This window comes from Aquiflexum sp. (assembly GCF_041751335.1).
In the GTDB taxonomy this organism is placed as follows: Bacteria; Bacteroidota; Bacteroidia; order Cytophagales; family Cyclobacteriaceae; genus Aquiflexum.
Genome location: NZ_JBGSXS010000011.1, coordinates 1 through 47202 on the forward strand (window position 1 = coordinate 1; position 47202 = coordinate 47202).

42 protein-coding genes and 1 pseudogene are annotated in these 47202 nt (G+C 39.2%); 22 read left to right on the forward strand and 21 right to left on the reverse strand.

The genetic code is table 11. The features are described 5' to 3' along the window. Positions 1-1587, reverse strand: a pseudogene (locus ACEW8U_RS00325) (Plug domain-containing protein); the annotation flags it as partial. Positions 1588-1915: 328 nt separating this feature from the next. Between ACEW8U_RS00325 and ACEW8U_RS00330 the strand changes: the two are divergent. The 4 genes from ACEW8U_RS00330 to ACEW8U_RS00345 all read left to right on the forward strand — a co-directional run bounded on the left by ACEW8U_RS00330 (position 1916) and on the right by ACEW8U_RS00345 (position 5349). Further along, entirely contained in the window at positions 1916-2146 is a 231-nt protein-coding gene (locus tag ACEW8U_RS00330; RefSeq protein WP_373520035.1) for a helix-turn-helix domain-containing protein, read from the forward strand. After that, a complete protein-coding gene (locus ACEW8U_RS00335) occupies positions 2143-3342 on the forward strand; it encodes a phospholipase D family protein (RefSeq protein WP_373520036.1) in 1200 nt (399 codons plus the stop codon). Before ACEW8U_RS00330 ends, ACEW8U_RS00335 begins: the two co-directional genes overlap by 4 nt. Before the next feature lie 73 nt (positions 3343-3415). Then, positions 3416-3742 carry a helix-turn-helix domain-containing protein gene (locus ACEW8U_RS00340; protein ID WP_373520037.1) on the forward strand — a complete coding sequence of 109 codons (327 nt, stop codon included), beginning with the start codon at positions 3416-3418 and terminating at the stop codon, positions 3740-3742. After that, entirely contained in the window at positions 3739-5349 is a 1611-nt protein-coding gene (locus ACEW8U_RS00345) for an Eco57I restriction-modification methylase domain-containing protein (protein WP_373520038.1), read from the forward strand. Before ACEW8U_RS00340 ends, ACEW8U_RS00345 begins: the two co-directional genes overlap by 4 nt. A gap of 62 nt (positions 5350-5411) precedes the next feature. On the opposite strand, the gene ACEW8U_RS00350 is transcribed toward ACEW8U_RS00345, so the two are convergent. From ACEW8U_RS00350 to ACEW8U_RS00360, 3 genes are all read right to left on the reverse strand, one after another. Beyond that, complete coding sequence (locus ACEW8U_RS00350) at positions 5412-6551, reverse strand: BamA/TamA family outer membrane protein (RefSeq protein WP_373520039.1); 1140 nt, start codon at positions 6549-6551, stop codon at positions 5412-5414. Positions 6552-6586: 35 nt separating this feature from the next. Continuing rightward, entirely contained in the window at positions 6587-7129 is a 543-nt protein-coding gene (locus ACEW8U_RS00355; RefSeq protein ID WP_373520040.1) for a GNAT family N-acetyltransferase, read from the reverse strand. A 341-nt stretch (positions 7130-7470) separates the two neighbouring features. Beyond that, entirely contained in the window at positions 7471-10275 is a 2805-nt protein-coding gene (locus ACEW8U_RS00360; RefSeq protein WP_373520041.1) for a YCF48-related protein, read from the reverse strand. 180 nt (positions 10276-10455) lie between these two features. Here ACEW8U_RS00360 and ACEW8U_RS00365 point away from each other — a divergent pair, with 180 nt between their 5' ends. Together ACEW8U_RS00365 and ACEW8U_RS00370 are read left to right on the forward strand one after the other, a co-directional pair. Beyond that, positions 10456-11109, forward strand: coding sequence for a DUF3365 domain-containing protein (locus ACEW8U_RS00365; RefSeq protein WP_373520042.1), 654 nt, complete (start codon positions 10456-10458; stop codon positions 11107-11109). 21 nt (positions 11110-11130) lie between these two features. Next, positions 11131-11502: a hypothetical protein gene (locus ACEW8U_RS00370; RefSeq protein WP_373520043.1), complete on the forward strand. Its 372-nt coding sequence runs from the start codon at positions 11131-11133 to the stop codon at positions 11500-11502. A gap of 402 nt (positions 11503-11904) precedes the next feature. Here the strand turns inward: ACEW8U_RS00370 and prfA are convergent, their stop codons facing one another. Beyond that, positions 11905-12984, reverse strand: coding sequence for a peptide chain release factor 1 (gene prfA, locus ACEW8U_RS00375; RefSeq protein WP_373520044.1), 1080 nt, complete (start codon positions 12982-12984; stop codon positions 11905-11907). A 115-nt stretch (positions 12985-13099) separates the two neighbouring features. On the opposite strand from prfA, the gene ACEW8U_RS00380 reads away from it, so the two are divergent. The 6 genes from ACEW8U_RS00380 (at position 13100) to ACEW8U_RS00405 (ending at position 19491) form a co-directional block, all read left to right on the forward strand. Further along, complete coding sequence (locus ACEW8U_RS00380) at positions 13100-14293, forward strand: RsmB/NOP family class I SAM-dependent RNA methyltransferase (protein WP_373520045.1); 1194 nt, start codon at positions 13100-13102, stop codon at positions 14291-14293. Positions 14294-14519: 226 nt separating this feature from the next. Then, a complete protein-coding gene (locus ACEW8U_RS00385) occupies positions 14520-14963 on the forward strand; it encodes an ABA4-like family protein (RefSeq protein ID WP_373520046.1) in 444 nt (147 codons plus the stop codon). 140 nt (positions 14964-15103) lie between these two features. After that, positions 15104-15724: a hypothetical protein gene (locus ACEW8U_RS00390; RefSeq protein ID WP_373520047.1), complete on the forward strand. Its 621-nt coding sequence runs from the start codon at positions 15104-15106 to the stop codon at positions 15722-15724. Between the two features lie 203 nt (positions 15725-15927). Beyond that, positions 15928-17406, forward strand: coding sequence for an IMP dehydrogenase (gene guaB, locus ACEW8U_RS00395; RefSeq protein WP_373520048.1), 1479 nt, complete (start codon positions 15928-15930; stop codon positions 17404-17406). Between the two features lie 132 nt (positions 17407-17538). After that, on the forward strand, positions 17539-18573 hold the full coding sequence (locus tag ACEW8U_RS00400; RefSeq protein WP_373520049.1) for a YCF48-related protein: 1035 nt from the start codon (positions 17539-17541) through the stop codon (positions 18571-18573). A 180-nt stretch (positions 18574-18753) separates the two neighbouring features. Further along, complete coding sequence (locus ACEW8U_RS00405) at positions 18754-19491, forward strand: HisA/HisF-related TIM barrel protein (protein ID WP_373520050.1); 738 nt, start codon at positions 18754-18756, stop codon at positions 19489-19491. Between the two features lie 34 nt (positions 19492-19525). Here ACEW8U_RS00405 and ACEW8U_RS00410 read toward each other — a convergent pair whose 3' ends face one another. Together ACEW8U_RS00410 and ACEW8U_RS00415 are read right to left on the reverse strand one after the other, a co-directional pair. After that, positions 19526-20767 carry a serine hydrolase gene (locus ACEW8U_RS00410; RefSeq protein ID WP_373520051.1) on the reverse strand — a complete coding sequence of 414 codons (1242 nt, stop codon included), beginning with the start codon at positions 20765-20767 and terminating at the stop codon, positions 19526-19528. 286 nt (positions 20768-21053) lie between these two features. Then, complete coding sequence (locus ACEW8U_RS00415) at positions 21054-22115, reverse strand: aminotransferase class I/II-fold pyridoxal phosphate-dependent enzyme (protein WP_373520052.1); 1062 nt, start codon at positions 22113-22115, stop codon at positions 21054-21056. A gap of 365 nt (positions 22116-22480) precedes the next feature. Here ACEW8U_RS00415 and ACEW8U_RS00420 point away from each other — a divergent pair, with 365 nt between their 5' ends. Continuing rightward, complete coding sequence (locus tag ACEW8U_RS00420; RefSeq protein WP_373520053.1) at positions 22481-23020, forward strand: hypothetical protein; 540 nt, start codon at positions 22481-22483, stop codon at positions 23018-23020. 8 nt (positions 23021-23028) lie between these two features. Then, positions 23029-24723 carry a capsule assembly Wzi family protein gene (locus tag ACEW8U_RS00425; protein ID WP_373520074.1) on the forward strand — a complete coding sequence of 565 codons (1695 nt, stop codon included), beginning with the start codon at positions 23029-23031 and terminating at the stop codon, positions 24721-24723. Between the two features lie 204 nt (positions 24724-24927). Here ACEW8U_RS00425 and ACEW8U_RS00430 read toward each other — a convergent pair whose 3' ends face one another. The 5 genes from ACEW8U_RS00430 to ACEW8U_RS00450 all read right to left on the reverse strand — a co-directional run bounded on the left by ACEW8U_RS00430 (position 24928) and on the right by ACEW8U_RS00450 (position 30931). After that, entirely contained in the window at positions 24928-25539 is a 612-nt protein-coding gene (locus ACEW8U_RS00430) for a serine hydrolase domain-containing protein (RefSeq protein WP_373520054.1), read from the reverse strand. A gap of 385 nt (positions 25540-25924) precedes the next feature. Further along, positions 25925-28357: an outer membrane beta-barrel protein gene (locus ACEW8U_RS00435; RefSeq protein ID WP_373520055.1), complete on the reverse strand. Its 2433-nt coding sequence runs from the start codon at positions 28355-28357 to the stop codon at positions 25925-25927. A 216-nt stretch (positions 28358-28573) separates the two neighbouring features. Beyond that, on the reverse strand, positions 28574-29176 hold the full coding sequence (locus tag ACEW8U_RS00440; protein ID WP_373520075.1) for a superoxide dismutase: 603 nt from the start codon (positions 29174-29176) through the stop codon (positions 28574-28576). A 104-nt stretch (positions 29177-29280) separates the two neighbouring features. After that, positions 29281-29724 (reverse strand): nucleoside deaminase, encoded by a 444-nt coding sequence (locus ACEW8U_RS00445; protein ID WP_373520056.1) that lies wholly within the window; start codon positions 29722-29724, stop codon positions 29281-29283. 73 nt (positions 29725-29797) lie between these two features. Further along, a complete protein-coding gene (locus ACEW8U_RS00450) occupies positions 29798-30931 on the reverse strand; it encodes a hypothetical protein (protein WP_373520057.1) in 1134 nt (377 codons plus the stop codon). Positions 30932-31265: 334 nt separating this feature from the next. On the opposite strand from ACEW8U_RS00450, the gene ACEW8U_RS00455 reads away from it, so the two are divergent. Next, on the forward strand, positions 31266-32456 hold the full coding sequence (locus tag ACEW8U_RS00455) for a Na/Pi symporter (RefSeq protein ID WP_373520058.1): 1191 nt from the start codon (positions 31266-31268) through the stop codon (positions 32454-32456). Here ACEW8U_RS00455 and deoC read toward each other — a convergent pair. Together deoC and ACEW8U_RS00465 are read right to left on the reverse strand one after the other, a co-directional pair. Then, entirely contained in the window at positions 32453-33118 is a 666-nt protein-coding gene (gene deoC / locus ACEW8U_RS00460; RefSeq protein WP_373520076.1) for a deoxyribose-phosphate aldolase, read from the reverse strand. The genes ACEW8U_RS00455 and deoC overlap by 4 nt on opposite strands. Then, positions 33105-34340 (reverse strand): NAD(P)-dependent oxidoreductase, encoded by a 1236-nt coding sequence (locus ACEW8U_RS00465; RefSeq protein WP_373520059.1) that lies wholly within the window; start codon positions 34338-34340, stop codon positions 33105-33107. Before ACEW8U_RS00465 ends, deoC begins: the two co-directional genes overlap by 14 nt. A 129-nt stretch (positions 34341-34469) precedes the next feature. Between ACEW8U_RS00465 and ACEW8U_RS00470 the strand changes: the two genes are divergently transcribed. After that, positions 34470-35066 (forward strand): NnrU family protein, encoded by a 597-nt coding sequence (locus tag ACEW8U_RS00470; protein ID WP_373520060.1) that lies wholly within the window; start codon positions 34470-34472, stop codon positions 35064-35066. A gap of 28 nt (positions 35067-35094) precedes the next feature. On the opposite strand, the gene ACEW8U_RS00475 is transcribed toward ACEW8U_RS00470, so the two are convergent. The 4 genes from ACEW8U_RS00475 to ACEW8U_RS00490 are packed head-to-tail and all read right to left on the reverse strand — an operon-like array spanning position 35095 to position 38164. Then, entirely contained in the window at positions 35095-35643 is a 549-nt protein-coding gene (locus ACEW8U_RS00475) for an FKBP-type peptidyl-prolyl cis-trans isomerase (RefSeq protein WP_373520061.1), read from the reverse strand. 14 nt (positions 35644-35657) lie between these two features. Further along, positions 35658-36197, reverse strand: coding sequence for an FKBP-type peptidyl-prolyl cis-trans isomerase (locus ACEW8U_RS00480; protein WP_373520062.1), 540 nt, complete (start codon positions 36195-36197; stop codon positions 35658-35660). A 1-nt stretch (position 36198) separates the two neighbouring features. Beyond that, positions 36199-37137, reverse strand: coding sequence for an FKBP-type peptidyl-prolyl cis-trans isomerase (locus ACEW8U_RS00485; protein WP_373520063.1), 939 nt, complete (start codon positions 37135-37137; stop codon positions 36199-36201). Further along, positions 37124-38164: a bifunctional oligoribonuclease/PAP phosphatase NrnA gene (locus ACEW8U_RS00490; RefSeq protein WP_373520064.1), complete on the reverse strand. Its 1041-nt coding sequence runs from the start codon at positions 38162-38164 to the stop codon at positions 37124-37126. Before ACEW8U_RS00490 ends, ACEW8U_RS00485 begins: the two co-directional genes overlap by 14 nt. A 189-nt stretch (positions 38165-38353) precedes the next feature. Between ACEW8U_RS00490 and ACEW8U_RS00495 the strand changes: the two genes are divergently transcribed. Next, the gene (locus tag ACEW8U_RS00495) at positions 38354-38776 is read left to right on the forward strand and encodes a nucleoside-diphosphate kinase (protein ID WP_373520065.1); all 423 of its coding nucleotides are present in this window, start codon (positions 38354-38356) and stop codon (positions 38774-38776) included. A 113-nt stretch (positions 38777-38889) separates the two neighbouring features. Here the strand turns inward: ACEW8U_RS00495 and ACEW8U_RS00500 are convergent, their stop codons facing one another. Next, positions 38890-39435: a hypothetical protein gene (locus ACEW8U_RS00500; RefSeq protein ID WP_373520066.1), complete on the reverse strand. Its 546-nt coding sequence runs from the start codon at positions 39433-39435 to the stop codon at positions 38890-38892. 372 nt (positions 39436-39807) lie between these two features. Between ACEW8U_RS00500 and ACEW8U_RS00505 the strand changes: the two genes are divergently transcribed. The 4 genes from ACEW8U_RS00505 (at position 39808) to ACEW8U_RS00520 (ending at position 42966) form a co-directional block, all read left to right on the forward strand. After that, positions 39808-40350 (forward strand): hypothetical protein, encoded by a 543-nt coding sequence (locus ACEW8U_RS00505; protein WP_373520067.1) that lies wholly within the window; start codon positions 39808-39810, stop codon positions 40348-40350. A 158-nt stretch (positions 40351-40508) separates the two neighbouring features. Beyond that, positions 40509-41054, forward strand: a complete 546-nt coding sequence (locus tag ACEW8U_RS00510) for a fasciclin domain-containing protein (protein WP_373520068.1) — start codon at positions 40509-40511, stop codon at positions 41052-41054. Positions 41055-41091: 37 nt separating this feature from the next. Beyond that, on the forward strand, positions 41092-41541 hold the full coding sequence (locus ACEW8U_RS00515) for an STAS/SEC14 domain-containing protein (RefSeq protein WP_373520069.1): 450 nt from the start codon (positions 41092-41094) through the stop codon (positions 41539-41541). 249 nt (positions 41542-41790) lie between these two features. Next, on the forward strand, positions 41791-42966 hold the full coding sequence (locus ACEW8U_RS00520) for a PQQ-dependent sugar dehydrogenase (RefSeq protein WP_373520070.1): 1176 nt from the start codon (positions 41791-41793) through the stop codon (positions 42964-42966). Positions 42967-43320: 354 nt separating this feature from the next. Here ACEW8U_RS00520 and ACEW8U_RS00525 read toward each other — a convergent pair whose 3' ends face one another. Together ACEW8U_RS00525 and ACEW8U_RS00530 are read right to left on the reverse strand one after the other, a co-directional pair. Beyond that, positions 43321-45648 (reverse strand): M1 family metallopeptidase, encoded by a 2328-nt coding sequence (locus tag ACEW8U_RS00525; RefSeq protein ID WP_373520071.1) that lies wholly within the window; start codon positions 45646-45648, stop codon positions 43321-43323. Between the two features lie 244 nt (positions 45649-45892). Beyond that, positions 45893-46474 carry a HupE/UreJ family protein gene (locus ACEW8U_RS00530; protein WP_373520072.1) on the reverse strand — a complete coding sequence of 194 codons (582 nt, stop codon included), beginning with the start codon at positions 46472-46474 and terminating at the stop codon, positions 45893-45895. 89 nt (positions 46475-46563) lie between these two features. On the opposite strand from ACEW8U_RS00530, the gene ACEW8U_RS00535 reads away from it, so the two are divergent. Beyond that, complete coding sequence (locus ACEW8U_RS00535) at positions 46564-47052, forward strand: DUF6702 family protein (RefSeq protein WP_373520073.1); 489 nt, start codon at positions 46564-46566, stop codon at positions 47050-47052. The last annotated feature ends 150 nt before the right edge of the window (positions 47053-47202 follow it).

The window sequence follows — 47202 nt, forward strand, 5'->3', positions numbered from 1 at the left end:
AAATGCCTGAAGGTACATGGACACAGAATCCTGATAATCCAGGCCTATAAAAGAAAAATTTCCGACTTCATCTGTTACACCTTGGTGGACAAATGGGGTTCCAAAGCCGTGGTCAATCATCAAGGTAAGGTTGTGAGGCTCCTGAATAGGTTTGTCATTTGCCCTATAAACCTTCCCACCAATAGAAAGACCCGGCTCAAAAGCATATTCAGGTTCTTCCTTCAATCTGGCTAAATGCTCCCAAGAAAACCTCCTCCAACCTTGGGTAAGGAGCAGGTTGTCAAGGTACTTTTCTGCATTTTTGTTTTCAGGGTTGAAATAATAAAATGGCTCTTCTATTTCCCCTTTGACCTCAGAACTCAGCTGTAGGTAAGAATAGATGTTTTGATTGTTTTCCAAATGCATAACCTGATAAGCATCAGTGACCGAAATGGAAAAATTACCCTCAATAGGACTCTCAAACTCGTCCATGACTTCAATTTCCATCCTGACCCAGTCCTTGGGTTTATAGGAATTTTTTTCTGTACTAAAATTCGCTGAACCTCTGGCAAAAGGCAACATGTAGACCAATCGTTCTGCCAATAGGGTGGTTTCTTCATCCATCAATGTAAAAGTCACCAAACCAGGCATAAAATCATCTTTGTCCAAGACTACCCTATTTTGCCCCAATGAACCGTCAAATTCTCCATGGTAAACCACCTTGCCCTTGGAAAGACCCAATAAATGTAATTTTTTGCCACCACTTCCTTCCCCAAGATTATGGCTAATGATTATTTCTATGTCATCTTCTGAAAAATTGTGGTTGATTTCAAGCACATATCCCAATGACTTTACATTGGAAAATCTAAACCTTGTCCAATCCTTATCGGCAGACTTGGCTACCACCTCATAGTTTTGGTTATTTTCAGGAGTAAATTCAAACTGACCCATTCCCAGATATTCTGATTCAAACCGCATCAAGGTATCTTTCTTGGCATCTAAGACATATCCCAGGACATCTGTGCCCTTGCCATATACGTTGGTAGCCTTGAACCCGACTTTGCTTTTAATGCCGTTTACCAAATTACCCCCTTCAGGGAAAAATTGAAGATTCAGTTCCGGTTCTCTGCTACGGAATTCCCAACCATCACCCAAGTCACCAACCCAAATGTCTTTCTGAAAAAATGCATCGGTTCCGAAATTGCGCATCCATTGGGTATATGCCCTGATGGTATAAGCACCGGGTACCAAGTCTCTTGGCAAAACAAAATCTCCTTGGCCGATTCCATCTTCCATTTTAATGATAATCTGATTGATTAACCTGTCTAGTTTTCCATCGATGAGATCGACATACAGTGGCATCGTAGGCGTAGCTGCCGGCAATTCGTTGTTGGATTCAATCAGGCCATAAGCTTTGATCCAAATGGTATCGTTTAAGAAGTAATGGGGTTTGTCAGTGTGGAGATATATTTTTTCCCAGGGAAAATTGTTGCTATACTGTTGAAAATCCTTGTTGAGTTTGTTTATGGAGTCTTGGGCAAATATCTGCCCGATCAATGACATGCCAAGAAAAAATAAAATGATAAAAACCGAAGAATTTACTTTCATATAAATTAGGTTCAATGTTAAAGACACTTCAAACAATACGAAACAATAAATTCATAGTTTGGCTAAAAACCAAATTTTGCCCATAAAACTTTTCATAAAAAAAAAGTAAATAGTGGATTTTGATATGTGAATGAAATAGTGTCTCCAAAACCTGTAATAGATTTAAATATTTATAGAAAAAAGGAAATTTTTAACATTTTTAAAGATTTTTCTAAAATTTATCAGAAAATCTAATTTTGTGGTGAAGCTAGAAAACTTTTTTTGCTAACTATAGTATGTAGTCGTTAATATCTCAGACTTATACATTTGTGATAACTATAGTATTCAAATGGACAATAAGCTTTCGAAATCTTTTGGGACTGTTGTAAGAGGAAGGAGAATGGAATTAAAACTTTCTCAAGAGGAATTGGCATATCAAGCTGGTCTTCACAGAACTTATATTGGAATGATTGAAAGAGGTGAAAAAAATATTTCACTTGAAAATATCTCTAAAATTTCTTCTGCCCTAAAATTTTCAATTTCTGAATTGTTTATAAATCTAGAAAATTCTGAAAAATGAAAGTTAAATTTTTGGGACAAGGCTTCACAGAAAATTCACCAAATTCAGTTGGTAGATATCTAAATAATTATTTAATAGACAAATCCTTCAATACTTTTTTTGCGATTTCCGCATTTTCAAGTCCGTTGGGTATTAAACTCCTTGAGTCTTTTGATATAGCAAAAAAATCTTTTGATCAATTGAATATCATTGTCGGTGTGGATCAAAATGGCACATCTAAGGAGGCATTAGAGGAATTATACAATCTAAATGTTAATAGTTTTATTTTTTATCAAAGAGAGTCCCCAATATTTCACCCAAAAATTTACCTTTTTGAAGGAGAAGAAAAAGCAGTTTTGATAATTGGCTCCTCTAATCTTACTGGGAAGGGATTATTCACAAATGTTGAAAGCTCATTGTTGATTCAAATTGATAAATGGGATGAAGAGGGCTTAAAGGTCTTATCTGATCTAAAAGACTATTTTCATTCTATTTTTGATTTTACTGATCCAAATCTATTTAAAATTGATATTGATTTAATTGAGGCATTGGTAAAGGATGGCATCGTGCCAAGCGAATCCTTAAGATCAAAACAACATGGTAAAAAAATTAAAAACATAAGTTCAGTAGAAAGCCATAACAAAGAAATTCCGAAAAGAAACTCTTCAAAAATCCCTTGGGATAAATTAAAAACTAAATCGCTTTCATCAGAACTAAAACTCACATTTAAAGAGGAGTTAGAATTAATTGGAACCCTAGAAGATTCAGGGAAAATTCTTACCCAATTATTATGGGAAAGCGGCCCGTTGACTGAAAGAGATTTGAATATTCCAACAGGAAAAAACACTAATGCAACCGGTTCAATTTTGTTTAAGAAGGGTAAAATGTTAAATATTGACCAGAGACATTTTTTTAGGGAGGATCTTTTTGTCAATTTGACATGGATAAGAGATACAAAAGCCAATGCTAATCATCTTGAAAGAGCATCTGCTTTATTCCAATTAAAAATTAAAGGAAAAGAACTTGGCGTTTTTTCATTTGCGTTGAAGCATAATACTAAAACGGATACTGCTTCTTACAGGCAGAAAAACTCGATGACTTCAGTAAGTTGGGGGGATGCAAAGGAATTTGTTGGCAAAAGGGAATTATTAGGATTGTCGGCAAAGCTTTCAAAAGGTCCGGGCCCTGAAAATTTTTTTATGTTAGAAATTGATTAATTCGGTTCCCTAATTTTGATTTAAACTTTACCGTTCCTATATTTGGACAACTTCAGTCCAAATCAGGTTTTTCATGGAATATAGCTTTGGTGAAAAAATTAAACATTTAAGGGAATCTAAAAAGATGACACTTAAAGAACTTTCCTCTCTGCTGGAAATTGATACTTCGATGCTTGGAAAGATCGAAAAAGGAACAAGAAGAGCTAATTTGGGTATCATCAAAAAACTTTCTCAAATTTTCAATATTGCTGAATCAGAACTAAATGTTAGCATGGTAAGTGACCAAATTGCAAACGAAGTTGTTAAAAAATACAATCAGCAGGCCCAACAGATATTAGTAGTTGCAGAGAGAAAAGTTGCTTATCGCACAAAATCCGAAATTGATACCAACAAAGAATGAAATTAATTGAAAATGCATCCAAAGAGAAACTAAGAGGCGGTTTTTATACACCAAAACCTATTACGGACTTTATTCTAAAATGGGCAATAAATGGAAGCAATAATTGCGATATTCTTGAACCAAGCTGCGGTGATGGGAATTTTCTAAAAAGTTTGAAATCAGAGGGATTCAAATACAATTCTGTGACTGCGATTGAATATGATCCCATTGAAGCTTCTAAAGCAAAGTCCATTGATCTTGATGAAACTGAGGTCATCATTGCAGATTTTCATGTATTTTGTATGAATACAGAGAAAAGATTTGACCTCGTCGTTGGGAATCCGCCCTACATACGTTACCAATATTTCGATAGGTACCAGCAAGTAGCTGCCGAAGACATTTTCATCAAAGCTGGTCTCAAATATTCAAAATTAACCAACGCATGGGTGTCGTTTGTTGTCGGCTCCTCTCTTCTATTGAAGGAATCAGGTGGCAAAATTGGATTCGTCCTTCCAGCAGAAATTTTGCAAGTCTCCTATGGTCAGCAGTTACGAAACTTTCTTGCTCATTTCTATAATAAGATAAATATTATTTCATTTGAAAAATTAGTGTTTCCTGATATCCAACAAGAGGTAGTTTTATTATTGTGCGAGAAGGATAACACCAATAATCATAATATTGATCACATTGAACTCAAAGATGCAACTGACCTTCAAAATCTTGATTTAAATAGATTAAAGTTTCCCAAAAAGAGAATAGATTTCAAATCTAATAAATGGACTTTTTATTTTTTGGATCAAGCCGAAATTGATTTTTTGGAAAATGTAGCAAAAAAATATTCTATTCCTACTATTGGAAAATTTGCTAATGTTGAAGTGGGAATTACAACTGGGTCTAATGATTTTTTTACTGTCCCACTTTCAACAGTTGAAGAGTATGATTTAACAGATTATGCAAGACCAATGGTGGGAAGAAGTGTTCAAGTAAATAGTGTAATTTTTAATAATGATGATTGGCTAAAGAATAAATACTCCAAAGCAAAAGCCCACCTGTTGGTTTTTCCTGAATTTAAAAATCTTAATAAGTCAAATGGTGCTTTTAAATATATCAAGTATGGGGAGGATCTTGGAATTCACAAAGGGTACAAGTGTGGAATTAGAGATGATTGGTTCGTAGTACCATCACTTAAGATATCTGATGCGCTGTTTATTCGCAGAAATAATATTTATCCGAAGTTAATTGTGAATGAGGCCAATGCTTATACCACCGATACTATGCACCGTGTGTTTTTGAAATCAGGGACTAATCTCAAGGCATTCACTGCAAGTTATTACAATTCATTATCCCTAGCTTTTGCAGAAGTCTCGGGAAGAAGCCATGGAGGAGGTGTTCTAGAATTAATGCCAAATGAAACAGAAAGAATTCTACTTCCATACAATGAGGAGAATTCCAAGTCATTAAAACTGATTGATTCTTTAATTAGAGCTAAAAAGCCAATCGAAAGAATATTAGAAATAACAAACAAAACGATTTTACAGCAGAATTACGGATTGTCTGAGGTTGAAATTGACTTAGCAAATAGCATTTGGAAAAAACTCTCTAATCGAAGATTGAATCGTGGTAAATAAACTGCCTAATTCATTATGTATTCGGATGGTGAATGGAGAACTAATACTATCATTTCTTTTACCTATATCACCTCATTCAATCCAAAGTAAAATGCCCTCTGATCACCGAAAGCAAAGTCCAGTCTTATATTGAGTCCTTCCTGATTGAGTCTATATCTGAACCCAAAACCTGCCCCATATTTGAAGCGGTTCCAGTTGAAATCAGATGTTTGCGCTGCGACCTGTCCTGTATGACCAAATAACACCATACCCAAATTCCTATATAGGCGCAGTCTGTATTCTGCCTGATGCACCATGGCATGATTGTCTCTGTACCTTCCTTCAAAAAATCCCCGCATTCTATCACTTCCACCGATAAGCGACAAATGCTGAAAAGGAGGATTTCCAGTAGTTGAGCTCCACCAACTTTGTAGCACCAAAACCTGTTTTTCATTGGTTTTGAAATACTTTCGAAAGTCTAAGGTATATTGGTTAAAAACAAAATTGCTGCCAAGGAAGGAAGCATAACCCATCCATTCCAACCTATTGAGCCAGCCTTTGGTGGGTTGGAAAATATTGTCTCGGGTGTCATGGTTGAACACCAATCCCAACCCTGAAATCCTTTGGCCGTCATATCCGGGAACTTGGGTTGTTTCCAAGATTCCACCGTGAACCCTTCTAAAGATATCATCTACCCGGAACTCGTATCTTGGCCCAAAGTAAAGTCCTGGTGCAATTCTCCTTTGATAGTTGAGGTGAATATATGCAAACCTGGTGGTGTAAGGCTCCCCTTCCAATATGTCCGGTTTATTTCCAATCCCATAGTACTTGAATGGGAAATTTGACAATTCCAGCCTGGTGTTGAAATACTCTTTGTTGTCATTTGCCCAAAGATTAATCTCGGTGGTGAAAATGGCCTGATTGTTCAGCGTATATAAAAAGGTAATGGGAAGAGAGGATGGCCTCAGCGTTGATGGTTCCTTTTCTTTATATCTAAAAACCCTAATGGCTCTTAAGCCCAAGCCTAAGCTTGTTTCGGGAGAATATACAAGTGCAGGAATAAATGCCCAATTCTTTCCCGAAATCCTTTCAATAACCAAGTCACCAAAATCAAATAATTTCTCGATTCGCCCTGAATTTCCCAAAGAATCATTGGCGACTTGAGCTTTAACCTTTTGGTAAGCTAGTAATGAAAATAGAATTAGAAGAGAGGCCCGTTTCATAGGGGGCAAATGTAATAAATGTTTAATTTGAAATATCAGTCAAAAAATTTTTCCACCTCTTCTCTTATAATGACATATTGAAATAGGTCTCCTATCTGCCCTTCCTTGATGTATGCATGTTTCAAGATTGCTTCAGGTTCGTATCCTGAATTTTCCAACACTTTCATACAAGGAACATTGAAGTCATACACCTGGGCAAAGATTCTTTTTACTTCCGGAAATTTGGCAAGGGCATACTCGGTAAAAAGCTGAACAGCTTCCGTAGCTATTCCTTTTCCCCAAAAAGCCTCTGCAACCCAAAAACCTATTTCCATATTGGTTCTCAGTTCGTCTTTTCCAAGTTCACAGCCAACCGAACCGGCAAGTTTCCCATCGTATTCAATGGCAAAATTCTGTGGAGGATTGAATTTTTGGTTATGTTCAATCCAATGACGGGCATCATGGATGGTATAAGGGGAAGGAAAGCTGTCTCTGAGGTTTTTAGAGATTTTGAGATTATTGGCAATAGGATAAAGGCTGTGAAAGTGCCCCTCATGCCAAGTTACCAAACATATATTCTCTTTTCCCTGTAATTTCATGAACAAACAATTATTAAAACATTAAGATAACGCAGTTTTATGAGTTTATGTAAAAAGATAAAGGGTTTATTTTGGAAACGTTCCGATTCAGATTTTGGATTGGTTTTTTTGTTGATGAAATTGAAGAGATGCCTGAAAAGTTGGTCAGTAGGCAGTCGGAGTAAGCAGTAGGCAGTAGTCAAAACTGTTAACTGACCCACAAACAGACCACTGAAAACTGCCACTGATCAATCCTCTATGCAACTGACTCCTGACTGTAAACTGCATACTGAATACTGCATACTGAATACTGCCTACTGAAAACTGAAAACTGCCTACTGAAAACTGCCTACTGAAAACTTTTACCGTACCAATAACTTACTGACATACTCTTTCTCCCTACTCCGAATCATAATGAAATACATCCCTTTGGGAAGTCCCCTAAATTCTACTAATTCCGCTCCGCCTGAAGGCGTGATTTTTCTAACTTCACTTCCAAATATATCCGTCACAATGACTGAAATCACAGCGTTGATTCCTTTGAAAGAAACCTGAACATCTCCTTGAGATGGATTGGGATAAATGGATATTTTGCCAGCGGATATTTCGGGATTAATACTTGTGATCAGGTTGATATTGATTTCTAGGCTTCTGGCACTTCCAGAATTACAGCCGTTCATTGGAGTAACTGTCAACGTATAATTTCCTTCTTTTTCCCATTTGACCCTAACTTTATTGGTCCCCTGTCCACTGATTACTTTTCCGGCATTGTTACTGATACTCCATTGGAAATTCACATTAGCCACATTGGTAACTTCATATTCCTCCTCTGTCAATCCGACCATTTCAGGCCCATTGATTTCAGAAGGCTGTTCCGGAGGAGTCACTACCTGAATACTTTTGCTAAAGGTCGACCCTATTCCACACGGATTATTTGGTGTAATTCTCAATTGCCTTTGCCCTAGACCAGTCCATAAAACTGTAATTTGGGAAGTACCTTGTCCTGCGGTGATTTCACCTCCATCCAATTCCCAAATAAATATAGTCCCGGGAATATCTGTCACTTGATAATCCATCGATTCATTTTGGCAGACTGCACCCTCACCTTCAATGTCAATAATTGGCTGTGGTTGTGTGGAAACCAAAACCTCGAGTCCTTTGGTGCGACCGTTTCCACAATTATTTTTCCCCCTTACCAACACTGCATTTCTACCAGCAACATCCCATCGTACTTCAATCCTGTTGGTTCCTTGACCTCCAAGAATCGTTCCCCCATCTACTCTCCATTCAAACTCGACATCAGGTCCTTCGTTGTTCTGTACAGTATATATTTGTTGTGATATACAGACATTGTCTTCCCCAAAGATAACTGTGGCCTCATCCGGGACCTGACAGCTATAGTTGAACAATGTGCCTTTTTCTCCAACTGCAAAACCGCTACTCAGATCTCCGAAACTGATTCCTGTAAAATCCTGAAATGTAGCTGTAGCCATACTTGTCCATGTTTCGCCGCCATCTCTTGTAGACATCATCCAGCCTTTTTCTCCAGCGACAAAACCAACAGATTCATCAAGGAAATCCAATGCATTTAATTTCCTTGTAATTCCTGCATTGATTTTTGTCCAGGTTTTTCCTTGATCAGAAGTTTTCAGGATTGTTCCATTATTTCCGATGATGATTGCAGTCTGTTCGTCTAATTTTTTTATACCGTTGAGGTCTTCTGAGGATTGAGCGTTTACGATCTGCCAGGTTTCCCCATCTTCGGTTCGGGCGATAAATCCGTTCTTGCCAATAACAATACCTGTTGTGGCATCAAAAAACTCCAGATCAACCAAAGTGTTTGCAGTATTGCCAACAGATATCTTTGACCATATGACACCCGAATCAGAAGTTTTGGCCATAAACCCTCCAACTCCTACAATGTAACCATTGGCATTATTGAAAAAATAAAGACCGTTGATCGCTCCTTCCGTTCCCGGAGTAAGAGAAGTCCAGTTGGCACCGGAATTGGTGGTTCGTAGAAGGACCCCATTATCTCCTCCTATATATCCAAATGCATTGGTGGTAAAAGCCAAGTCATTGAAAGTAATCGAAAGCGGTCTCGAACGATCTGTTAAGGTGTTTCCACCGTTGTTGGTGGATAGAACCAATCCCTCCTCACCGATGATATAACCAAGTGTCGCAGTCCTGAACTGTGTATTTGAATAATCCTTGTCCCTACCGGAAAGTCTCACCGCCCAGCTAGTACCTGAATTGTTGGATGAGATGACGAAGCCATTTTCTCCTACTGCAAAAACGACATTGGAAGACCTCCTGAAACTGACAGAATTGTAATTCTGGGTATTGTTGATATTGATGCCATCAATGGTGGTACCGGCATTAGCTGTCCTAAGTATTGTTGCATTTTCTCCCAAAAACACCCCGAAATTAGGATTTGACCTATTGAATGAAACTGTATTTAGGTCTCTTTCAGTGCCGCTGTTCAAGAGGGTCCAATTTAAGCCGGCATTTGTGGTTTTGATGAGTGTACCCTGTTGGCCCACCGCATATCCTACCATACCAGATGTAAAATGGATATCTGCCAAGCTTTTGGTCTGTCCCGTATTTTGAACGTTCCAGTTGTTTCCTCCATTAAAAGTCCTGATAACCTGTCCTTGGGAGGTGGCGATATATCCGGTATCCTGATTAACAAAGTACAGGCTATTGAGATTTGAAGTAGTGCCCACGGATTGTCTTGCCCAACTTTGCCCGCCATTGGTAGACCGAAAAACTTCTCCGTTTTCACCCACGGCGTAGGCTCGTGTTTCATTCAGAAATTTGACACTTTTCAGGGTTCTTTGGGTGCCGGCATTGGACAATTGCCAGGTTTGCCCTCCATTGGTGGTGCGGTATACATCTCCACCTTCACCTACCATGAGTCCAAGCGTTTCATTGAAAAAACCAACACCCCACATTCTATTTTTGGAAGGCGCTTCCTGTTCTACCCAACTGAGTCCGCCATCGATGGTTTTCAGTATGACCTGATCTCCTGCTATAAAACCTGTCTCATCACTGACCCAAGTAATTCCGGTAAGCTGATTGCCCCAGCCGCCTACTCTTCTCCAAGTTTGGGAATAAACCAGGCTGTGGAATAAAATAAAAATCAAAATGGGTGCTAAGCGCTTCATGTTTTAAATTCATGCTTCTATTGCTACAAAAATAGGATTAAATCCCATAAATGAAATATTAGGAGATGCTCAGGAAACTTTTGAAACTATCTAATTAGCAGATGTACGGCACAAACAGCAATAATGTCTTTAGAAACTCGTGATTTAACTCTACTTTTGTAGTAGCGAAAGCAAAAAAAAATGAAAAATTTATTTAAATTATTTTTATCAACATTACTTTTAACCTCCTGTAACTCAAATGAAAGAGTGAGCAAGGATGTTTTTGAGGAAGTGAATAAAAGCATGGAGGTGAAAAAACTCAACGAGGCGGACATCATTCAAGCAGCTATGGTATGGGGAGAGGAAATCAGTACCGAGGCACAAAAACAATTGATAACTGCCTTGCAGAAAGCAATCGCGGACGATGGAGTACCTGAAGCTATCAAGTTCTGCAATGTAAATGCACTGCCCATCTTAAAGGAAGTTTCAGATAAATACAATGTGGAGATCAAAAGGGTGTCCAACCAATATAGAAACCCCGCAGACCAGCCATTGGAATTTGAAGAGGGAATTTTAGATACTTATGTTTACAATGGTGAAAATGACATTGCGAATGAACCAAGTATCCAGAAAATTGAAGGCGGGGAAGTTTTGTTGTTTACTAAGGCCATCATGATTCCAAATGCGCTTTGCTTAAATTGTCATGGACAAGCAGGGACAGAAATCAGCTCTGAAACCCAAAAAGTCTTAGACGAACTTTACCCAGAAGATAAGGCCAAAGGTCATAAAATCGGGGATTTGAGAGGAATGTGGAGTATCCGTCTTCCCAAAAAAGAAGTAGTAAAAAACATGTAATTGCACCAACCCAAATCTGTTATGAATTTTGAAGGATCATTGTTAAAGTCCTATGGACTTATTTTAGTATTCTTATTGGTTTCGATATCATCAGGATTTTGCTTGACCTTTCAGCCTAAAGTGATGATATTTTCTGAGACTTCTTTTTTCTTTTGCCCAAGGCAGATAGACAATCTTGACAAGGTGGCCAAGGAGAAAAATTTGAATGAAATAGATAAATCTGATACCAAAAAAAATAGAAGGAAACTTCGTAGAAATAACCAAGAAAAGGCATTTGATGATTTTTCAACCTCCTCAGACCAAGAATCAGAAAGCGATTCCCCTGTCAAATCCTACAATCAATTGAAAGGGCTTTTGGAAGAGGTGGATATGATGGTAGGTGGATGGATTTAAGATTTAACTTTTGAAAATTTGTGGATAAACATACAGGGAATTTTATTTGAACCACAAAAGAAACAAAAGGGAACAAAAGACTACATTAAAAAAAATTGATATCCATTAACTTTTGTTTTCTTTTGTCACTTTTGTGATTCCATTATTTTTACCTCTAGAAATCCCTCGTGCCTACCAATGACGTAATCGGACCGGCGCGTCACCCTGATCTTCATGGCTATCGGGAAAAGGGTCTCTCGAGGATCAGGAAATATATTATAAACATAAATAGGACCTCTGGAGATTCTTCGTACCTCAGAATGACGGCTGCCTAGGGGGTAACTTGATTTCAATCTCGCTTCTCGATTCTCGGCTCTCACTTCTCGCTTCTTCTACCTTCATCCCTTCTCTTTCATCCTTTCCCTAATCCTCCTCCATTCCCGTATTCTTCATTTTCTCGAGATTCTCGGCAAACCTAAGGGCTGATATGAAATCCTCAATATTGCCATCCATGATGTCAGGAAGATTGTACACTGTTTTGTTGATTCGGTGGTCTGTAACCCGGCTTTGGGAATAGTTGTATGTTCTGATTTTGTCAGAACGGTCACCACTTGCCACCATGGATCTTCTTTGGGCACCAACAGCTTCATTGTGCTTGTCCAGTTCAATTTCATATAACCTTGATCGAAGTACTTTTAAGGCCTTCTCAAAGTTTTTGATCTGGGACTTTTCATCTTGACAAGTCACAATCAATCCTGTCGGGATATGAGTCAAACGTACCGCCGAATAGGTGGTATTGACTGACTGACCGCCGGGACCAGAAGAGCAATAAGTATCCTTTCGGATTTCATTCATGTTGATATTCACTTCCACTTCATCCATTTCCGGAAGTACGGCTACAGTGGCTGCGGAAGTATGCACCCGGCCTTGGGTTTCGGTAGCAGGTACTCTTTGTACACGGTGTACACCTGATTCAAATTTCATCATCCCGTATACATCTGCACCGGTGATGGTACTGATAATCTCTTTGTAGCCTCCTGATGAACCAAAAGTCAAATCAAGGACAGTCAGTTTCCAACCTTGTTTTTCGCAAAACCTTTCATACATCCTGAAAAGATCTCCTGCAAAAATAGCGGCCTCATCTCCACCAGTACCGCCGCGGATTTCGAGGATACAGTCTTTGGAATCATTTGGGTCTTTGGGGATCAATTGCTGTTTGAGCTCTTCTTCAAGTTCTTCTTGCCTCGATTTCAGTTCATCCAACTCGATTTTGGCCATTTCCCTGAAATCAGGGTCTTTTTCCTTGTCCAGGATTTCTTTGGTACTGCTGATGTTCTCCAAAACATTTTTATAGTCGTCATACAGGATGACTATTTTTTCAAGGTCCCTGTATTCCTTATTCAACTTGGTGTATTTGGACATGTTCGACATGGCATCGGGCTGTATGATCAACTGGCCAACTTCGATGAATCTATCTTTCAGCGCCTGTAATTTGTCAAGCATAAATCTTTTTCTATTGAAAGGGCAAAATTAGCAAAAATATCCATAGTAGGGATTTTGGATTTCAACACTCCGCTCTTGGGAATCTTCCTATCTTTGTCCTTTCAAACAAAAAGACATGAAGCTTTTCACAAATACAGTCTATGCAGTCGTTCAGGCCATAGATGAAATTTTCAATGATAATCGATACGCAGACAAAGTGATCGAAAGAACCCTCAAATCCAATCCAAAATGGGGAGCGAGAGACAGGGGCTTCATTGCGGAATCCGTTTATGATATGGTAAGATGGTGGAGGTTGATCAATTTTTTGAGTCCTTCCAAGGACACCTATCAGCTTTTTGGAACCTATTGGTTGTTGCAGGGAAGGACACTTCCAGACTGGAGGGAATTCAAAGGCCTTGATGGTGATGGCATTCACCGAAGATATGAAAGATTGAATAACAGGGCAGTCATCCAATCTATCCCGGATTGGCTGGATGAAATGGGCGCTGAACAACTGGGAGATAAATGGGAGGAAGAAATAAATACCCTCAATCAGCAGGCGGAAGTGGTACTGAGGGTCAATACCCTCAAAATTACTAGGGAACAATTGATGAACCGATTGGCAGATGAAGAGATAGAGTCCTATGCTCCTAAGGGTTATAAAGACGCGCTAGTATTGGCAAAAAGACAGAATGTATTCAAAAATTCAGCCTTCAAAGAAGGGTTATTTGAGGTTCAGGACGCTTCTTCCCAGTTGGTTGCCACAGCATTGGATGTGGAACCTGGAATGCGGGTAATTGATGCCTGCGCAGGGGCCGGAGGTAAATCCCTTCATTTGGCCGCATTGATGGAGAACAAGGGTCGGATATTGTCAATGGATACGGAGGGCTGGAAGCTTCAAAACACTAAAATAAGAGCAAGAAGAAATGGTATCAGTATCATTGAACCTAAGGTAATAGAAGGAAGTAAAACCATCAAAAGATTGAGTGAATCTGCAGATCGTGTGCTTTTGGATGTCCCCTGTTCCGGATTGGGGGTCTTGAAAAGAAACCCGGATACCAAATGGAAACTTAGTCCTGAATCAATTGAAAAGGTACAGACCATCCAACAGGAAATCCTGCAAAACTATTCCTCCATGGTCAAAAAGGGAGGGATTATGGTCTATGCTACCTGTAGTATTTTACCTTCTGAAAACCAACATCAGGTGGAGAAATTTCTTGCATCTGAAAAAGGCAAAGAGTTTGAGCTTTTGGAGGACCAAAAAGTTTTGGCACAGGAAAGTGGGTTTGATGGGTTTTATATTGCTAAGTTGAAAAGGAAGGAGGCTTAGGGGAAAGGATTTTTGTGATTCCACTGTTACTTGTTTTTTTCAGTTTCTTGAATTTATTGACCAATGACCGATGTTGGATGACCGATGATGGGTAGGAGGAGGAGAGAAGTATACTGCGTATTCCTGAGGGTGGTTAGGAGACAGACAAATCAAATTTTTTTCATCGAATTGAAAGACTGCTTGGGAATTTTTGTAGTTTTAATCAAACTCTAAAATCAACCAACACATGTCCACACTAGAAGCTATATTCGGAATGGCCAGCATGCTGTCCTTTTTTTCATGGATTGCCTTGTTTATTTTTTATCCCCGCAAATGGATTTATCAGACCCTTTTTTCAGGGGTCTTTATCATTTTGGCCTTGACTTACTTATTTTACATTGTGATGGGTCTTGGAGGAGAATCTGAAGGTGGATTTGGTAGTTTGGCTGAGGTCAGGACTTTATTTGGATCCGATGAGGCATTGTTGGCAGGATGGATCCATTATTTGGTCTTTGACCTTTTTGTGGGGATGTGGATTACCAAAGATGCTTGGGAAAAAGACATCAATAGATGGATTGTTTTGCCATGTTTGATCCTCACGTTTATGTTGGGGCCGGTAGGTCTATTGACTTATTTCTTAATTCGGGGAGTTAAACTTAAAAAGCTTAATCAAAGTCCATTTCACCCGTGAACCTGATAAAGGAAATTTATAGGAGGAGTCCCAACTTAGGTTGGTTTGGAACAATAAATTTTTTGTTGTTTTTCCTCTTGCTTTGTATTTCACTTTTTGATGAGAGAATACTGTTCGGGGTCAATGTATGGATCAAACCAATGAAATTTGCCATATCCATTGGAGTTTTTGTTTGGACTATGGCTTGGTTGGTTTATGAGTTGCCACAGAAATCAAAGGTCAAAAAGATTGAATTGATCATCATTTTGGTGCTTTCTATCGAACAGGTAATCATCATAGGTCAGGCAGCTAGGGGCGAGATGTCCCATTTCAATATCAGTTCAATATTGAATGCCGTTCTTTTTCAAATCATGGGAATAGCCATATTGATCAATACCATCATGGTATTTTGGGCTTTTCTTTTGTTTAGGAAAGTTGATACGCTTCCAAAAGGGTATAAAATAGGGATTCAGATCGGGATGGTGGTTTTTATCATCGCAAGCTTGGAAGGTTATTTGATGGCATCCAACCTTCGGCATACTGTTGGTGCTGAGGACGGTCAAGAAGGATTGTATTTTCTGAATTGGGCCAAGACCTATGGCGACCTAAGAATATTCCATTTTCTAGGTTTGCATGCTTTGCAGGCCATTCCCTTATTTGCTTGGTATTTTTCAAGGGAAAACACCAAACCTGTGATGGTATTTGGCATTTTCTATTTCTTTTTATCATTGGGGACATTATGGAATGCCATGGCCGGAAGGGGATTGATAGTTTTTCCCTGAAAGATTCAACCTAAAAAATGGTTGTCACTCAGTTTTATACGATCTACATTCCTTTTTTATAAATGTCAGTGAATCCAAAGAAAATTCCATTTCTGATATGGAATTTGTACGAAACATAAATTTTATTTGAAATCGGTTTGATTGGCATTAGAAATTGTGTGTATCTTTGACGGGCAAATAGGGTTACCTAACCAATATTTGCTATGAATCGAAATAACGATAAATTCCTCTTTGAAGCACTCACCTACGATGATGTGCTTCTTGTCCCAGGATACTCCGAAGTCCTACCGCGCGACACCAATACTTCCACTCAACTTACAAAAAACATCAGGCTTAATATTCCTTTGGTTTCGGCTGCTATGGATACGGTCACAGAAGCAGAATTGGCCATTTCCATTGCTTTGGAAGGTGGGCTAGGCTTTATACATAAAAATATGTCCATTGAGAAGCAAGCCGCCCAAGTCAGGAAGGTGAAACGCTCTCAGGCAGGGATGATTTTGGATCCTATTACCCTAGATATCAATGCAAAAGTAAGAGATGCGGAAGCCATCATGCGTGAATTCAATATCGGTGGTATTCCTGTTGTCGATGATAAAAGAACGCTGAAGGGCATCATTACCAATAGAGACCTGCGCTTTATCAAAGATCCCCATGTGAATATAAGGGACATCATGACCAAAGAAAATCTGATCACTGCCAAAGCAGGAATTTCTTTGGAGCAAGCTGAGGAAATTCTGCAAGAATATAAAATCGAAAAGCTTCCTATTGTCGATGATGAGTACAAATTGACAGGATTGATCACCTACAAGGATATCTTGAAAAGAAGAGATAAGCCCTCTGCATGCAAAGATGAATTCGGAAGATTACGAGTGGGTGCAGCTGTTGGCGTGACCGCCGATATTGTAGAAAGGGTTGATGCCCTCAAAAATGCGGGCGTAGACGTGGTTTCAATTGATACCGCCCATGGACATTCCAAGGGTGTGATCGAAACCTGCCGGAAAATCAAAGAGGTTTTTCCTGATCTTGATGTCATAGTTGGGAATATTGCCACTCCTGAAGCCGCTTTGGCATTGGCAGCTGCTGGAGCGGATGCTGTAAAAGTTGGAGTTGGGCCGGGTAGTATCTGTACTACCAGAGTGATTGCAGGGGTAGGCGTTCCTCAACTTTCGGCAGTTTTTGAGTGTGCTGAAGCGCTAAAAGGTAAAAACGTTCCTGTAATTGCCGATGGTGGTATCCGCTATTCCGGGGATTTGGTCAAGGCGATTGCGGCTGGAGCTGGATCCATCATGATCGGGTCTCTTCTCGCTGGAACCGAAGAAGCACCGGGAGAAATGATCATTTTCGAAGGAAGAAAATTCAAGTCATACAGAGGTATGGGGTCTTTGGAAGCCATGGAATCCGGATCAAAAGACAGGTATTTCCAAGATGCCGAAGAAAATATTAAAAAACTTGTTCCTGAAGGCATTGTGGGAAGAGTTGCCTACAAAGGCTTGGTCGCAGAAGTATTATACCAGTTGGTCGGAGGTTTGCAGGCCGGAATGGGCTACTGTGGCACCAAATCAATAGAGGATCTTCAGAAAAACGGAAAATTTGTAAAAATTACCGCTGCAGGTGTCAAAGAATCCCACCCACATGATGTAAGCATTACAAGGGAGGCACCGAATTATTCGGCCAAAATGTAATATTTACAGTCCCATTCAAAATAAAAAGCGATAAGACATCTTGTCGCTTTTTTTGTTGCGTTCCTGTTTTTTCAATTGAAAAAGACGAACTTTGAAATTACCTGGGAAAGTTTTAAAATCAGGACATTTACTATGACCAAATATCTATTATCTCTTTTCCTTATCCTTGGCCTATTATCCTGTAGTGAAGAAAAAAAAATCAAGGTTCCCGATGTTCCAGCAGGATGGGAAAAAAAGAATACTTCAACCCAATCATCAATCAGGGGTTTATCGCCTTTGACTGATCAGATTGTTTGGGCAAGTGGATCCAACGGGACTTGGCTAAGGACACTGGATGGTGGAGAAACTTGGGAATCTGGCATAGTCGCAGGCATGGATACAGTAGATTTTAGAGATATTGAGGCGATAGATGCAAATACTGCAATAGTGCTTTCAGCGGGTCAGCCTGCAGTAATTTATAAAACCATTGATGGAGGCAAAACTTGGGAGAAAAAATTTCAAGGAACAACAGATGATTTTTTTGACGGAATGGCATTTATCCATACCAAGGGCTATGCCGTTGGCGATGTTGTAAATGGCAAATGGGCTTTATTGGAAACCAAAGATGAGGGTGATACTTGGAAGGTACTGGAATTGTCACCTGATGGTCCAATAGGTGGCGGCTCTTTTGCAGCGAGTGGTTCCGGCATTTTGGTGGATTATGACAATATCTGGTTTGCAAGTGCAGGCAATGCAAGTAAGATTTACCATTCTTCAGATAATGGCTACCATTGGAATACCTATGATACCCCCATCATTCAGGAAAAAGATTCTCAGGGGATATTTTCATTGGCGAAAATCGGAGGTGGGGTAATGGTAGGAGTAGGAGGAGATTTTTTGAAGATTGAAGGAGTAGGTAAAAATTTTGTCATTTCTGTTGATAATGGAAAAACCTGGCGTTTAGGCGAAGGTCAGGCCCCTTCAGGCTTCAGGTCCGGGGTTCAGTATTTCCAAAGATTTCATTGGTTGATATGTGTCGGACCCAATGGATCTGATTTTTCCAAAGACGGTGGAGAAAACTGGGTACTATTTTCAGATGATGGTTTTCATGCTGTTAAATTGGACAAAACAAGCACTTCCATTTGGGCCTCTGGTAGTAATGGGACTGTGGCAAAATTGGTTTATTGAAAATTTAAGTATTTGATTGGTTGTGGTGAACGGTAAATTTACCAAACATTTTGGTGGAGGGTTGCCAAATTCTCCTTTCTTGTATTATCTTTAAATCCGATCAGTGAACAATTCATTCCAGAACCTGATCAAATCCCAGTACATAAGAAATCCTTTTTAAACCTATTGAATTGTATAACTATGTTTGATATTATCCCATCTATCTGGCTGATCAACGGTAAATGTGTCCGTTTAAAAAGGGGTGATTTTGCAACCCAAGAAGTGATTTCCAACAATCCTTTGGAAATAGCCAAAGCATTTGAAGACCATGGTATCAAATGGTTGCATTTAGTAGACCTGGATGGGGCACGAAGAGGAGAACCCAAGAATTACCATATTTTGGAAGCCATAGCCGGATATACTGACCTGATTGTGGATTTCACAGGAGGAATTTCTACTGATGGAGATGTACTCAAGGCATTTGAATTTGGTGCAAAAACAATAACTGCAGCTTCTGTTGCGGCTTCTTATCCTGAAAGATTTGCCCAATGGCTTGTTTCTTATGGCAGAGAAAAAATCATCCTTGCTGCGGATACCAACCCTGCTGATCTGAAAATCAAAACAAGGGGATGGCTGAAAAAAACAGAAATTGATCTTTTTGAACACATTGAGTTCTTCTACGAAAGAGGCCTTAAATACTTGAAAGTATCTGATGTGACTCGGGACGGAGTGATGGAAGGTCCGAACTTTGAATTGTACAAAAAAATCGTCGGCAAATTTCCCGGCATTCACCTGGCAGCAAGCGGGGGTGTCAGAAGCATTGATGACTTCAAAAAACTGAAGGACATGGGAGTCACTGCCGTAGTATTCGGAAGGGCTTATTATGAGAACCTCATCAGTTTAGAGGATTTGGATAAGTTCATGGCAGAGAATGTTTAAGCTGGGTAGACCAGCTTTTTTTTATCTAATAAACTCAATAATCCATTTTTAATTCCGAGAGCACTGGCTTCCTTTCTTTTTCCCTTTTCAATTCCAATTGATAAAGATACTCGCCCAACTCTGCAAAAAACGGAAATGCAATTTCTTCATATTCATAGGTATCATCATTCAACGTTTCATTGGAATTAGAGTAAATAACGGCAGTCACAAAAAACTCAACGCCGTTTTCAAAGTCGACAAAATATGACCCATCCAAAAGATGACCATAGGCATTTCCGGTTTTATTGAAAATCCTGAAGTGGGCAGGAATTGGGCTTTTATCAGTGCCGAACTTGAAGAACTTGGAATAGCTGTCGTAGTATTCAGGCAGCTCATATTTGGGATAATCACTTTCTCCGGGCAGCATGGACATGTATTGGAGAATAAATTTCCTGTCTTCTTCAGAAATGTTGAAACGCTCGTTTGGAGCAAAAGTCTCAGGAAATACAATTCTTTTGACCACCCCATGAAGGTCCGATAGGGCAAATTTATTTTTAAAGGTAAAGTCCATTGACTCTTCAATCAATTCCCCTTTACTATAATAGGCTTTTCCGATTTTAGGATGATCAAGGTTGGAATAGATCTTATCCGTCTTTCGTTCTGGTATTTCAAGAATGATTTCACCTGACTCATCTAGGAAACTAATGGGATTAAAATACCTGTTTTCCTCTTCACTCATCGGCATACTCAATCTATGGTTGATCACAGAATGGTTCATACCTTTTTCCTTCATTTTGGAATTGATATAGTCCTGACCCAAAAGTTCATAGAGCCGGTTATAGGCATCATTATCACTGACTAGCAGGATTTTTCTGATATAGTGCGCGATACTGGGCATGAGGTTTATGGCGGTGCTGTCATAATATGCCGGCAATTGTGAAGGCCGGACTGAATCAGACAGCATCACGCTTTGTGCCGTAAGCCCTTTTAGATTTTGTTCACCAAGCCATTCAAGTGCTAAAATGGCTACAGGCAATTTGACAGTGCTGGCGGGATAGAAATATTTATCATTATCAAGTCTAAAATCAAAATCCCTGAACGAAGGCTCATTATTTACATTCCTGTTGATCTGGGTGTAGAGAATTTGCACCTGAAATGAATCCGGGCTTTGGAGAACCATTTTTAGGACAGGATAGGTATCAGGAATGTCTTCGAATGGTTTTTGGTCTTGGGGTTGGCAGGATAAAAGAATAGAGAGGCAGATTAATAGGTTAAAGGAATTACTTTTGAGAGGCATGAGATGAAATTTTGATAATTATTGATACTTATCTTCAGGAGACGGGTTGGATATTACCTGACCTGAATCTCTGGAATGATACAAGTTATTGAAGTATATTTTAATTACCCCTCGGCAAGCTCGGGGTTCAGTACATTGAGGAATGAGGGAAAGTGCGGCTTTGCCGCACTTTCCCTCATTCCTCTACAAAACATCATTTCCGGTGGCCGAGCTTGCCGAGGCCATTTGGTGGAATTAGCCCTACTTGCAGAATTACTAAAATCCTAACCAATTAAATCAAATTTCATCATTCTCCCAAACCGGATATCACTTTATGTAATCGGATCAGATCTGCGGGGTGGTGGGCAGCCGATACTACGATCCTGTTGGTGAGCGGATCGGTGGGGTTTGGATAAGGAAAAGAGGATATCAGGATACCATTTTGGAATAATATTTCCGGCCATGATTGATCTTGAAATGAAAAAACAGGATATGTTTCTGTATAATTGAAACAATTTAAATCGCTGATCAAATTCTGGAACAACCTGATATTTTCTGTCAGTTTTTGTTGCTGTACTTGATAAAGGTGCTCAGCTTGAAGAAAAGCCTGCAAATATCCCGGCGCAGGTGGCGAAGAGGACCTGAAAATATTGATTGCAGCAATTTTATCAATTGTTGTAGAATCTCCCAGCAATATTCCTGCTGGCAAGGACAAACCCTTGTTTAGCGAACCTGAAACCAATAGTCGGACTGGTAAATGCTTCCATTTACTATATGTACCATAGATCCCATTACCCAATACCCCAAAAGCATGACTGTCATCTATCAATAAGGTATAATCATGTTTATCAGGAAGGTCTTTGATCCAATCAAACTGATGGACTGTTGGTTTTAATGGATCTACTGCATTGGCCAAAATCAGAATTTTCGAACTGGGCAGTTCTTCACTACTCTTTATACAGTATTCTGCCCAAGTTATATGGTCCGAAAAAGGATCAGGAGTAATTCCTTCCGGTAAAATGGCCGGATGGGTATCAGGACCGACATATATATGGTCTGCTTGTTTGGCTAAGAACTGTACTGCTGCCATGCCAGCCAGAAAACCACTGCTCCAAACCAAGGATTTTTCTGCCCCGGCTCTTTCAGCAAAAAATGTTTCAAATTGATGATAAACATGTAACCTGACATTGTTGATCCTGCTCATCCCATGGCTGATGCCATATTTGGTGATTCCTTCAATGATCAATTTTTCAAATTCGGGAACATTACCCATTCCCAAGTAAGCCGTACCGCTGAAAAACAGATATTCTGAACCCTGATAGTTGACCGTTCTATTTATTCTGGAATTTAACTCAAAGGGACCTATCATGGATTAAATTTTTTAGCTTGGCTTTTATAGGACAAAACTGTCTTGAAATTCAAAAGATCAAAAGTAAATAAAGAATAAGTAATTCACACGTCAAACAAATGAGATAAAGTTGGTGGACAAGTACAAACTCTCTTAAAAATATGCCTTTTTCGGTTTAATTTTCATTTATTTGTATGCTGATTATACACTTGTGAGATTCAGTTCTTCATTTAGCTTCCTATTATTACCCCATGTCCCTTCGGTTTAAGTATTATCACCTTTTCGTACTACTTCTCTTATTAGTATCGCTGACATTAAATTCCTGTCAGGATTCGCTTTGTGGTTGCGAAAGCTTTGAAAACATTTACTCCAATGATTTTTCAAAAATGGACCTGCATAATTTTGAAAATGGAAGGCTTTTTATTTTTCAAAACGATACGCTCTTAGGGAATTATAATAATGAAGAAGTATCTGTTACCATACCCGGTCTTCCTTACCACAATGTAGTAAGGGTGACCATTGAGTTGTTTATCCATGACAGTTGGGATGGCAATTTAGATGAAGGTTTCAGTGGTCCCGACTATTGGTTTATGAAAGTAGATGGTGAAGAAGTTTTGAGGACCACATTTTCAAACAGTCCCTGTGAATCAACTTATTGTATAAGACAATCCTTTCCACATGACTTTTTCAGGCAGAATCTGCCAAAGGAAGGTGCCATACAAACAATTCTTCCCGGTCTTTGTCATTTGAAGGGAACACCCAATGGTACTTCAAAATACCGTGTAACTAGATTGATTAAACATGAGGGTCCAAATGCAAAAATCACATTGGGGGATGAATTGATGCAAACCAACAGTCCTGATCCGAAATGTGATGAAAGCTGGTCTGTAGGAAAAATTGAGTTGTCAACCTATGTGGTACTATGACCAAGGATATGAAGACCAACTGCAAATTATATATCTTTCTATTTCTCTTTCTTCTTGCTACTTCAGCTGCCCTTGCCCAAACAGTACCTGTGGGTTCACCCGTGTTGGAGGAATATATGCGAAGAATGCAGTTGCTTGGAGAACTGAGTGACAAAACTTCATTTAATATCCGTCCATTATATCCAGTCTATGCTTTTGACAAGGAAATTGGATTTGATCTTGATGATTCATTTGTGGCTTTTGGGAAGTCAGAGTTTCATGGGTTTTTAGATGAGAAAGAAAAAGTCAAAATTCTAACGCTACCTTTCACCAACAGATTCCAGTACAATTCACATTATGCCTTTGGCCAGAACAATGGGGCCATGATCCCCAACAGAGGAATGCAAAATGTAATCAGCGCCGGGGTATTTGCTCAATATGGAAAACTCAGTATTCAGCTCCAACCGGAAATCATTATTGCTGAAAACAGAGAATTTCAAGGTTTTCCAATAGAACATCAATCTACCATTCTCTATTATTATGAATACCTCAACCGGATCGATATGCCGGAAAGGTTTGGGGCAGCGGCTTATATCCGGCTACTGGGAGGTCAGTCAAGTATTCGCTTCAACCACAATGGCGTTTCATTTGGACTATCTACTGAAAATTTATGGTGGGGACCGGGAAAAAGAACTTCTCTTATCATGAGCAACAATGCCCCGGGTTTTCTACATTTTACTTTGAATACCCAAAAGCCAATAGAAACCAAGATCGGTGATTTTGAATGGCAGATGATCTCTGGATTTTTGAAAAGTACAGACCATCTTCCTCCTCATTCAGATTTTAGATTTCAGAACAATGATGTCTTCTTGCCGAAAAGTGCAGATGGAAATAGGTATCTCTCTGGTCTTATTTTCTCCTATCAGCCAAAGTGGGTTCCCGGACTGTCCTTGGGTTATGCTTCCGTCAATCACATGTATAGGGCAGATATGGACAGTTTTGATGATTATCTGCCGATATTCAATGGCGAAAAGAAGCTCAACAATGTTTATAATCCTGATAGAAACAAAAGACAGCAGTTTAGTTCCGGATTTTTCAGGTGGATGAGTGCTGAGGGACATTTTGAATTTTACGGTGAGTATGGCACCAATGGCAACAGTAGGAGATTGATGGATTTTATGATCACTCCTGAGAAGAACAGAGGGTTTACTTTCGGCTTTTCCAATCTGATGCCTTTAAAATGGGAGAAGCAATTCATTCAGTTCAGTGCTGAAATGACACAGACCGGACAGACTATCAGGCAAAGTATCCGTGACTTGGACACCTGGTATATACATAACCATGTTCGCCATGGCTATACCCATCAGGGTCAGGTTTTGGGAATGGGTTATGGTCCTGCAGCCAATGTCAATTGGGCAGAAATAGCCTGGGTTAAAGATTTCAACAGGGTAGCATTCCATTTCGAACGCATTGTTTACAACAATGATTTTTACTATTTCCGGTTTGAGGCATCCAAAGATTGGAGGAATAAATATGTGGATTTAGTGCCCTCTTTAATAGCGGATTGGCGCTTTGGAAACCTGCTGGTGAATGCCAATCTTCAGATGGTCAGTACACTGAACTACAAATGGTATCTCGAAAATATCCCTGACATCTATTTTGTACCTGGCTTGGACAAAAAGAACGTGGTGGCTAATTTTGGGGTGAGCTATATTTTGAAGTAGGAAGTCCGAAGTTGACGATGTCGGATGACCGATGTTGAAAAAAGACGGGAGACGGGAGACAGAAGACACGAGAAAAGGGATTTCTGCACTTCAAGTCTTCAACCTCGAGAATGTGAGTGAAGAAGATACTCAGATGGGCGAAGATCCGTCATTCTGAATGAAGCTTTTTGAAAGTCTTAAATTTAGAATAAGCTTCCAGCGAAATTAAGAATCTCTTTTGGGATGTTTGAAGGTTTTCATTCGGCTTATTTGGAAACCATAAATGTCTTCCAGAATCCAGGTCAGCAGTACATAGTTTGAATTGCTGTAATCCGCTTTACTGTCTGGTTCAAAATCGCTTCCCCCATGAATGATAATGCTGTAAAGGCTTTTTCTTGATTTTGGTGCCGTGTGCCAAGTCAAATAATCAGGGTCAGAAGTAAAACTGTGAACTCCACTTCTGTGATTCATCAATTGACTGATACTGATGATTTCAGAATTCTCGATCTCAGGATAAAACGCATCAATTTTTTGATCCAGTTTAATTTTCTCCTCTTCTATTGCCTTTAAAATAAGAGCGGATGTAAACATTTTTGAAATAGAGCCTACCCTAAAACGGCTATCAGTACTTAGAGGGATTTGTTGATCGACCTCTGCAAAACCAAAAGCCTTTTGATAAATAATTTCACCTTCATTGGCCATGGTAATACTTCCCATTAGTTTATTATTGGCAGCCAAAGTTTCAAAGTAATTGTCCAATTTTTCATGGTCAAACTCTTGTGCTGAAACAGACCCCGTAATGAAACTGATAAATATGATTGATAAGATCTTTCTCATTTTTTGGAGGTTATTCTGACATTAAAACTAACAGGAATTATAAATGACAAGTGAGTTACGTTTGATTTTATAATTTTTGAGTATTAGCCATATTCTTTTTGGATAAAGCCCAATTAAGAATTGAATTTATTTTAGAATGGGCTAAAGCCGCATTAAAATTGATGGATTGTTCGTATTAATCGTACTTTTTCATTTTGGGAAGGGGCTAAAAAACTGCCAGGTTTTAGCCATTATACTTTGAATCTGTTGCAAGTTCACCTCTTAATCCTTACAGGTTTCTTCCTTCAATAATTAATTTGACAAAGTAGGGAATATTTAAATTACCAATATATAATTTTCTACGGAGTGGTATTTCAAGAAACTTGAAATACCACTCCGTGAAAAATTAATCTAATCTGTTTCTTTCTTCTGTACTGCCACTTCTGTTTGAAACCCTGAAGCTTTCTCCTTGGGCAAATTTATACCTGAGTGTGAATCTTACTCCTTGGGTATTTCTATATTGCTCGAATTTGGTGTCGATATTATCAAATTGAACCGCAGCCCTTATAAATTGACTTCTAAATAAATCCGTACCATTAAGGGTTAAGGTCATTTTATCCTTCATGATGGATTTGGTAAGGCCTGCATCCATCCATGCAAAGCCTTTGATAGTAGCCTGTCCATACTGTGAGGGACCAATATACATCCCCATTACTTCAGCCTTGAATCCTGCGGGTAAATTGATGGTATGTTGCGATCTCAAGGTCAAAGAAGTCTGAGACACATCGAGCAGCGCATCTCCAATCATAGATTTCCACCTGGAATTGTTCACTTGAATCATGTTACTGGTATTCCACCATGGCCTGATTTCTACCGGGATCATCGTCCTGAAATTCCAGTTTTGGGATTTGTCAAGATTGGCTGTGTAAGTAGTTGTGGTTCTGGATTCTTCATCCTGTGTGAAAATCTGCTGAAATACATCATTGGTCAAGGAATAACCCAAAGTAAACTGGTAAGCACCTTTGATGACATGGTTCATCTCCAAGTTATGTGCATACTGTGGTCTCAAATTAGGGTTTCCTTGTTCGGTGGTAAGCGGATCAATATAATACACAAAAGGGTTCAAAAGTCTGTAGTTTGGCCTGGCTATCCTTCTGTTGGCATTGTAGATGATCTGATAGTCTTTTGTCACTTGCTGCTGTACAAAAAAACTTGGGAAAAGATCTATATAGTTTTGCTTGTCCACCCTACCCAAGGTGATGGAAGTACCCGTAATGTCTGAATATTCTGTTCTTAAACCGGCCTGAAAGCTTACTTTTTCTGAAAATTTGCTTTTGTAGGATGCATAAGCTGCCAGTACATTTTCTTCATAGATGAAATGGTTGCTGTTGGGATCTGGCGAAAAAGGTTCTTCTTCTACCGCCTTGCTGAGATCAAGTACGTTGTCAGATTTTACCCAACTTCCCTTCACTCCGGTCTCCAAGACCCTTCCTTTGCCAAAGGGCTTTGTGAAATCAGCTTTAGCTGTCAAAATGCTATAATCCATTTCATTCAAGGTCAGGATATAATCTCTGTTGGATTGCTGCTCCAATTCATTGATCCAATTGTTGTTGGTCAAAAGCGCATTACTATTAGACCTCATTTTGGTATAATCCACATCTGTGGTGATTTTGGTACCTGTGGAATCCAGAATACCTACATAGTGGAAATTACCAAAAACCCTATCACTTTTTGAGTCAGAATCATTCAAGGATCTGATAAAGAAGAGGTCATCTGTTCCGGGGTTGTTGATCTCTGTCAATGAATTGCCTACGTCCGCCCCATTCCTTTGGGAAGCTTGAATACTGACACCCACGCTATGGTTGGAATTGATCTCATAATCCGACCCACCAGTAAAAAACAGGTTTCTGCTTTTCATGGTGATTCTGCTATTCTGGTCAAAATTTGATAATCCCTGATCCAACTGGAAATTCCGATTGATATTCAGGTCATTGTGGAAGTTGAATTCACTGTAATTCAGGTTTGCCATGTTGGTCCATTTCCCCTTTTTAACATTAAGGCTTAAACCTGTATTGGGTGCAAATAGGCCATTGTAAAGACCTCCAAGCTGAACGTTTCCAAACATCCCATCAATATTGTTTTTCTTAAGCCTGATATTGATGACCCCTGCTGTACCTTCTGCATCGAAACGTGAAGTAGGATTGTTGATGATCTCAATGCTTTTGATGTTTTCTGCGGGCATTGCCCTAAGGAAACTGGCGAGATCATTGGCACTCATGTAGGTCTGACGGTCATTGATCATAACTGTGACTCCAGATCTTCCGTTCAGGTTAATATTGTCATTTTCATCGACATACACTCCGGGGGACCTTGAGATCACATCCAATGCGGTATTTCCTTCAGCCATGACCGTACCTTCCACGTTGATGGTTGTTTTATCCGCTTCCACGATTATCTCAGGCCTGGTGGACCTGACAGTCACCTCCTTCAAATTTCCGACTTCTTCTTTGATGGAAAGTGCACCAAAGTCTTTTGAGAATCCAGGTTGGATATCGAATGCTTCCGATTTAAAAGTTTCAAAACCAATGGATGAAATCACCAATTGCACCTTCCCTGATCGGGATGATTCAATGAGGAACATACCATTTTCATCGGTTACAGAACCTGTCAGCAATATTCCATTGCCAGCTTCTATCAATGCAACATTAACAAAGGGAAGGATTTCTCCTTTTTGGTCTTTAACCTGTCCCTTGATGTGGGCCACTTCTTTGGCGGCAAGATTGCTCATTCCTAAAAAAAACAGGAACAGGGCAGCAAAAATCTGGGTTGAAATTTTCATAGTTGGTTTAGTTTTCATTGTACTGTACCACCTCTATTGAAAATAAAATGCCAAGACCTATATTTATTTACAATTAATTGAAATACAATCGGTTATGAATTATGAATATAAATCGACTGTTTCAATATCGAACATAAATACCGTTCGGTTGGGATACAAAAAAGCCTTGAAAGTTCTAATTTCAAGGCTTTTTCTATTCAATAAATTTTTAGATGCTTATTTGGCAGCCGAAAATCTTTTTGCCACTTCGTCCCAATTAACTACATTCCAAAAAGCTGAAACATAATCAGGTCTTCTGTTCTGATAATTTAAGTAGTATGCATGTTCCCAAACGTCCAAACCCAATATTGGTGTTCCTTTAACCTCTGCAACATCCATTAAAGGATTGTCTTGGTTAGGAGTAGAACTGACTACCAATTCACCGTTAACAACAGATAACCATGCCCATCCGGAACCGAATCTTGTTGCAGCAGCTTTTCCAAATTCCTCTTTGAGTGCATCCAAAGAACCGAACTTTGCATTAATGGCTGCAGCCAATTCACCACTTGGACTTCCACCACCTTTAGGGGAAAGTACAGTCCAAAATAAGCTGTGGTTGTAGTGACCACCACCATTGTTTCTTACAGCTGCATTTGACCCGACTGATTTCATCAACTCTTCCAAGGTTTTGCCTTCCATTTCTGTCCCTGCTACCGCATTGTTCAGATTGGTCACATAGCCATTGTGGTGTTTGCCATGATGGATTTCCATCGTTTTTGCATCAATATGCGGCTCTAGCGCATTAAAATCATAAGGTAATTTAGGAAGTTCAAAAGCCATTTTTTCTAAAGGTTTATGGTTAAACATTAAATAATTTCTTTGTGATTGTCACGATTAAGCAACCATCAAAAGGGAAAAATGGTTCTGAAATCCTCAAAAAGGATTCAGTTTCTTAGTTTTTTAAAAAAATCATCCAAAAGTTGTTTGGATTCTTCTGCCATTAGACCTGATTGGACTTTGGTTTTGGGATGTAGCAGGTTTTCACTAAGCCTTGAAAATCCTCTTTTTGGATCATTGGCCGCAAAATGAATTTCTCCCAATTGGGCCCAGAAGCTTGCACCCGCACACATGGCACAAGGTTCGAGGGTGACATACATTTTGCATTCATTGAGATATTTTGCTCCTAAGGCATTTTCAGCAGAGGTGATTGCCAAAATTTCCGCATGTGCAGTCACATCAGTCAGTTTTTCTGTTTGGTTGTAGGCACGGGCTATGATTTTGTTCCGGCAAACGATAATGGCCCCGACTGGAATTTCGTCTTCTTCAAAGGCTATCTTGGCCATTTTCATGGCCTCATTCATAAAGTATCTGTCCGAATATAATTCCATGTCGCAAAGTAAGTCTCTAAAAATAAAAAGGTGTAGTCTTTTTCCAAAACTACACCTTTTTGAAATTTATATTTTACCACCTAAACAGGTCAAAGACTTCTTTCCTTACACCATCATTGATGATCAAAGCCAAAATAAGTGATACCAAAAGGCCGATGGTCGCTTTTAAAAGATCCTTTCTAGCAAGGTAAAATGCATGGAACAGACGTGCTTTTCTTTTTTCAAATTTTTTGGATTTTGCCAATGCAATTGCCAATTCCCTTCCTCCCAATAATCCGATGAACACCCAAGTGGTACTCATTGGTACATTGTTCAGCATTTTGAAATAGAACAAAATGATTGCATAAACAAAATCCACCAAGGTAGCAGCCCTGACGTCAGTAACACGTGTTTTTTCATTGACAATAGACTGTATCCTGTCACCTTTCACATAAAACAAAAAGCCTAGGCCTAAGAATACAAATCCAGTGTAACCTAAAAACTCCCAAACATTCAGTTGTCTTGGAAGGAAAACAGCAATGTTAGCTGCATCTTGCATAATCCATACAGCCCACAGGGTACCGGAGGTTATCCATTGTAAAATATACCAATATGGTTTTGCTTGTCCTTTGAGATAAGTTTCCACAAACTTCTCTAAGATATACCAAACAATAATTGCAATAACAAATGCAAGGAGGTAGCCTAAAAATGATTTTTGCATCACATCCAGAATGGTTCCTGCCTTGTAGGTAAATACATTCAATAAAAGAAAAGTCGTAGAAACCGGCATTCTCATCCTTGTCATTACTAAGAGAACAATAGGCGCCGCAAGTTGCAAGAAAACAAAATTTTCGGGAGCTCGGTCCAATCCAGGAACCTGAAGTCTCTGATAGGTGACATCCCCGTCAAAAACAAACCAACTGTATGTTACCGTCCCAACAAATATCAATCCCATGAATAACCAAAGCCAGTACCATTTTCTGGTCTGATTGGAGGCAATGAAAGTGCCTATGGTTTGAATACTGTCATTGGCTATGGCAGAATATGCAGCAAGGAAAAAACCAAACCACATGGCCAAGTAAGTGTAAGGCGTTATGATTCCGGCAATTGAAATCAAAATACAGACAACCAACAAAAAAGATTTTTCTTTCTTTGTGAAATCAAAAAGTGAATAAGCCGCTTTGGAAAGTGCGTCCTGATTGATGTTTTGGTCTTTAAGTTTGGCCATAAATGGGTGGGTAGAAATTATTCTTATTCCTATGCAAATTTAAAGAAGATTATTTGGCTTATATATTAAGAAATTGTTAAGCCAGAGATTTTTGATTATTTTTATAAAACAACTGATTTGAAAACAGAAAGTTGATATTAATACAAATTTTATAGCCAAAAAAGAATCCGGGCAAATATTTAGGTTTTCATTACCGACTATGGTGTACATCGAACTTTATTTTAATATTAACAAAAGTTTCATATCAAAACCCATCTTATTAATTGGGTTTACAGTTACTTTGCATTTGATTTAACAGGAATCTGACCCCTTTCCGCAAGGGGTTTTTGTATAAATGACCGAACTGAAAAAATCCCTTTTACAGCCAAACAAGGTCTTGACCTTTATTCAGATGCTGCTTGCATTTGTACTGTTTATGTTTTCTATTGATCTGCTGACTATGTCAATGGTCAGGATAAACAATCAATTGGCGGAGGATTTATTTCAGGCTACCAATAATCCCTTCGTGGGTCTTTTTGTGGGACTCTTGATGACTGCCCTGATTCAAAGCAGTTCCACAGTTACTGCTATGATAGTTGCTGTAGTGGCCTCGGGTAACCTAAGTTTAATTCAAGCAGTTCCCTTGGTAATGGGAGCAAATATTGGGACTACCATTACGAGTACTTTGGTGGCCTTTTCATTTATCATGAAGAAAGGCGAGTTCCGTAAGGCACTTTCGGCTGGAGTATTGCACGATATTTTCAATATCCTCACGGTGATCATTTTATTGCCTTTGGAAATATATTTTGGTTTTTTAAGTAAATCAGCCCTTTTTCTTACCAGTACTTTTTTCGATCAAAACCAGAATTATGAGGTACAATTTACTTACAACATCTTATTTACCAGACCGCTCACCAATTGGATTGTTGATTTTATAAATAGTCCCATTATTAGCTTGGTGATTGCAGTGGTGTTGGTTTTTGTATCCATTAAGTACTTATCAGTAACAGTTTTTAAAACTTTTGTTTCCAAAAATTATAATAATCTCAGCAAACATATTTTCAGACGACCCTATGTCGCATTTCTATATGGGATGTTTTTTACTGCTGCTGTTCAGTCAAGTACTGTCACCACTTCTCTTATTGTGCCTGCAGTAGCTAATAGGAAAGTATCTTTGGTGAAAGTTTTTCCCTTCATTATCGGTGCCAATATCGGGACCACCATCACAGCTGCTATTGCAGCCATTTACAAGACAGACGCTGCCATCAGCATCGCGATCGTTCACTTCCTGTTCAATTTATTTGGGGCATTGATTTTTATGCCCTTTTCAGGAGTTCGAAATATTCCAGTAAAAATTGCTACATTTTTGGGCAAAGAATCTGTCAAATCCAGGATAGTGGGCTTCGCCTATATAATATTGACTTTTTTCCTCGTTCCTTTTCTGTTAATCTATTTTAACAAAGACGACAGTTTCTCAAATATGGGAAAAGACAAAACCCAATCACCTAAGACAGAAATAATTGTCAAAAATCCAGGTGATAATTAAAAAATAGCTTTCCTCGCATCATTTACAATCTGAACGCCCGAACTCGTTCCAAGTCTGTCCGCCCCAGCTTTGATGAGGTTTACTGCCTGATCCAGAGATTTGATTCCTCCGCTTGCCTTGATACCCACATTACTGGGCAGGTGTTCGCGCATAAGGGCAATATGTTCAACTTTTGCCCCTGCAGGAGCAAATCCAGTAGAGGTCTTCACATAATCAACTCCTGCATCAGCACAGATTTCGCAGGCTTTGATGATATCTTCATTATTGAGATAAGCCGTCTCAATAATTACTTTAAGGATTTTTTCTTGATCATGGCATAATTGTGACATTTTTGCCAGCTCTATCTTTGGCCAGTTCATTCCTGCTTTGAAAGCTGTTATGGACCAAACTACATCTATTTCATCGGCCCCGTTTTTGATCAATTGCTCCGCTTCAAATAGCTTCACCTCAGTAAGGTTATAGCCCAAAGGAAATCCTGCCACACTGACCAATTGGATATCTGAATCCCCGATTTCTCTTTTTGCTTTTTTTACCCAAAAGGGAGGAACACATATTCCTATAAAACCATAAGTCTTGGCATCCTTCACCAGATTTTCGATATCTATATCTATAGTCTCTACCTTAAGGACGGTCTGCTCTATATATCTTTCAATATTCTTCATCGTCTTTTTCAAAATTTTCCCTTTCATCCACGTAATCTTTCAGGTAGATAAACTCGATGGTGAGGTCTCCATCTTTGGTGATTGTGGCTTTTTCCAAAACCGAAGACTTTTCTTGGAGCAATTCAGGTATAAAGTGGGTTGTCAATTGTGATCCAAACTCGTCTGAAGCGTCTCTTGGCAGTTCTGTAGGGAGATTGTCGATTGCCATAACAGAAATACTCGTTTGCTTTCCAAATGCTGGTAATTCTGTAAATGTATCCCTGTCAATATCGAATACAGGATCAGCTATGGTGCTGACTCTCAATGTAGTTGGTACGGAACCATTTATATCACAGGTAATATCAGCGATGACCGAAAGAGAGAAATCTTCTGAGCGGAGATCTTCCAATTGGAAGAGTTTTGGTGCACGATGATCCCAATATGCTGCTGCAATTAGAATATCGCTTACTTCTGTATATTTGAGAAAATGACTTTCATATTTATCAGGTGAATTATAAAACTCTTCTTTGTCAAATCCTCCATCGGTTTTCCTACGGTTATAATCACTTCCACTCAATACTGTATAAACAGGTTCATCAAAATATTGAACCAGAAAATCTTTTTGTTGTACAGACCTGATGCCGACTTCATCCAAAACCTCCTTTACGCCTTTTGCCACTCTTCCTGTTCCGGTCACTACTATTTTGATTGGCGGCAGCTGCACTTTGCGCAACTCCCTTTTGATTTCTTCCCTATCAAAACATTCAAACGCACGTTTCAAATCAAAAAGACCGCTTTTTTGTCCATAAGTCCAAAGTCCATTATATGCCCCCACAATACCTGCCCATCTTCCAAAAGCCACTGTCCGATTACCCTGTTGGTCTTTAAGTAGTTCATAGTCGATGAGAGATATATTTTTCTCCAAAATAGCTTGGAGAAGTTTTCGGTTGTGGGACTGCTTTTTGATGGTGTGGGAAAAAAACAAATACGTTTTATTCTCTATCAGTTGTTCTATGGGAACTTCCTTTATTCCCATTAGCAGGTCACAGAAAGAAATGTCGTATACCACCTCAATCCCTGCTTCTTGGTATTCCAAATCAGTAAAACATCTTACTTGACTCGACTCTACAAAAAATGAAAGCTGTCCGGCATATTTTTCCGCTAGGGCCGCCAATTGGTCCGGGGTAAAAGAGACCCGCTTATCTGCCGGTATTTTTCCTTCTTTTATTAAACCTATCTTCATGTATTTGGAGCTATTCAAATGGTAATTATACAATCAAAATTAAATATTCATTTGAGTGCCTAAGGCACACTTGAGGATAAATTTTCATTTTGATGTTTGATTTGGGATATTCGTAAAAAAAGAAGCAACATGTCGTATCTGATTTTGGTAATACTTTGGGTTTTATTCTATTTTTTGCATTCGTTCTTAGCAAGCCTCAATATAAAAAGAAAAATCAAAGGAATGATGGGAAGGCATTACATATGGTACAGGCTGTTTTATTCCATATTTGCTTTATTTCATTTGTTGGTCATTTTGTTCTATGCCGCAGGGATTCAGCAATCGATTCTTTTTGGGAAAAGTCCCACGTTGACTTATTTGGGATATATGTTAGCGACATTTGGAACTATTGTATTGGTTCGTTCCATGAAATACCTTAGCGGAAAAAAATTTCTTGGCTTATCGGCCCATGATGACTTAACAGACCAGGGAACATTGATGACAAAAGGAATTCACAGCTATATCAGACATCCGATTTACGCAGGATTGATTTTGATCTTTTTTGGTTATTTTCTTTACCAACCCTACCCGACCTCTTTAGTTCATTTGCTCATGTTGCTCGTTTATCTTCCTTTTGGAATATATTTTGAAGAAAAAAAACTGATATCTATTTTTGGAAAAGCCTATATTGATTATCAAAAAGAAATACCTGCTTTGACTCCATATAAAAGAAAAAGGACCGCTTAATACGGCCCTTTTTTTATACTGTTGAGGATTATTCCATACCCTTAAATTCCACTTCAAACATCAACACCGAGTTTGGAGGGATGCGTTCGTTCGTTTCGCTGTCCCGGTAGGCCCAAGGTGAAGGAATGATCAAAACAGCTTTGGAACCGCTTTTTAAATTCCTAAATCCATAATTGAACCCCGATATAGCCTCAGAGGATCCTAGTGTAAACTGGAACAATCGGTAGTTTCTGCCTTCCACAAAAATATCGTTTTCTATGGCTACAGCTTCTCTGCTGGTATCAAAGACTGACCCATCTAGCAAGCTACCTGTATAATTAATATAAAGTAAATTACCAGAAACAGGTTTATCTTCTAATCCTTCTTCCTGAACGATAACAACAACCCCAGTAGGATCATGATATCTGTAAATACTGTCAATCTGGGCAGTTGCAAGAAATTCGTCAATGATTAATCTGTCTTTTGAAAGATTTCCTTCGACATCATAAACCGGACCACCAAATGGGTTATTTGGTTCACAAGCTACGCTGACAAAAAAAACCAATAGTAGAAATAATATGGAATTGAATTTTTTCATGGATAATTTACCTTTTACTCTTTACGTCTCAATTCCAACAAATTTACCTCAAAAATGAGTGGTGCATTTGGAGGTATGGAACCTTGACCCTGGGCCCCATAGCCATAAAGACCGGGCATGAGAACGGTTGCAATATCTCCTTCTTCCATTTTGGATAATGCAAATTCAAATCCTACAATCAGTCCAGTCAAACCATACAACATCACAAAAGGTTCATAGTCCCTATTGGGATTGAACATATTGTTCTGCCTAGCTACGGAGTCAATAGATGTGTCAAAAACAAAATTATTTAGCAATTTACCAGTATAATCAACCCAAAGGGTATCTCCGATTTCGGCCAATTCACCGCTTCCGGAAAGCTCCTGCCAATAAATCCTGATCCCTGTAGTCGGATCATTGAATTCTTTGACAGAAGTAATAGGATTTTCAGTTACGTAATTTTCAATGTCAACGAGGTTTCTCTGGAATATGATCTGATCATTTTCACGGTCAGAGATACAGGATGAGAATCCTATAACAAACGAGAATACAATAACGCTTAATCTTTTCATCATTTTATTTTTGTACATCTGTGATCTCTACGTCGAAGATCAGGATAGAGTTGGCTTTGATGGTTCCGCCTGTCTCTCTTTCACCATAGGCCAATGTTGATGGGATAATGAATTTTGCTTTATCACCTTTTTTGAGGAGTCCCAAACCTTCATCCCATCCCGGAATCACACGTCCTTGACCAACTACAACCTCCAATGGGCCGTATCCGCCGGCGTTGTCTCTTTGTTCGTTATAAACTCCGGACTGCTGCGCCACCTCCTTCATGCTGGTATCAAACACAGTTCCGTCCAATAGGAATCCTGCATAATGAACAAAAGCCACGTCACCACTTTCAATCTCTGGTCCTGACCCTTCTTTTTCTATGACGTAGTAAAGACCTGAATCCGTCCTGGTGGCTTTGATATTTTTTTCAGCGATGTAATCTTCAATCAATTGGGTATCGGTTTCCAATTGTTTGATGGCGCTTTCAGCTTGCTTTTTCATGGTGGCTTCTTGAAGAGAAGTGAAATATGCTTCTACACCTTGCTGATCCAACACATCAATTACGCCTATCTGGATTTTAACATCCTTTTCCTTATCAAGGAAAAATGGCATATTCGTTTCACCAAAAACTTTCAGTGCATTGGCTTCAAATGCGATACTATCACCTTTTTTAAGGCTAAGGAAAATCTCATCCATGCCACTTTCTCTTGGAAGAGAATCATTGAACTGAAGATACCCGGGCATATTTTGGTCGTATGTAGAAATAAAGACTGAATCTTTATCATTTTTCACTACAAGATTATATAGGACAAACTCCCCGTTTTTAGGCTTTTGAGAACCTTCTTTGATATAAGTATATTCTATCCCATCTGACGTAGTCTGGGTTTTTTTGCAGGACATAAGACCGGCAGCTGTTACTAAAATAACAGCGGAAAACAGGAAACTTTTAATTTTTTTCATGAATGAGTTCAGCTTGATTAAATAGGATGTTATAATTTTCTTTTATGAGTTTTTGGAATTTTTCAGTTGTGTCATCAAGGGAAAGTGAAGATTTTCCACCTGAGGCATTTTTATGACCCCCCCCGTCAAAATGGGTCGCGGCGAACTTATTGACTGCAACATCTTCTGTAGATCTGAATGAAATTTTCACACCATCCTCTCTTTCGGTAAATAGTGCAGCTATTTTTATGCCACCCAACGAAAGTGCATAGTTGACAAGCCCTTCGGTATCTCCGGTTTGAGAATTATACTTTCTGAGGTCTTTTTTACTGATTGCAAAAAAGGCTGTTTTCAGATCTTCCATAATTACCAGCCTCCGGGTAATGGCAAATCCGATAAATTTCAACCTATTGATACTGTTAGTATCATAGATCAGTCTCGAAATCTTGGAATTATCCGCACCAATACCGATCAGTTCTGCTGTGATCATATGCACATTTTTAGTGGTGTTAGGATGTCTGAATCCACCTGTATCAGTCATGATTCCGGCATAGAGACATTCTGCTATGTCTTTGTCGATCAGATTTTTGTCGCCGATTTCCACGATCAGTTCGTACACCAGTTCACAGGTCGCCGCTGCTTTGGTACTCAAATACTGAAAGTCAGTAAAATCTTTCGGATCCTGATGATGGTCTATATTTACCTTGTAAGCATGGGATTTTTCAACCAAGTCCTGCATGTCCTGCATTCTTTTGGGGCATGAAAAATCCAGACAAAAAATCATAGTGGCTTCATTGATGATGGACGCCGCTTTTGATTGCTGTGTTTTATCTTCAAAATTGATCACTTCACTGTTTCCTTTCATCCAATGGAGGAAGGAAGGGTAATCTGAGGGCGTAATGACAGTAACCTCATGTCCCTTTTTCTTCAAGAAATTGGCCAAACCCAATGAAGAACCTAATGCATCTGCATCAGGCTTGTGGTGGGTAGTAATGACAATTTTTTGGGGTGAAGAAATTTTATATATGAATGACTCTAATTCTCGCATTTGATTGCATTTGCAAGTTCTCCTTAAAGAACATAGTCCGCAAAGGTCAGGATAATTTTTGAAAAATCCCAATCAGGATAATGGACTAATTTTGAATAACATAAGGTATAATTTCTTTACTATATTCGGACTTTCATCTAATTACCCTATTTTTGCAGCCAAAGAAAATAAGACTTAAATTTTAATACAATGGCAAGTAACAAAACATTTACTATGATCAAGCCTGATGCATTTGGTGCAGGTAATTCCGGTGCGATTTTGAAAATGATTGAAGATGCAGGGTTTAGAATAGTTGCCCTAAAAGCAACGAAATTAACTCCCGAACTAGCGGGTAAATTCTATGAAGTGCATAACGAAAGACCATTTTACGCTGATCTTTGCAAATACATGTCCTCGGGTCCTATCATTGCAGCCATTCTTGAAAAAGACAATGCTGTGGAAGATTTCAGGAATTTGATCGGTGCCACCAACCCTGCCAATGCTGCGGAAGGTACCATCAGAAAAATTTTTGCAACATCTATTGAAGCAAATGCCGTACATGGTTCTGACTCAGATGAAAATGCTGCAATTGAAGGCAATTTTTACTTCAGTCAGTTTGAAAGGGTTTTGTAAATTAATCAGTTCAGAAACACCAAGTCCCATGCCTTTCGACATGAGTCTTGGTGCTTCTGAACTGATTCAAAATAGTTCGTATCTTTTTTTTAGTATTGGTTATACAAATTTTCTCAAGCAGCAATTTCGTTCACTACCAATTCTTTCATATTGAGAATGGGTTGCTTACTTGATTCAGAAAAGTCCATTAATTCCTTTATCGGTAAGTCCATATTATCTCCTATTTGAGGCCAATCAGGCGGTTCAAAAATCCAATTGCCAATAGCATCTTTCATGTGAGCCCTGTCAGAAGAAAAACCAGAAAGATAGATCACTGAATCAATTGCCTTGAATTTGGGTAGAGAAGATTCGTTCTTTCCATCTAGATCTTTGAAGGTCAAAATAAGGTAATCACGAAAAGGAGTTGGTTGATTTAAAGAAGAATCTAGGTCATAAATCAGACCAACATTGCCTTTGGAAGCCAACAAAATCACATGGTAGTCCCACCAAACTGCCGCATCGGCAACGGAATCTTTCTGAAAATAAAAAGCACAGTTTTTATCAGTATTGGAAACAAAAAGCACTTTTTTAGAAAAATCTGCCAAATCAGGATGTTGGCATAAGTGCCAGATATTTTCCTCGCAATAATTTTTGGTGTGCCTGTAAGATCTGATTTCCATTTTGTGTAAATATTGGCATAGGTAGCATCTCGGTTTCGGGTGATGGGATGTTAATGCCACAGGTACAACGTTGCAAGCGAGAGAAAAGATTTGAACATTCAGAAAATAAAAATATTTTTCGTTGTTAAGAAGGGAGTAGTTGAATTTTAAATTTTATTGATATATTTCTGCTGGAATAATGCTGCCAACTGTTTTTTCCTCCTGATGGCTTTAAACCACCCTATTTACCCTGATTGCTTTATAACTTTATGATTTTTAAAAAAGGTTTGGTTTTGGGCTTTTTCCTGGTGGCTGTTTGTAGAAAATGAAGGAGAATATTCAGTCACACTAACGGATTCGGAAGGTTGTGTTACCGGCATTGGCAGGATACAAGTGAAAAGATCAACAATAGCTCCACCAATACTGAATGACCTTTACTCCATTTGCTCCAGCAAAAAAGTAGGGGTTCGATTGGAGGCAGGAAGTGATTTTATTGAGTCCATTTGGTACAAAGATGAGATAGAAGTAAGCAATTCCTTTGTGTTTTCTGTGGAAAGTGAAGGTGCCTATACCTTGAAGACAATAGACAGGTTTGGCTGTGAACACATTGTTCAGTTCGAAGTGGAAGATAAATGTAGGTCGACGCTCCGGTATCCAAGTGCAGTTGTTCCCAATGACCCAAATAAGGCCTTTATGATTTATCCGGATAACCTGATCGAATGGATGGAAGTTTTGATTCAAAACAGATGGGGTGAACTAATCTATTTTTGTGGCGATCAACATCCTCAAACAGGAAAGCCCTCCACATGTATTTGGGATGGCACCATCAACAATAGGAAAGTGATCAATGGATCATATATGGTTCAGATTCGATATGGGATCAAAGGACAAGGAGAGACCGTCCTTGAAAAATGTGTGATACTGGTGATGGATTAGCTGCTGTTTTTTCCCCTTTTTTCATTAATCTCTCTTTTTAGTTTCCACTATTTTTCCAAATGAATGGCCAATGTGAATTTGGCCGATAAAATTTGTTTGAAACTTTTAAAACTATATTGATTCTTAGGTGTTTAATGCTAAAACAAAAACAGAAAAACATGAAGCTATTAAAATTATTATCATTGGCGATTGCAACAGTATCTACCGCTTTTTTGGTTAGTTGCGGAAACGCCCCTAAGGAAGACAGCAGTGAAACTACAATTGAAGTAGTGGAGGAAGTACCTGTAGAGGCTCCAAACACAGTTGTTGATATCGCTGTTGGTTCTCCTGACCATACCACCTTGGTTGCAGCGGTTACAGCTGCCGGTTTGGTAGAAACATTAAGTGGCACAGGTCCTTTTACAGTATTCGCCCCAACCAATGCCGCATTTGCAGCATTGCCAGCAGGAACAGTGGATACCTTGTTGAAGCCTGAAAGCAAAGACCAATTGACTGGGGTTTTGACTTATCACGTCGTAGCCGGAAACGTGATGGCAGCGGATTTGTCAGATGGTCAAATTGTCAAAACTTTAAATGGACAGGATTTGACAGTTTCCATTAAGGATGGAAAAGTGATGATCAATGGCGCCAATGTAATTGCTGCTGACCTAGTAGGTAGCAACGGTGTGGTTCATGTTGTTGACTCGGTCATATTGCCTAAATAATTTGCCATCAGATTACTGACAAATTAAAACCTGCCGATTGGCAGGTTTTTTTTTTGTCAATAAACCCTTTTACCGCGAGTGGGTTTCTAAGGACATGGATCCATACGCAATCATCGACGAATCCGGCTTTCCCATTGTCCGGATCCGTTTTACAGGTTATAAAAGCACCGATCAAAACTTTCAAGCTTACCTAGACCAAACAAAAGCCTGTTATCGGTTCAACAAACCCTTGGCTATCATTTTCGATGCTTCCAATGCAGGTGTTCCCGCATTGTCCCATCAAAAGATTCAAGCAACATGGCTTAAGGAAAACAAATCTCTGATGGAAGACTATTGTGCGGGAACTGCCTACATTATCCCCAATGTGGCTATTCGTGCTGTCTTAAAAGTGATTTTTTCACTCCAAAAGCAACCCGTTCCCTATCAAATTTTTGCGGGTGAACAAGAAGCAGAAGCTTGGGTAAAAAGTCTTGGACTGAACTATTAAAAGTTGGGGGTTTGGTGTTAACATAATTCCATCCAAGTTGATGCTGAATTCAGTTTTTGATTTGCTTTACAATCAGGTTTAATCTTAGAGCCCTATATTTTTGGACCTTAATAAAAGCCTTGGAAACACTAATTACTACAACTACTTATCAATTTTTAACTTTTTATGGTCATTGTATTGACTAATGAACATTTTTCGAAAGCAAAAGGTTGAAAGAATAGTACAATATTGTATAAAAATAAAGCAAGCATGAAGATCAAAATAACAATACTGCTTTCAATTCTTGTATTCAATGTCCAAAATATTTTTGCCCAGGATGCCGTTAAAAAAGCTCAACCCATTCTTGGGGAAGTGCCTCAAAAAGTAGAAGATGTATTTTTACCTGAAGTAAGTGGGGTCAAGGTGGAAGTTTGGGTGGATAGCCTTACCATACCCTGGTCGTTGCGCTTTTTACCTGACGGAGATGCCTTGGTTGCCCAAAGAACTGGCAGTATTGTTAGAATTCCTCGAGGAGAAAACCAACAAGTGCACTACCTGAATGTACCTGGTGCAGTGCATGAAGTGGATGCAGGACTTATGGGCTTGGCCTTACACCCGGACTTTGAAAAAAACTCCTGGATTTATATCATGCATGCCTATAGGAATGAGCAGAATGAGTTATTGAGTAAAGTGGTTAGGTTAACCCACCAAGGTGAAACCGCCACAATAGATAAAATCATCATGGATGATATCCCGGCATACGCCATACACCTGGGTGGAAGAATAGAATTTGGTCCTGATGGCATGTTGTACATAGGAACAGGGGACATGTCCCAGCCATTTGTGGCACAAGATTTTGATATATTGGCTTCAAAAATACTAAGGATAACACCCGAAGGCGGCATACCCTCTGATAATCCTTTTGAAAATTCCCCAATTTTCTCTTATGGGCACAGGGTTGTTCAGGGCTTTGCCTGGGATCCTGATACAGGTGCATTTTTCAATTCTGAACACGGTCCTTCAGGCGCAGAAGTAGAAAATAGCGTTAGGTACCGTGATGAAATCAATAAAGTGGAAAAGGGTGGCAACCATGGATGGCCTGTAGTGGTCGGTGCTCCTGGTATTCCTGAATTTATTGACCCAAAGGTTATGTGGAACAAAGCAGCCGTACCACCCGCGGGAATGACATTTTACAAAGGCGATCTTTATGTAGCTTCCCTAGGTGGTCAGGCTTTAATCAGGATAGTTTTTGACAAAGAAAACGATTATGAAGTGACCAAAATAGAGCGTTGGTTCTCCTATGCCCCTTCCAAAGGAATTTATGGCCGAATGAGAGATGTTACCTTAGGTCCTGATGGGCATTTATATGTCACCACCAGCAATACCGATGGCAGGGCACCTTTAAGGATTCATGATGACAAAATACTGCGATTGATATTCGATTGATCAATCCAACATAAAAAAATTTTATTACCACATAGATTAATAGAGCACATAGTTATTGAGCAATCACTTTCCTTTTAATTCATGCCATGACTTTGAGTCATGGCATGAATCCCGCTATCTTTCAGTTTGGGTTTACCCACAAAAAAACCTTCGAGATCCTGTCGTTCTGGTAGGGAAGATCTCAAAGGTTGTAGGAGTGGAACTTTAATTCCGCAACTGCGGAATCGAAGGTCTTGAGGATATGTTGTAAGTGTCTTTGCTTATCTTGACCAAGATTAGGGCTAACCAATTACTACGTGTAGTATTTGGGAGAAAACCTTCGGGGTCAAAAAAAGACCCTAAAGGTTATGGTTTTTACTTTCTTCTAGCTTTTTTCATAGGATTATCGCCTATAGAAACTCCTCTTGCCCCACCAGCACCTTTAAACATTTCAAACCTGCTTGGCTCATATTGTCTTGGCCAGTAATTGTTGGTTTCATCTATGTCGGCTGTTTCCCTGAACGGATCAAGAACGATACTCTTCACTTCTTTCTGCTTCGCAAATACTTTAGAGACTTCCCATTCATTCAATCTCCAGATTTCTGCGGGAATCCTTTCCACTTCTGAAGTACCATCTGTATAATTGAACTGAATGATCAAAGGCATCACCAAACCTCCGATATTTCTGAATTTCATCTCATAGAAATTCAAACCACTATTGATCAATTCCTTTTCTTTGGGACTTAATCTTGCCATAAAATCTTTATAGGCTTTATCATCGTCGGGCGTAACTGCAAATGGATTATAGGTGTAATAGAAATCCCTAGTAGCCGGATCTGCTTCCACAACGGTCACTGGGGTGTCTTTCAGGTTGTAGGTTTTACTGACATAAGTCTCCTCAATATCAAATGCTTTCTTTTCGTCCGCTTTTTTCTCAGCTGGAGTTCTGTTGTCCAACTTGTACCAGTTCACCCCCTCTAAAGAAATATCAACAGGATCTGTCCCATAAAACCACCCCCTCCAAAACCAATCCAAATCGATTCCTGAAGCATCCTCCATCGTTCTGAAGAAATCATCTGGCGTAGGATGCTTGAACATCCACCGCTGTGCATATTCCTTGTATGCATAATCGAACAATTCACGGCCCATGATGGTCTCTCTCATAATATTCAGACCTGTTGCCGGTTTTGCATAGGCATTTGGCCCAAACTGAATGATGTTCTCGGAATTGGTCATAATAGGCTCCAACAGATGTTTTTCACTTTTCATGTAAGGCACAATCTTGTGTGCAGCACCTCTTCTGGAAGGAAAATTCCTGTCCCACTCCTGTTCGGCGAGGTATTGCATAAAGGTATTCAAACCTTCATCCATCCAAGACCACTGACGCTCATCGGAGTTGACGATCATTGGGAAATAGTTATGTCCTACCTCGTGGATAATTACACCGATCATTCCGTTTTTGATGGCCTCTGAATAGGTTCCATCAGCATCAGGCCTTCCATAATTGAAACAGATCATTGGATATTCCATACCATTGGAAGCTTCTACGGAGATGGCTACAGGATATGGATAATCAAAGGTTCGGGCAGAATACGATTTTAGGGTATGGGCTACAACCCTAGTGGAATATTGTCCCCAAAGTGGATTGGCTTCTTTGGCATAGTAAGACATGGCCATGACCTCATTGCCACCCTGCTTCACTGCCATGGCATCCCATATTAGTTTTCTGGAAGAAGTCCAGGCAAAATCCCTGACATTCTCTGCATGGAATTCCCAGGTTTTTTTGTCTTTGGCTTTTTGCTTTTCCAATCTCTCCACCTCAGCTTGGGTACGGATGATGACGGGGTTGTCAAAAGTCTTTTTAGAGGAATTCCATCTATCCAATTCGATTGAACTCAATACTTGTTCAGGATTTTGAAGCACACCTGTGGAACCCACCATGTGGTCTGCAGGCACTGTTATTTTCACTTTGTAGTCACCAAAGGTCAGGGCAAATTCACCTCTTCCAACAAACTGCTTATGCTGCCAGCCTTCAAAGTCAGAATACACAGCCATTCTTGGGAACCACTCTGCCATGGTGTAAAGGTAGTTTCCGTCTTTTTCAAAAAACTCATAACCCGGACGGCCACCAATGAAACTCATCCTATCATGGATATTAAAAGTCCAATCCATGGTGAATTCGGTTTTCTCTCCGGCTTTTAATGGTTGGGGTAAATCAACCCTCATCATGGTCTGCACAATGGTCACAGGAATATCATTTCCACCCATGTCCTTTACTGAAAGTATTTTATATCCCAGATCAAGGTCATGCCATAAAATGTTTTCAAGTTGTCTCATGGACATCCTAGGGTTGATACTGCTCTCTGCAATTTTGGGGGTATTGGAATCCTTGGCACGCTCATTTTGATCAAGCTGAATCCAAAGGTATTTGAGGTCATCAGGGGAATTGTTGAAATAGGTAACCTTCTGCCAACCTTTGATGGACTGATTGTCATCATTCAATTCAACTTCAATCTCATGATCTGCTTTTTGTTGCCAATACATGTGACCCGGTGCACCGGAAGCCGTACGGTAAACATTGGGTGACCTCAGCATGGGGCCTAACTGCTCAAACCTTTCTGCATGATTCTGTTCTGACCATTGGGCCATGGCCGAAAAGCCACCCAGAAATAGCAGCATTAAAACGAGGGATACTTTTTTCATATTTACTTATTTTACTCTAAATCAATCTATTCTTTTATTTATATGCATTTGTTGATACTCTACCACCCACCAAATAAATCCCCAATTTCAATCGTATCAGATATTCGATATTCATAGATATTTGTGCGCCGCGGAGTAGAGATTAAAATCCTTGCGTTCACTTTTGTTTTTCCACATACTCTCAGTAATTCGGTTAGTCACAATTTTACAATCTTGCAATTTTAAAATTTTCGAATTCTCTATTTTACCAAAACTTCGTATCAATCATCATCATCACTGCCATTCCAAGTACAATTGAAGATATAATCAACGCCCAGTCTTTTTTGTTTACCCCAACAATTCCAACTAATATCCCTGCTACTACCATAAAGATGGCCACAATCACCAACTGACCTGCTTCCAATCCTAAATTGAAAGCCAGTAATGGCTGAAATATTGAAGCCTCTTTTCCTAATAATGACCTGAGGTAATTGGAAAATCCCAAACCATGGATCAGTCCAAAGAAAAGCGCAAAGAAATAATTAACCTGAATTCCACGGCCTGAACTTGGCTTAGGGGAAAGGATATTACTGAAAGCCGTGATGGCTATTGTGACCGGAATGAGAAATTCCACCCAATCAGAACTGATGCTGACCAATTTCAGGGTGGCCAAAGCCAAGGTGATGGAATGGCCTATGGTAAAAGCAGTCACCAGAATGATGATCTTCTTCCAGTCCCGCAATACATAAATAGCACATAGTGCTACTACGAATAATATATGATCGAATCCTTTAAGATCCAGAATGTGTTGAATGCCTAATTGAAAATACAGTTGAAACTGTCCCATGCGCGCTTTAATAAATTATAACCTGAATTATTATCAGGACTGCGAGTATAATGTATAATTTGCAAAGAAAATAAAATAAAGGAAGCCTTATGCAATTGAATTACATTTTCATACTCTTTTTGGGATGGAAGGTGTTTTTTCATCCTTTCTATATCAGTCTGACCGAAATCCGCTATAACCCGACCCAAAAGTCACTGGAAATCGCTCAAAAAATCTTTTGGGATGATCTTGAGGTCGCGTTGGCTGAGGTCTATAAAACCAAGGTTGACTTTTTGAATACAAACAGTCGGGAGGCGTTGGAAGATATGGTTAAGTCCTACTTGTTAGAGAAAAATGAAATTATGGTCAATGGCCAAAAGTTTAGCTTGTACTATCTTGGGTTTGAGATTGAAGAAGAAGCAGTTTGGTTTTATTTGGAGGCATTGAAGGTTCCCATACCTCAGGTAGTCCAAATTCGAAATGAAGTCTTGATCGAACATTTTGAAGGACAACAGAATATTGTCAACTTTTATAAAGATCAGAAACCAAAAAGCCTGATTTTGTACAAGGGAAAAGAAATAGGTACATTGAATTTTTAATAAATTGCGATATTTGTGCCTTTAGGTACAAAATATATCCCGTACCTAAAGGCACAGAAATCTCACGAAATCAAACTTTTTCTACCCATATTTTGCCCCTAAAGGGGCTGTTTTTTTGTCGTATTTCAGGGGAAATTCAATAAAGCCCTT

Bases quoted from the DNA above. Each gene is read 5' to 3' on its own strand.
- ACEW8U_RS00485 (WP_373520063.1), bottom strand. From the start codon at position 37,137: ATGAAAAAAATTAAAAGTTTCCTGTTTTCCGCTGTTATTTTAGTAACA.
- guaB (WP_373520048.1), top strand. From the start codon at position 15,928: ATGAATCGAAATAACGATAAATTCCTCTTTGAAGCACTCACCTACGAT.
- ACEW8U_RS00355 (WP_373520040.1), bottom strand. From the start codon at position 7,129: ATGAAATTACAGGGAAAAGAGAATATATGTTTGGTAACTTGGCATGAG.
- ACEW8U_RS00335 (WP_373520036.1), top strand. From the start codon at position 2,143: ATGAAAGTTAAATTTTTGGGACAAGGCTTCACAGAAAATTCACCAAAT.
- ACEW8U_RS00435 (WP_373520055.1), bottom strand. From the start codon at position 28,357: ATGAAAATTTCAACCCAGATTTTTGCTGCCCTGTTCCTGTTTTTTTTA.
- ACEW8U_RS00490 (WP_373520064.1), bottom strand. From the start codon at position 38,164: ATGCGAGAATTAGAGTCATTCATATATAAAATTTCTTCACCCCAAAAA.
- ACEW8U_RS00420 (WP_373520053.1), top strand. From the start codon at position 22,481: ATGGACCTGCATAATTTTGAAAATGGAAGGCTTTTTATTTTTCAAAAC.
- ACEW8U_RS00370 (WP_373520043.1), top strand. From the start codon at position 11,131: ATGAATTTTGAAGGATCATTGTTAAAGTCCTATGGACTTATTTTAGTA.
- ACEW8U_RS00475 (WP_373520061.1), bottom strand. From the start codon at position 35,643: ATGAAAAAATTCAATTCCATATTATTTCTACTATTGGTTTTTTTTGTC.
- ACEW8U_RS00470 (WP_373520060.1), top strand. From the start codon at position 34,470: ATGTCGTATCTGATTTTGGTAATACTTTGGGTTTTATTCTATTTTTTG.
- ACEW8U_RS00350 (WP_373520039.1), bottom strand. From the start codon at position 6,551: ATGAAACGGGCCTCTCTTCTAATTCTATTTTCATTACTAGCTTACCAA.
- ACEW8U_RS00535 (WP_373520073.1), top strand. From the start codon at position 46,564: ATGCAATTGAATTACATTTTCATACTCTTTTTGGGATGGAAGGTGTTT.
- ACEW8U_RS00450 (WP_373520057.1), bottom strand. From the start codon at position 30,931: ATGGCCAAACTTAAAGACCAAAACATCAATCAGGACGCACTTTCCAAA.
- ACEW8U_RS00345 (WP_373520038.1), top strand. From the start codon at position 3,739: ATGAAATTAATTGAAAATGCATCCAAAGAGAAACTAAGAGGCGGTTTT.
- ACEW8U_RS00440 (WP_373520075.1), bottom strand. From the start codon at position 29,176: ATGGCTTTTGAACTTCCTAAATTACCTTATGATTTTAATGCGCTAGAG.
- ACEW8U_RS00405 (WP_373520050.1), top strand. From the start codon at position 18,754: ATGTTTGATATTATCCCATCTATCTGGCTGATCAACGGTAAATGTGTC.
- ACEW8U_RS00530 (WP_373520072.1), bottom strand. From the start codon at position 46,474: ATGGGACAGTTTCAACTGTATTTTCAATTAGGCATTCAACACATTCTG.
- ACEW8U_RS00525 (WP_373520071.1), bottom strand. From the start codon at position 45,648: ATGAAAAAAGTATCCCTCGTTTTAATGCTGCTATTTCTGGGTGGCTTT.
- ACEW8U_RS00455 (WP_373520058.1), top strand. From the start codon at position 31,266: ATGACCGAACTGAAAAAATCCCTTTTACAGCCAAACAAGGTCTTGACC.
- ACEW8U_RS00365 (WP_373520042.1), top strand. From the start codon at position 10,456: ATGAAAAATTTATTTAAATTATTTTTATCAACATTACTTTTAACCTCC.
- ACEW8U_RS00400 (WP_373520049.1), top strand. From the start codon at position 17,539: ATGACCAAATATCTATTATCTCTTTTCCTTATCCTTGGCCTATTATCC.
- ACEW8U_RS00480 (WP_373520062.1), bottom strand. From the start codon at position 36,197: ATGATGAAAAGATTAAGCGTTATTGTATTCTCGTTTGTTATAGGATTC.
- prfA (WP_373520044.1), bottom strand. From the start codon at position 12,984: ATGCTTGACAAATTACAGGCGCTGAAAGATAGATTCATCGAAGTTGGC.
- ACEW8U_RS00425 (WP_373520074.1), top strand. From the start codon at position 23,029: ATGAAGACCAACTGCAAATTATATATCTTTCTATTTCTCTTTCTTCTT.
- ACEW8U_RS00385 (WP_373520046.1), top strand. From the start codon at position 14,520: ATGTCCACACTAGAAGCTATATTCGGAATGGCCAGCATGCTGTCCTTT.
- ACEW8U_RS00495 (WP_373520065.1), top strand. From the start codon at position 38,354: ATGGCAAGTAACAAAACATTTACTATGATCAAGCCTGATGCATTTGGT.
- ACEW8U_RS00465 (WP_373520059.1), bottom strand. From the start codon at position 34,340: ATGAAGATAGGTTTAATAAAAGAAGGAAAAATACCGGCAGATAAGCGG.
- ACEW8U_RS00430 (WP_373520054.1), bottom strand. From the start codon at position 25,539: ATGAGAAAGATCTTATCAATCATATTTATCAGTTTCATTACGGGGTCT.
- ACEW8U_RS00340 (WP_373520037.1), top strand. From the start codon at position 3,416: ATGGAATATAGCTTTGGTGAAAAAATTAAACATTTAAGGGAATCTAAA.
- ACEW8U_RS00520 (WP_373520070.1), top strand. From the start codon at position 41,791: ATGAAGATCAAAATAACAATACTGCTTTCAATTCTTGTATTCAATGTC.
- ACEW8U_RS00415 (WP_373520052.1), bottom strand. From the start codon at position 22,115: ATGATAGGTCCCTTTGAGTTAAATTCCAGAATAAATAGAACGGTCAAC.
- ACEW8U_RS00510 (WP_373520068.1), top strand. From the start codon at position 40,509: ATGAAGCTATTAAAATTATTATCATTGGCGATTGCAACAGTATCTACC.
- ACEW8U_RS00390 (WP_373520047.1), top strand. From the start codon at position 15,104: ATGAAATTTGCCATATCCATTGGAGTTTTTGTTTGGACTATGGCTTGG.
- ACEW8U_RS00380 (WP_373520045.1), top strand. From the start codon at position 13,100: ATGAAGCTTTTCACAAATACAGTCTATGCAGTCGTTCAGGCCATAGAT.
- ACEW8U_RS00410 (WP_373520051.1), bottom strand. From the start codon at position 20,767: ATGCCTCTCAAAAGTAATTCCTTTAACCTATTAATCTGCCTCTCTATT.
- ACEW8U_RS00445 (WP_373520056.1), bottom strand. From the start codon at position 29,724: ATGGAATTATATTCGGACAGATACTTTATGAATGAGGCCATGAAAATG.
- ACEW8U_RS00330 (WP_373520035.1), top strand. From the start codon at position 1,916: ATGGACAATAAGCTTTCGAAATCTTTTGGGACTGTTGTAAGAGGAAGG.
- ACEW8U_RS00500 (WP_373520066.1), bottom strand. From the start codon at position 39,435: ATGGAAATCAGATCTTACAGGCACACCAAAAATTATTGCGAGGAAAAT.
- ACEW8U_RS00360 (WP_373520041.1), bottom strand. From the start codon at position 10,275: ATGAAGCGCTTAGCACCCATTTTGATTTTTATTTTATTCCACAGCCTG.
- deoC (WP_373520076.1), bottom strand. From the start codon at position 33,118: ATGAAGAATATTGAAAGATATATAGAGCAGACCGTCCTTAAGGTAGAG.